The 57,671-nt window shown below is 50.1% G+C and carries 54 protein-coding genes, 1 pseudogene and 2 riboswitches (1 of these 57 running past the window's edge); of the genes and pseudogenes, 42 read left to right on the plus strand and 13 right to left on the minus strand.

The genetic code is table 11. The features are described 5' to 3' along the window. Positions 1–118: 118 nt before the first annotated feature. Positions 119–949: an undecaprenyl-diphosphate phosphatase gene (locus AB9R92_RS02505; protein WP_370667956.1), complete on the minus strand. Its 831-nt coding sequence runs from the start codon at positions 947–949 to the stop codon at positions 119–121. 148 nt (positions 950–1,097) lie between these two features. Between AB9R92_RS02505 and AB9R92_RS02510 the strand changes: the two genes are divergently transcribed. From AB9R92_RS02510 to AB9R92_RS02535, 6 genes are all read left to right on the plus strand, one after another. Next, on the plus strand, positions 1,098–2,177 hold the full coding sequence (locus AB9R92_RS02510; protein ID WP_370667957.1) for an AI-2E family transporter: 1,080 nt from the start codon (positions 1,098–1,100) through the stop codon (positions 2,175–2,177). 104 nt (positions 2,178–2,281) lie between these two features. Further along, complete coding sequence (locus AB9R92_RS02515; protein ID WP_370667958.1) at positions 2,282–2,725, plus strand: MarR family winged helix-turn-helix transcriptional regulator; 444 nt, start codon at positions 2,282–2,284, stop codon at positions 2,723–2,725. A gap of 3 nt (positions 2,726–2,728) precedes the next feature. Next, positions 2,729–5,350: an MMPL family transporter gene (locus tag AB9R92_RS02520; protein WP_370667959.1), complete on the plus strand. Its 2,622-nt coding sequence runs from the start codon at positions 2,729–2,731 to the stop codon at positions 5,348–5,350. Between the two features lie 113 nt (positions 5,351–5,463). Then, positions 5,464–5,916, plus strand: coding sequence for a hypothetical protein (locus tag AB9R92_RS02525; protein WP_370667960.1), 453 nt, complete (start codon positions 5,464–5,466; stop codon positions 5,914–5,916). Continuing rightward, positions 5,916–6,368, plus strand: coding sequence for a GNAT family N-acetyltransferase (locus tag AB9R92_RS02530; RefSeq protein ID WP_370667961.1), 453 nt, complete (start codon positions 5,916–5,918; stop codon positions 6,366–6,368). Before AB9R92_RS02525 ends, AB9R92_RS02530 begins: the two co-directional genes overlap by 1 nt. 122 nt (positions 6,369–6,490) lie before the next feature. Next, the gene (locus AB9R92_RS02535) at positions 6,491–8,140 is read left to right on the plus strand and encodes a serine hydrolase (protein ID WP_370667962.1); all 1,650 of its coding nucleotides are present in this window, start codon (positions 6,491–6,493) and stop codon (positions 8,138–8,140) included. 1,045 nt (positions 8,141–9,185) lie between these two features. Here the strand turns inward: AB9R92_RS02535 and AB9R92_RS02540 are convergent. Beyond that, a complete protein-coding gene (locus AB9R92_RS02540) occupies positions 9,186–9,386 on the minus strand; it encodes a cold-shock protein (protein WP_058381906.1) in 201 nt (66 codons plus the stop codon). Between the two features lie 214 nt (positions 9,387–9,600). On the opposite strand from AB9R92_RS02540, the gene AB9R92_RS02545 reads away from it, so the two are divergent. The 6 genes from AB9R92_RS02545 (at position 9,601) to AB9R92_RS02570 (ending at position 15,920) form a co-directional block, all read left to right on the plus strand. Next, positions 9,601–10,122: a P-loop NTPase family protein gene (locus AB9R92_RS02545; protein ID WP_370667963.1), complete on the plus strand. Its 522-nt coding sequence runs from the start codon at positions 9,601–9,603 to the stop codon at positions 10,120–10,122. Positions 10,123–10,274: 152 nt separating this feature from the next. Then, positions 10,275–10,931 carry a hypothetical protein gene (locus tag AB9R92_RS02550; protein WP_370668025.1) on the plus strand — a complete coding sequence of 219 codons (657 nt, stop codon included), beginning with the start codon at positions 10,275–10,277 and terminating at the stop codon, positions 10,929–10,931. Between the two features lie 105 nt (positions 10,932–11,036). Further along, positions 11,037–12,536 (plus strand): UDP-N-acetylmuramoyl-L-alanyl-D-glutamate--2,6-diaminopimelate ligase, encoded by a 1,500-nt coding sequence (locus tag AB9R92_RS02555; RefSeq protein ID WP_370667964.1) that lies wholly within the window; start codon positions 11,037–11,039, stop codon positions 12,534–12,536. Positions 12,537–12,616: 80 nt separating this feature from the next. Then, positions 12,617–13,999, plus strand: a complete 1,383-nt coding sequence (gene fumC / locus AB9R92_RS02560) for a class II fumarate hydratase (RefSeq protein WP_370667965.1) — start codon at positions 12,617–12,619, stop codon at positions 13,997–13,999. Between the two features lie 256 nt (positions 14,000–14,255). Continuing rightward, positions 14,256–14,918 (plus strand): Dph6-related ATP pyrophosphatase, encoded by a 663-nt coding sequence (locus AB9R92_RS02565; RefSeq protein WP_370667966.1) that lies wholly within the window; start codon positions 14,256–14,258, stop codon positions 14,916–14,918. Positions 14,919–14,924: 6 nt separating this feature from the next. Next, positions 14,925–15,920 (plus strand): GNAT family N-acetyltransferase, encoded by a 996-nt coding sequence (locus AB9R92_RS02570; RefSeq protein ID WP_370667967.1) that lies wholly within the window; start codon positions 14,925–14,927, stop codon positions 15,918–15,920. 41 nt (positions 15,921–15,961) lie between these two features. On the opposite strand, the pseudogene mciZ reads toward AB9R92_RS02570, so the two are convergent. Further along, positions 15,962–16,045: pseudogene (mciZ, locus tag AB9R92_RS17090) on the minus strand (Z-ring formation inhibitor MciZ); the annotation flags it as partial. Positions 16,046–16,110: 65 nt separating this feature from the next. Here mciZ and AB9R92_RS02575 point away from each other — a divergent pair. The 3 genes from AB9R92_RS02575 (at position 16,111) to AB9R92_RS02585 (ending at position 19,641) form a co-directional block, all read left to right on the plus strand. After that, entirely contained in the window at positions 16,111–17,688 is a 1,578-nt protein-coding gene (locus AB9R92_RS02575) for a BCCT family transporter (protein ID WP_370667968.1), read from the plus strand. A gap of 210 nt (positions 17,689–17,898) precedes the next feature. Beyond that, positions 17,899–18,318 (plus strand): universal stress protein, encoded by a 420-nt coding sequence (locus AB9R92_RS02580; RefSeq protein ID WP_370667969.1) that lies wholly within the window; start codon positions 17,899–17,901, stop codon positions 18,316–18,318. A gap of 57 nt (positions 18,319–18,375) precedes the next feature. Continuing rightward, positions 18,376–19,641: an MFS transporter gene (locus AB9R92_RS02585; protein WP_370667970.1), complete on the plus strand. Its 1,266-nt coding sequence runs from the start codon at positions 18,376–18,378 to the stop codon at positions 19,639–19,641. Between the two features lie 141 nt (positions 19,642–19,782). Here AB9R92_RS02585 and AB9R92_RS02590 read toward each other — a convergent pair whose 3' ends face one another. After that, the gene (locus AB9R92_RS02590) at positions 19,783–20,325 is read right to left on the minus strand and encodes a recombinase family protein (RefSeq protein ID WP_370667971.1); all 543 of its coding nucleotides are present in this window, start codon (positions 20,323–20,325) and stop codon (positions 19,783–19,785) included. A gap of 178 nt (positions 20,326–20,503) precedes the next feature. Here AB9R92_RS02590 and AB9R92_RS02595 point away from each other — a divergent pair, with 178 nt between their 5' ends. The 4 genes from AB9R92_RS02595 (at position 20,504) to AB9R92_RS02610 (ending at position 27,297) form a co-directional block, all read left to right on the plus strand. Then, complete coding sequence (locus tag AB9R92_RS02595; protein ID WP_370667972.1) at positions 20,504–21,964, plus strand: SulP family inorganic anion transporter; 1,461 nt, start codon at positions 20,504–20,506, stop codon at positions 21,962–21,964. 184 nt (positions 21,965–22,148) lie between these two features. Then, positions 22,149–25,313 carry a glycoside hydrolase family 2 protein gene (locus AB9R92_RS02600; RefSeq protein WP_370667973.1) on the plus strand — a complete coding sequence of 1,055 codons (3,165 nt, stop codon included), beginning with the start codon at positions 22,149–22,151 and terminating at the stop codon, positions 25,311–25,313. A gap of 331 nt (positions 25,314–25,644) precedes the next feature. Further along, complete coding sequence (locus tag AB9R92_RS02605) at positions 25,645–26,601, plus strand: siderophore ABC transporter substrate-binding protein (RefSeq protein WP_370667974.1); 957 nt, start codon at positions 25,645–25,647, stop codon at positions 26,599–26,601. Positions 26,602–26,658: 57 nt separating this feature from the next. Then, entirely contained in the window at positions 26,659–27,297 is a 639-nt protein-coding gene (locus AB9R92_RS02610; RefSeq protein ID WP_370667975.1) for an O-methyltransferase, read from the plus strand. A gap of 54 nt (positions 27,298–27,351) precedes the next feature. On the opposite strand, the gene AB9R92_RS02615 is transcribed toward AB9R92_RS02610, so the two are convergent. After that, on the minus strand, positions 27,352–28,095 hold the full coding sequence (locus AB9R92_RS02615; RefSeq protein ID WP_370667976.1) for an alpha/beta hydrolase: 744 nt from the start codon (positions 28,093–28,095) through the stop codon (positions 27,352–27,354). Between the two features lie 122 nt (positions 28,096–28,217). On the opposite strand from AB9R92_RS02615, the gene AB9R92_RS02620 reads away from it, so the two are divergent. The 11 genes from AB9R92_RS02620 (at position 28,218) to AB9R92_RS02670 (ending at position 37,253) form a co-directional block, all read left to right on the plus strand. Beyond that, the gene (locus tag AB9R92_RS02620; RefSeq protein WP_370667977.1) at positions 28,218–28,616 is read left to right on the plus strand and encodes a PaaI family thioesterase; all 399 of its coding nucleotides are present in this window, start codon (positions 28,218–28,220) and stop codon (positions 28,614–28,616) included. A 145-nt stretch (positions 28,617–28,761) separates the two neighbouring features. After that, positions 28,762–29,241: a MarR family winged helix-turn-helix transcriptional regulator gene (locus AB9R92_RS02625; protein ID WP_370667978.1), complete on the plus strand. Its 480-nt coding sequence runs from the start codon at positions 28,762–28,764 to the stop codon at positions 29,239–29,241. Further along, on the plus strand, positions 29,238–30,221 hold the full coding sequence (locus tag AB9R92_RS02630; protein ID WP_370667979.1) for a ring-cleaving dioxygenase: 984 nt from the start codon (positions 29,238–29,240) through the stop codon (positions 30,219–30,221). The genes AB9R92_RS02625 and AB9R92_RS02630 overlap by 4 nt, the downstream gene beginning before the upstream one ends. A gap of 150 nt (positions 30,222–30,371) precedes the next feature. Further along, positions 30,372–30,671, plus strand: coding sequence for a TIGR04104 family putative zinc finger protein (locus AB9R92_RS02635; protein WP_370667980.1), 300 nt, complete (start codon positions 30,372–30,374; stop codon positions 30,669–30,671). 113 nt (positions 30,672–30,784) lie between these two features. After that, positions 30,785–30,915, plus strand: a riboswitch (FMN riboswitch). 105 nt (positions 30,916–31,020) lie between these two features. Beyond that, a riboswitch (FMN riboswitch) is annotated at positions 31,021–31,151 on the plus strand. A gap of 99 nt (positions 31,152–31,250) precedes the next feature. Continuing rightward, a complete protein-coding gene (gene ribD, locus AB9R92_RS02640) occupies positions 31,251–32,333 on the plus strand; it encodes a bifunctional diaminohydroxyphosphoribosylaminopyrimidine deaminase/5-amino-6-(5-phosphoribosylamino)uracil reductase RibD (protein ID WP_370667981.1) in 1,083 nt (360 codons plus the stop codon). A 5-nt stretch (positions 32,334–32,338) separates the two neighbouring features. Continuing rightward, positions 32,339–32,974, plus strand: coding sequence for a riboflavin synthase (gene ribE, locus AB9R92_RS02645; RefSeq protein ID WP_370667982.1), 636 nt, complete (start codon positions 32,339–32,341; stop codon positions 32,972–32,974). A 13-nt stretch (positions 32,975–32,987) separates the two neighbouring features. Continuing rightward, complete coding sequence (locus AB9R92_RS02650; protein ID WP_370667983.1) at positions 32,988–34,178, plus strand: bifunctional 3,4-dihydroxy-2-butanone-4-phosphate synthase/GTP cyclohydrolase II; 1,191 nt, start codon at positions 32,988–32,990, stop codon at positions 34,176–34,178. A gap of 12 nt (positions 34,179–34,190) precedes the next feature. Beyond that, the gene (gene ribH / locus AB9R92_RS02655; protein WP_058381884.1) at positions 34,191–34,658 is read left to right on the plus strand and encodes a 6,7-dimethyl-8-ribityllumazine synthase; all 468 of its coding nucleotides are present in this window, start codon (positions 34,191–34,193) and stop codon (positions 34,656–34,658) included. 337 nt (positions 34,659–34,995) lie between these two features. Then, the gene (locus tag AB9R92_RS02660) at positions 34,996–35,181 is read left to right on the plus strand and encodes a hypothetical protein (protein ID WP_370667984.1); all 186 of its coding nucleotides are present in this window, start codon (positions 34,996–34,998) and stop codon (positions 35,179–35,181) included. Positions 35,182–35,231: 50 nt separating this feature from the next. Then, on the plus strand, positions 35,232–35,510 hold the full coding sequence (locus AB9R92_RS02665; protein ID WP_370667985.1) for a DUF4212 domain-containing protein: 279 nt from the start codon (positions 35,232–35,234) through the stop codon (positions 35,508–35,510). Positions 35,511–35,573: 63 nt separating this feature from the next. Continuing rightward, a complete protein-coding gene (locus tag AB9R92_RS02670; RefSeq protein ID WP_370667986.1) occupies positions 35,574–37,253 on the plus strand; it encodes a sodium:solute symporter family protein in 1,680 nt (559 codons plus the stop codon). A gap of 61 nt (positions 37,254–37,314) precedes the next feature. On the opposite strand, the gene AB9R92_RS02675 is transcribed toward AB9R92_RS02670, so the two are convergent. Both AB9R92_RS02675 and AB9R92_RS02680 read right to left on the minus strand, forming a co-directional pair. Beyond that, positions 37,315–38,361, minus strand: a complete 1,047-nt coding sequence (locus AB9R92_RS02675; protein ID WP_370667987.1) for a glycosyltransferase — start codon at positions 38,359–38,361, stop codon at positions 37,315–37,317. Positions 38,362–38,520: 159 nt separating this feature from the next. Next, the gene (locus AB9R92_RS02680; protein ID WP_370667988.1) at positions 38,521–39,078 is read right to left on the minus strand and encodes a M15 family metallopeptidase; all 558 of its coding nucleotides are present in this window, start codon (positions 39,076–39,078) and stop codon (positions 38,521–38,523) included. Positions 39,079–39,181: 103 nt separating this feature from the next. Here AB9R92_RS02680 and nfsA point away from each other — a divergent pair, with 103 nt between their 5' ends. After that, positions 39,182–39,913 (plus strand): oxygen-insensitive NADPH nitroreductase, encoded by a 732-nt coding sequence (gene nfsA, locus AB9R92_RS02685; protein ID WP_370667989.1) that lies wholly within the window; start codon positions 39,182–39,184, stop codon positions 39,911–39,913. 49 nt (positions 39,914–39,962) lie between these two features. After that, positions 39,963–40,577 carry an NAD(P)-dependent oxidoreductase gene (locus tag AB9R92_RS02690; RefSeq protein ID WP_370667990.1) on the plus strand — a complete coding sequence of 205 codons (615 nt, stop codon included), beginning with the start codon at positions 39,963–39,965 and terminating at the stop codon, positions 40,575–40,577. Between the two features lie 49 nt (positions 40,578–40,626). Here AB9R92_RS02690 and AB9R92_RS02695 read toward each other — a convergent pair whose 3' ends face one another. Together AB9R92_RS02695 and AB9R92_RS02700 are read right to left on the minus strand one after the other, a co-directional pair. Further along, positions 40,627–41,568, minus strand: coding sequence for an ABC transporter permease (locus AB9R92_RS02695; protein WP_370667991.1), 942 nt, complete (start codon positions 41,566–41,568; stop codon positions 40,627–40,629). After that, positions 41,546–42,469, minus strand: a complete 924-nt coding sequence (locus tag AB9R92_RS02700) for an ABC transporter ATP-binding protein (protein WP_121300887.1) — start codon at positions 42,467–42,469, stop codon at positions 41,546–41,548. The genes AB9R92_RS02695 and AB9R92_RS02700 overlap by 23 nt, the downstream gene beginning before the upstream one ends. Before the next feature lie 146 nt (positions 42,470–42,615). Here AB9R92_RS02700 and AB9R92_RS02705 point away from each other — a divergent pair, with 146 nt between their 5' ends. After that, complete coding sequence (locus AB9R92_RS02705; protein WP_370667992.1) at positions 42,616–43,035, plus strand: hypothetical protein; 420 nt, start codon at positions 42,616–42,618, stop codon at positions 43,033–43,035. A gap of 728 nt (positions 43,036–43,763) precedes the next feature. Here the strand turns inward: AB9R92_RS02705 and AB9R92_RS02710 are convergent. After that, on the minus strand, positions 43,764–44,018 hold the full coding sequence (locus AB9R92_RS02710) for a hypothetical protein (RefSeq protein WP_370667993.1): 255 nt from the start codon (positions 44,016–44,018) through the stop codon (positions 43,764–43,766). Then, a complete protein-coding gene (locus AB9R92_RS02715; RefSeq protein ID WP_370667994.1) occupies positions 44,015–45,172 on the minus strand; it encodes a class I SAM-dependent methyltransferase in 1,158 nt (385 codons plus the stop codon). Before AB9R92_RS02715 ends, AB9R92_RS02710 begins: the two co-directional genes overlap by 4 nt. Positions 45,173–45,321: 149 nt before the next feature. Here AB9R92_RS02715 and AB9R92_RS02720 point away from each other — a divergent pair, with 149 nt between their 5' ends. From AB9R92_RS02720 to cydC, 5 genes are all read left to right on the plus strand, one after another. Then, positions 45,322–46,962, plus strand: coding sequence for an AMP-binding protein (locus tag AB9R92_RS02720; protein WP_370667995.1), 1,641 nt, complete (start codon positions 45,322–45,324; stop codon positions 46,960–46,962). Between the two features lie 206 nt (positions 46,963–47,168). Continuing rightward, positions 47,169–47,783, plus strand: coding sequence for an NAD(P)H:quinone oxidoreductase (gene wrbA, locus AB9R92_RS02725; protein ID WP_370667996.1), 615 nt, complete (start codon positions 47,169–47,171; stop codon positions 47,781–47,783). Between the two features lie 81 nt (positions 47,784–47,864). After that, a complete protein-coding gene (locus AB9R92_RS02730; RefSeq protein WP_370667997.1) occupies positions 47,865–48,587 on the plus strand; it encodes a ZIP family transporter in 723 nt (240 codons plus the stop codon). 454 nt (positions 48,588–49,041) lie between these two features. Next, complete coding sequence (gene cydD, locus AB9R92_RS02735) at positions 49,042–50,772, plus strand: thiol reductant ABC exporter subunit CydD (protein ID WP_370667998.1); 1,731 nt, start codon at positions 49,042–49,044, stop codon at positions 50,770–50,772. Further along, positions 50,760–52,463, plus strand: coding sequence for a thiol reductant ABC exporter subunit CydC (gene cydC / locus AB9R92_RS02740; protein WP_370667999.1), 1,704 nt, complete (start codon positions 50,760–50,762; stop codon positions 52,461–52,463). Before cydD ends, cydC begins: the two co-directional genes overlap by 13 nt. Positions 52,464–52,494: 31 nt before the next feature. On the opposite strand, the gene AB9R92_RS02745 is transcribed toward cydC, so the two are convergent. Next, on the minus strand, positions 52,495–52,746 hold the full coding sequence (locus AB9R92_RS02745) for a hypothetical protein (protein ID WP_370668000.1): 252 nt from the start codon (positions 52,744–52,746) through the stop codon (positions 52,495–52,497). A gap of 207 nt (positions 52,747–52,953) precedes the next feature. Between AB9R92_RS02745 and desA the strand changes: the two genes are divergently transcribed. From desA to AB9R92_RS02760, 3 genes are all read left to right on the plus strand, one after another. Then, positions 52,954–53,973 carry a Delta(5) desaturase DesA gene (gene desA, locus AB9R92_RS02750; RefSeq protein WP_370668001.1) on the plus strand — a complete coding sequence of 340 codons (1,020 nt, stop codon included), beginning with the start codon at positions 52,954–52,956 and terminating at the stop codon, positions 53,971–53,973. A gap of 128 nt (positions 53,974–54,101) precedes the next feature. Then, the gene (locus tag AB9R92_RS02755; protein ID WP_370668002.1) at positions 54,102–55,241 is read left to right on the plus strand and encodes a sensor histidine kinase; all 1,140 of its coding nucleotides are present in this window, start codon (positions 54,102–54,104) and stop codon (positions 55,239–55,241) included. Further along, a complete protein-coding gene (locus AB9R92_RS02760; protein WP_370668003.1) occupies positions 55,238–55,828 on the plus strand; it encodes a response regulator in 591 nt (196 codons plus the stop codon). The genes AB9R92_RS02755 and AB9R92_RS02760 overlap by 4 nt, the downstream gene beginning before the upstream one ends. A 57-nt stretch (positions 55,829–55,885) precedes the next feature. Here AB9R92_RS02760 and AB9R92_RS02765 read toward each other — a convergent pair whose 3' ends face one another. Next, positions 55,886–56,248, minus strand: a complete 363-nt coding sequence (locus AB9R92_RS02765) for a DUF2188 domain-containing protein (protein ID WP_370668004.1) — start codon at positions 56,246–56,248, stop codon at positions 55,886–55,888. Between the two features lie 110 nt (positions 56,249–56,358). Here AB9R92_RS02765 and putP point away from each other — a divergent pair, with 110 nt between their 5' ends. After that, a protein-coding gene (gene putP / locus AB9R92_RS02770) for a sodium/proline symporter PutP (RefSeq protein ID WP_370668005.1) crosses the window boundary here: on the plus strand, positions 56,359–57,671 show its 5' portion. It continues 211 nt past the right edge of the window; only the first 1,313 of its 1,524 coding nucleotides appear in the window; the start codon lies at positions 56,359–56,361; its stop codon lies beyond the right edge, outside the window.

Consider the following 57,671-nt stretch of genomic DNA (forward strand, 5'->3'; position numbering starts at 1 on the left):
GCAAAAACACCTCCGATTTCAGTACTTGTGATAAGTGTACCATCTCGAAGGTGTTTTATAGTGTCTCATTTTACTGTGTTAGTCTAATTGCAGTTGTGCAATAGAGGGGTTTTTTTAATTAGTTCAACAAGAACCAAGCGAGCACGACGAGCGGGCCGACAATAAAGCAGTAAATTGCAAAATACTTCAGCTGGCCTTTCGCCATGATGTTCATGAACCACTTCAAGGAGAAGTACGAAGCGACGAGCGAGCCGATAAACGCCATGATATACGGCACAGCCATTGTCGCGAGATTGTCATCGTTGATGATGTCGGTGATGCTCAATACCGCCCCGCCCAAGCTGATCGGGATAAACAGCAGGAAGGAAAAGCGCAGTGCCGTTTCTTGGTTGATGCCACGTGCCATAGCGGCAACGATCGTGGCCCCGCTTCGACTGATGCCTGGGATCAAAGCGACCGATTGCGCGCCCCCGATAATCAAGGCATCTTTCATCGTCATATTGCCGTCTTTGCGCTGGCCGCGCATATTGCGGATCAGCCATAAAGCAAGCCCGGTGACAATAAGCGTCAACCCGACGGTGACTACAGTTGAAAGGTAATCATCGATCGTGTCCTGGAACAAGACGCCGATGACAGCTGCAGGGATGGTCGCGACGACCAAATAAACGACAAACATGAAATCGCGCCGTGTTTCCGGCGTTTTTTCTTTGAAGAATTTCAAGCCATTGATCACCAGCCGTTGGATGTCCTCGCGGTAAATGATCAAAACGGCGAGCAAGGAGGCGCTATTGACGAGCAGCGCAAAGGTCGAAGTGCTTCCCTCGATTTCGACGCCAAGGAAATACTGTGCAATCAGCAAGTGCCCGCTCGAAGAAATCGGGATCGGTTCCGTGAGCCCTTGGAATAGCCCAAGAAGCAAAAACTTGATTGTAAGCCATATTTGTTCCATCTGTATGTATCCTCCACATTCTATTCATTCTTAAATCCACAATCATAGGACGCGCAGTGTTTGAAAAAGTTCACACTACATAAAAACATATAATACCATATAATCGTGATAAACTGGGTATACACATGGAAGAAAGGAAGTGTAATAGGTGACAAATAAATTGTGGTTCCAAGCGGGCGTCGGAATTATCCTGACATTGGTCATCATTCGTTTATTCATCGAAGTCCAAGGGATTTTCGATCCGCTTTTCATCATTGCAGGAACGATCTTCGTGCCGCTGCTTCTCGGGGGCGTCTTGTTTTATTTGACGCGCCCGCTGCTGTATTTTTTGGAGAAACGCAAATTTCCGAAATGGTCTGGCATCCTGATCATTGTACTTTTGATCGTGTTGGTCTTTTATCTATTATTTGCAATGGTTGGTCCGGTGGTGACAGATGAAGTCAACTCGCTTGTGGACAACGCGCCGGGAATCATTAATGACGTGGAGGATTATACACAGTATCTGCTCGCCCAGCGCGATCGATTGCCGGATTCTGTGGAAGAGCAGATCAATGACATGAGCGGCCAGGTCGGCGAGCGCATCGGGGATATTGGCGGTTGGGTCGTGTCGTTCATCACAAGTTTCATTTCGGGTGTCATCACGCTCGTACTCGTGCCATTCTTCTTGATTTACCTATTGATCGACCACCGGAAATTCGTGCCGTTCATTTCCGGGTTTTTCAGCGGTCAGCGCAAGCTATGGGTCATCAAGACCTTGAAAGACATTGACCATACCTTGCGCTCGTACATCCAAGGACAGTTGTTCGTCAGCTTTTTGGTCGGGATCATGCTGTTGATCGGCTATTGGATCATCGGCCTTGAGTATGCTTTATTATTGGCAATCATCGGCATGGCAACAAATGTCATCCCGTTTCTTGGGCCATACATTGCAGTCATTCCGGCGATGCTAATTGCATTAGTGCAGGACCCGATCATGGCGGTTTATGTCGCCATCATCATGTTGGTCGCGCAGCAAATCGAAAGCAATTTCATTACCCCGAACGTCATGGGCAATGCGCTCGACGTTCACCCGCTGACAGTCATAACATTGATTCTCGCGGCAGGGAATATTGCGGGCATCTGGGGAATCATCCTCGCGATTCCGTTTTATGCAGTTGTCAAAACGATCGTCAAAAACATTTACGCAAGGCGCCAGGAAATCCGCTCGACCGCAACAAGAGAAGTATAAGCAAAAACCCGCAGCTTAGGCTGCGGGTTTTTGCTTATGGTGAATTGCTTGACGGAAAATGGTTTAGCCCCTAAACTATCAGTAGTTGAGGGGGTGAACCATTTATGGATATGCGCATTAAAGAAGCAGTTGAACTGTTTCAGGAAGTATTATTTTACGGAACGGAGCGGGTCATCCGTTCAGTAGACAATCCGTTATGGGAACAGTATTCGCCTGAGCAAATGCAGTCGCTGAAACTGATCGGCAAAGAAGGCCGAATTACATCGGCAAGACTTGCAGTGCTGCAAGGTGTACATAAAAGTGCCGTCTCGAACCGGACGAAAAAGCTATTGCAAAAAGAGCTGATCCAAGTGGTCCAGACGGCAGATAGGCGGGAAAAGCTGCTTGAATTGACCGATGCCGGAAAATCGGTCCTCGAAGAATCGGACAGGATACTCGCGGAGTATTTGGAAAAACTGATGTCGGAACAAGTCGATGACCAGGAAATCGATCAATTCCTGGTGATTTTCAGGAAGCTCAGCGCAATCATGAAAACGGATGGAGTGTAAGGGATGCAGACGATATTGAAATTGAAATGGCCAATCATGATCGGGCTTATCGTATTGACGGCGGCCTTGTTCTTGTTGGCGCCGAATTTAACCGAACAAGCGGAAGAAGCAGGTTCGTTCCAATTGTCCGAACAAGCGGACTCGCAGCGTGCAGCAACGATCCTGGAATCGGCTGAAGTGTCGGGACAGACGATTTCATTGGTCATTGAATTGGATTCAGAACTCGATGAAACAAGTGAGCAGCAAATCGTAGACATGAGAGAGGAAATCGAAGCGCTCGGCGATCCGGTGACGGCCGTGTTGAATCCATTCGAAAGTGAAGAATTGGAGGAACAATTGATATCGGAAGGCCGCCAGACGGTCTTGCTGCCGGTATCGGTTGAAGGAAGTGATGAGGAAGTGGTGGCGCTCGCCGACGAAATCCGTGAAACCATCGTACCCGAAGATTTGACGGTTTACTTGACGGGCGAGGCGATCATCAACCAAGACGTCAACACGAGCGCGCAGGAAGGTTTGAAGAAAACGGAAATCATCACGGTGATTTTGATTTTCGGCTTGCTGTTGGCGGTGTTCCGTTCGTTTATCACGCCGATCATCCCGCTTGTCGCGGTAGGGCTCAGCTATTTGCTCAGCCAATCGCTCGTGGCGTTTTTCATCGATTGGTTCGGCTTCCCGGTCTCGAATTATACGCAGATCTTCCTGGTGGCGATCCTGTTCGGTCTCGGGACCGATTACTGCATCTTGCTGCTGAGCCGCTATAAAGAAGAGCTGACAGAGGGGAAAGCTGTGCAAGAAGCAATTTTGAACACATACCGGACGGCAGGGAAGACCTTGTTCATCAGTGGATTCTCCGGCTTTATTGCCTTTGCGGCCATCGGTTTTGCGGAATTCCCGATTTTCAAATCAGCCGTTGCCGTCGCAGTCGGCATCGCTGTCCTCCTTGTCGTGCTGTTTACCGTCATGCCGTTTTTCATGGCGGTGCTAAAAGACAAGCTGTTCTGGCCGAGCAAAGGATCGGCTTCCCATAAAGACAGCAAGTTGTGGATCTGGATCGGAAAACTGTCCGTTAACCGCCCGCTTTGGTCGATGCTATTGGTGGCGGCTATCACCGTGCCTTTGCTGTTCTCCTATAATAATGACCTTTCATTTAATACAGTAGACGAAATCAGTTCGGATTATGAATCGGTGAAAGGGCTCGACGCCATTGAATCGGCATTCGGCGCAGGCAATACGATGCCGGTGCAAGTCGTCATCAAAGGCGAGGAGAATTTGACGGCAGAAGAAACGGTTCCTTATTTGGATGCCTTGGCGCAAGATATGGAGAAAGTCGAAGGCGTCGACATGGTCCGTGCCATTACCCGCCCAACCGGTTCGGTTATCGATGAGTTCTTCGTCGATCATCAATTAGGGCTCATTGCAGAGGGCCTCGAAGAAGCAAATGCCGGAATGGAGGAAGTTCAGTCAGGTCTTGCTGAAATTGAAACCAATCTTCAAGCGATCAGCGAACAGGCAGGAGGCGCAGGCCTTCGCGAAGCCGCTGCTGGCCTTTCGCAAGCGAACAGCCAGCTCGAACAGATTTCAGGCGGCCTCCAGCAGACCGGCAATATAGAACAGACGGTCGGTGCGCTTGCGCAAGTAAATGCGGGGCTTTCAGAAATCGAACAAGGCTTGAACGGCGGCGCCGGCCAGTATGATGAATTGGCAGCTGGCATCGGGGAGCTCGCACAAGGCGTGGGCGCGTCATCGGACGGTCTTACGGAAATCAGCGACGGCTTGACTGAAATCGCCGATACGCTGACAGGCATCAGCGATAGCGAAGCGGTGCGCGGTACAGACATTTACCTGCCTGAAGGCACTTTGGAACAAGAACAGTTTGAACCACTGCTTGAGCAGTATGCATTTGCCGACGGCGAAGGCATGCTGATGGAAGTGGTGCTCGAAGAAGATCCGTATTCACCGGAAGCGATTGACATCGTCACGGATTTGAAAGAAGCGGCTGAGAGAAGCATTAACGGTACGCCTCTTGAAGATGTGGACATTGCATACGGCGGGGTGCCAAGTATCAATAGCGACTTGAAGGACATCTCCGAGAGTGACTTTACGCGCACGGTTAGCATCATGCTCATCAGTTTGTTCGTGGTATTGGCGGTGCTGCTGCGTTCTTTCATCATGCCGCTGTACATGATTGCGTCTCTTTTATTGACGTATTACAGCTCGATTGCGATCACCGAGTTGATCTTCGTCGGTTGGCTCGGCTATGACGGCATCACGTGGGCCGTGCCGTTCTTCGGCTTTGTGATGCTCGTCTCGCTCGGCATCGATTATTCGATCTTCCTGCTCGACCGCTACCGTGAAGAAGCCTTGACGGCTGCCGACTTCTCGAAAGCGATGCACCGGTCGATGGCGAAAATGGGGACGGTTATCATCACGGCCGCCATTTTACTCGCCGGAACGTTCGGGGCGATGCTGCCATCCGGAGTGCTCAGCCTGATGCAGATCGCAGCAATCGTCATCACAGGCTTGCTCCTTTACGGCTTGATCGTCTTGCCGCTGCTCGTGCCGGCAATTACTGTTTCATTTGCGGGCGGCGCTTGGTGGCCGTTTGGATTGAAGAAGAAAAAATAGGTTTTATGGGCTGTCTTAAGGCAGCCCTTTTTCTATTATTTTGCAAACGGCGAAGCATGCCGTATGCGTGTTATAATGAAGCCAGAAATCCAAACAAGAAATGGGGATGTCCAGTGCTGACATTTGAGCAAAAACTAGAAGTGATCGAAGCATTTCCGGAACTGACACGAAAAGAAGTGTCGATGAAACGAGTCAACTTCCAATTTGAAGAAAGCCTCTACGATAAGAAAAACGTAGTTTATCATCTTCACCCGAACGGCAACGGCTTTGTCTTCGTCGGTGATTTGCCGCAATACGAAGCGGACAGCCGCGGCTTGGTCAATATCCGCGATTTTTCAGCGGGCCAGCTGCGCAGCATCATTGCCGATTCGATCGATTATTTAGGCCAGGAACCGGAACCGCCTTATGACAAGCAGTGGGCCAATAGAGAAGGTGAAAAACTCGACCTTGTCTACGAAGAGCCTTTCTGGAATATCTACACAGGCAAAAACCTCGAAGAAAGTTTTGGCACGTTTGACGACGCCGAAGATTATCTGCTCGATCAAGGATTCCGCGAGCGGAAATAATGAACATCCGACAATTGAGAGTGCACGAGGAATTGCCGTTCGACCTGTTGCTGGAAGCGGATCCGTCTGAGCAGCTGGTCCGCGACTATTGTGCTGCGGGACATTGTTTTATCGCGGAACAACAAGATGCCATCATCGGCGTGTTCGTTTTGAGTGTGCTCGGTCCGGAAACGGCTGAAATCAAAAATATTTCGCTGGCTGAGTCTGAGCGCGGCAGAGGCCTCGGCAAGCGCTTGGTGTTTTCGGCGCTCGAAGAAGCGAAAACACTCGGTTTCTCCGCTGTTGAGATTGGCACGGGAAATTCAAGTTTGGCGCAATTGGCGCTTTACCAAAAATGCGGGTTCCGCATGAAATCAATCGACCGGGATTTCTTCACCCGCCATTACGAAGAGCCGATCTTTGAGAACGGGATCCAATGCCGGGACATGGTCCGGCTTGATTGCCGGTTGTAACAAGCGAATGCAGCAAATGCATTCGCTTTCTTTGTCTTTAAATGTAAAAACCCAAGTTTGGACACGGCGAAAAAGAGGAAAATTCTGACCATTTTAGGTATGCTGAGAGTAGAGGTGAGGACATGTTCAAGAAAGTGATGCTGTACACAAACCGTTTGGATGAAATGAAAGGCTTCTATGAGTACCAGCTAGGCTTCCGGATTGTCGAAGAAGACGAAACAAGTTTTGCGCTGTCGATCGGCACATCCGTTTTGGAATTCCGTCAATCGGATCGTGCGTCTTTTTACCATTATGCAATCAATATTCCAGGCAACCAGTTCAGTTTGGCCAAGTTCTGGGCGCGTGCACGCGTAGAGTTGAACCGCCAGGAAGGCATGGATGAAATCTATTATTCGAATTTTAATTCTGATGCCTTCTATTTCCAGGATCCTGCTGGAAATATCGTTGAATTTATCGGACGCCGCCATGTCGACATCATGGATGACTTCACGATCGATTCGCTGCTCGATATCAGTGAAGTCGGCATCGTTTCGCCATATGTCAAGGAAGTGGGCGAGTCCTTGGAACGGATGGAGATTCCCGTTCGTGGCAATAAAGGCATCGATCCGACAACGCTGAATTTCCTCGGCAAAGATCCCCATTTTCTGGTACTGGTGCCGCCGAAACGTACGTGGTTCTTCTCCAAACTGAAAAGCGAAACCCATCCGCTGGCAATCGAACTTACGGACGGGCGAATGATCGAGATCGACGCGGAAGGGCATATGGTGCAAAAGCAAGCAGATAATCCGGTTTCCGATTTGATGGAATCTGCTGCATTTACAGGGACTGCCCAGATGGCTGGCAATGAAAACTGGTCGCTTGCCAAAGGATTCGCGAACCGTGCGGACGAACGGCCGATTGCCGTCGACAGCCGCTTCGGCATCGCGTCCGGCAGCAAGATCTTTACTGCCGTGGCCGTGTTGCAATTGGTGGAGCAGGGCAAGCTGGAGCTATCAGCCAAGCTATCAGAGCTGTTGCCGAAGACCTTCCCGAACTTCAACGCCACGGTCCACCAGCTATTGTGCCATATGTCGGGACTGCCCGATTACTTTGATGAAGAAACGATGGATGATTTTGAACAATTATGGCAAGAGATCCCGATGTACCGCATGCAGACGCCGGCTGACTTTGTGCCGCTGTTCCGCGACTTGCCGCCGGTCGAAGAGCCAGGTGCGCGTTTCCGATATAATAATGCGGGCTATATTGCGCTCGGCCTGATCATCGAGCAAGTGACTGGCGAGGAGTTCGCCGATTACGTCGAGCGGGAAGTGTTGGCGAAAGCGGATATGTCGGACTCGGGTTATTTCCGTCTGGACCGTTTGCCGAAAAATACGGCTTATGGATATATCGAGGAGGACGGCTCCTGGCGCACGAATCAATACGCGATTCCCGTCCGCGGTGGAGCGGACGGAGGCGCATTCGTTACGGCAGGCGATATGGCGAAGTTCTGGAACCGGCTAATGGACGGTACTTTATTGTCCGAAGAGATGAAAAACCGCCTGCTCGCTGTCCAGGCGCAACAAGGCGAAGAGGCTTACGGCTATGGCGTGTGGATTGATAGGCAGGAAACGGAAACGGTGAAGTATCACGTAATGGGATACGACCCGGGTGTGAACTTCCATTCGGGCTATTATCCCCAGCAAAAAACGATTGTTACTGTATTGTCAAATGCCGGTGTAGGCGCGTATGATATAGTGAAAGCCATTGAACGTGAGAAAAAACTGAGAGGGTGAGTCGATGGACGGAAAAAAACTGGCCATGAGCGTAGTGGTCGGAACGCTCCTGTTGGTCGCGATCATTTTCCTGGTCTTCCAATTGTATTTCATCATGAATTAAAAAAAGCTGCCATTGGGCAGCTTTTTTCTTTGTAACTGATGAAATTGGGGAGGGAAGTGAGTGGAGAAAGCTTATGCTATTCGACTGCGTTGCAGGGGAGCTGCTTGCCGTGGGGCGGGTGTTGAGCCAACGTGCCAAAGAGCGCGGCACGTTTGTCTCGCCAGCCCGCGCGGTCCCACAGGCGTCAGCCCCCCTTCCACTCCGTCTCTAGTTTTAGAAGGAAAGAGAATTTCTTCTATCCGCTCGACTGAAAACGTGGAAATGCTTCATGCTTTGTAGCTCATGTCATTTGGAACAAGAGAAGGCGATAGTGAGTACTAGTTTCACTACAAGCTTCTTGACTCAAATGCTATAGGACTAGATGCTTCATCGCAGGAAGTGATTTCCCCGCTAGCCGGCAACAGTTACAGAAGCAGAACTGACTAAACGCACCCGAATCAATGGAATTTCACAGCCGCCAAGCGTAAGGGGGTGAGCCGACGCAATAAGACAGGGGCTTTTCCTGGCTTATTGCCAAAGGCCAACCCAAAGCAGGGCGGCGAATATTAAAGCGGCGCTTATATCAATATGCCGGAACATTTCCGCAAACAAACTATAGTTATCTTTACTTCTGTTCTATTCAGGAAGCGATTCCCCCGCTAGCCGGCAACTGAATACAAAAAGAAAGCTATATAAACTAGCATCATCCAATGAAATCTCCAAGCCGCCAAGCGCCAAGGGTGAGCCGATGCCGTAAGACAGGTGTTCTTGCTGGCTTATGGCAAGAGGCCAACCCAGAGCCAGGCGGCGTATATTAGGTGATGTTTAATACAACACATCGAAACATTTCCGCATCCCGACACTCACTATCTTCATCAATGACCTCGCGAGGGAAGCGCTTAATTTTAGGCAACAAAAAATGGACTCTTCCGAAGAAGAGCCCATTGAAAGTTTAAAGGTTAATTAAGCTTTTGATACGTTAGTAGCTTGAAGACCGCGTTGGCCTTGCTCGATGTCAAAAGTAACTTCTTGACCTTCGTCAAGAGTTTTGAATCCTTCGCTTTGGATAGCTGAGAAGTGTACGAATACGTCGTCTCCGCCTTCGCGCTCGATGAAGCCGAATCCTTTTTCTGAGTTAAACCATTTTACTTTACCTTGTTCCATGTGTGTTTCCTCCTCGTATGCTAATGCATACATTGTATTACTATCCTTGCTCAAATCCTTCAGATTAAATCTGATACTTAATGAAAAGCCATCGAACAAAAATAATTCTTCCTTAGAATAGCACGGTCCTCTTTGGAATGCAAGGGTTAAGTTCAACTGGCTCTTTTTATTGCCATTCGTTATTGTTAATTGAAGAGGGATAGGAGGGGGATCGATGCAGCGGATTATGGTGATTGGTGTGTCAGCGGGAGCCGGTAAATCAAGGTTTGCAAGACGTTTGGGGGAAGTGGCGGCTTTGCCTGTGCATCATTTGGATGCGTATTATTGGAAACCGGGATGGGTCGAAACAGATGAAAAAGAGTTTCGCCACAAGCAGCAGGAGTTGGCGAATGAGCCACGCTGGATTATCGAAGGGAACTATAATAGCACAATCGATATCCGCCTGGCAGCATGCGATGCACTTATCCAATTGCAGCTGCCGCTTTGGCGATGTTTATGGCGTGTCTTGAAAAGGCGTATTCAATATCATAAAAAGACAAGGCCGGATATGGCGCCCGGATGCCCTGAGAAGCTGGACCTTGAATTCCTGAAATTCATTGTGACGACTTACCGCGGACGGCAAAAATCCCAGCACCATTTAATAGAAGAATTTATGATGAACCATCCTGAAAAACAGGTGTTTATCCTCCGTACACAAAAGAAAATCGAGGCTTTTTTGACCCAAGTCGGTAAATAGTTTCAATTTTACAGTCAATTGAAAAAACTTGGAGACGATGGATAGGGAACATGGTATTCTGATAGTACGAAAGAGATGAGGGGGAATGGGCTTTGAAAGACCGTCTATATGAAGGTACACTGACCAATGTGCGATTGCACAAGCAGGTGCCAATGTATATGAAGCGCCTGTACCTGGAGGATTTGGCTGAAATCGAACGGGTTCAGCAAACGGTCATTGACTCGCTGCCAGAGAAAAATACGTTGCAGCCGTTATCGACCGAAGAGTTTTTGTTTATTTTGAATCACCATGGGCTGATCGTCGGAGCTTTTGTGGAAGGAGAGCTGGTGGCTTTTCGGGCATTGCTCGTTCCGGAAATTGACGAGGAGCATCTCGGGTGGGATATCGGGCTTTCGGAAGATGAACTCGGCGATATGATTTATCAGGAAATTTCAGCTGTAGCTCCCGATTACCGAGGAAATCGCCTTCAGCAGAAATTGGCCGAAGTGGTCATGAAGGAATTGAAGAAGCTGGAGAAGAAGTTTCGTTACGTAGCTTGTACAGTGGCGCCGATGAACATCCCGAGCTTGAAGGATAAGTTCACTCAGCAAATGCACATCGCCGCTTTGAAAACAAAGTACGACGGGCTGGAACGTTATATCTTGGTGAAGGATCTTGAACAGCCAAACGCAGATTACGGCAATCAGATCACGGCACCGCTTGATGATCTGCAAAAACAGAAAGAATTACTAAATGAAGGATATGTTGGAATCGGCTTCCAGATGGTCAAAGGCTTTCATGCATTGCAATTTGCCAAACCTCTTAGTTGAGCGGTAATTTTTTTGAAAAAGCGGCTCGAATTGTGGAACAGTAAAGCGCTTTCCTGTAAAATTATCAGAAATTCACATAAATTTATCTTTAAGAGGAGTCACGATATGAAGTTGCATTTTGCACAAATTCCCGGGGTACGCGTATTGGAATCGTTCGGGCCAGAGTCAGCGGACATCCAGTCGATTGTTTATAACTCTTCGGCTGCACGGGACGGATCTGTATTTTTTTGCGTCATCGGGGAAAATACAGACGGACATCTCTACATAAAGCCTGCCATCGAAAACGGTGCCCAGGCAATCATCGGCTCCAATGAGGAAATTCTTTCTCAGCAAGCTAAGAACTACCCCTCTGTCAGTTTTGTGCTGGTGGCGGACGTGCGCAATGCACTCGCACACACCGCGGATTTCTTTTTCGGCTCGCCGCAGCAAGAGTTGTTTAAAATCGGCGTGACGGGAACGAACGGCAAGACCACAACGGCTACCTATGCCCGCAATTTATTCAACTTGCTGGGAATGCCTTGTGGGTTTATCGGCACGACAGGTGTCGAAACGGCTAAGGGCAAGGTCCCGTTCGAGAAAAGCACGCCGACCACGCCGATCGCTTCAGACATCCACCAGATTTTCTCTATGTTGATCGATTCGGAAACAAAGGCAGTCGCAATGGAAGTGTCTTCGACCGCGCTGGATCAGCAACGTGTGGAAGGAATCGTTTTCGATGTAGCCATCCATACGAATTTATCCGAGGAGCACCTCGAGTACCATAAAACTTTTGAACATTACCGGGAGTCCAAGCTGAAGTTGTTCGAGCGCGCGAAAGCGGCCGTCGTCAACCTCGATGACCCCGGTTTGAGCGGCGGCATCTTAGCGGTGGCGGATTATCCGCTGCTGAGCTATAGCCAAAATCCGTCGAGCGGCGCCGACCTCATTTGGGGAGATTACAGCGCCTCTGCACAAGGCATGCGTTTTGAATTGAATTATAGAGGCGATGTCAGGGTGATTGAAGCCCCGTTATTCGGTGATTACAATGCCGCGAATTTGACGGCGGCGATTGCGGCGGCGCTGCATGCAGGGCACTCGATTGACCAAATCATTGCGGTCTTGCCTGATATGCCTCAAGTGGAAGGGCGCTTTCAAGTAATCAGGGGTCCTGAAGAGCGGACCATCATTTTGGATTACGCCCATACTCCAGTCGCGATCGACGCGGTCTTGACGGAAGCCCGTAAACTGCCTCATCGCCGTTTGATCGCGCTTATTGCAGGCATCGGCATCCGGGATTTTGCGAAGATGCCGAAAATGGCAAAAGCCTCCGAAGGTAAGGCTGATGTGTTGGTCGTGACAGTCGACCACCCGGGCTATAACGATCCGGAAGATGTCGTCTCTGAAGTGATCAAAGGCTTCAGCGTGCCGTACATGCAAAAGGTGCTGAAGGCGCCGACGCGCAAACTGGCAGTGGAAAAAGCGCTCGAAGAAAGCGGGCCGGAAGACATCATTCTGCTTTCGAGCGGCTGCATCAACGGAGCCCAGATCATCAAAGGGGAGTATATCCCCCATTCGGATGAAGCGATAATCGAAGCGTTTTTCTCAAGCAAAAGCAGGGAATTTTAGCGGCGAGGGTCGCTTTTTCCGGATGGAATGTGTTTAATAGAAGAGAAGCTAGTTAAAGACTAAGAATTGGAGTGAATGGAATGCAGTATCGTACAGAAAAAGACACGATCGGTGAAATTCAAGTTGAAGCTGACAAAATGTGGGGCGCGCAAACACAGCGCAGCGTCCAAAACTTTGCCATCGGCACAGAACGTATGCCCCATGAAGTGGTCATGGCATTCGCTCAATTGAAGAAAGCGACAGCCAAAGCGAACCATAAGCTCGGCAAGATGTCCGATGCGAAAATGCGCGCAATCGAAGCGGCTGCGAACGAAGTGATCGAAGGCAAATGGAACGACCATTTTCCCCTCGTCGTTTGGCAGACAGGAAGCGGTACGCAGTCCAATATGAACATGAACGAAGTATTGGCGCGCCGCGGCAACGAAATCTTGGCGGAACAAGGCTCGGATGAGAAGCTTCACCCGAACGATGACGTCAATATGTCCCAAAGCTCGAACGATACATACCCGACGGCGATGCACGTGGCCGGCGTTTTGGCGGTTACGGAGCAATTGATTCCAGCGGTCCAGAAATTGAAAGCGACGTTGGATGAAAAAGCGAAGAAGTTCGATGATGTCATCAAAATCGGCCGTACGCACTTGCAGGATGCGACACCACTTACGCTCGGCCAGGAAATCAGCGGCTGGCGCCATATGCTTGAGAAAAGCGAGCGCATGATCAAAGAAAGCGTCGAGCATATGCGTGAACTCGCAATCGGCGGGACAGCGGTCGGCACGGGCATCAACGCAGACCCGAAATTCGGCGGCTATGTTGCGGAATTCATCGCAGAAGCAGTCGGTACGGAATTCACTTCGGCTGAAAACAAATTCCATGCACTGACAAGCCACGATGAAATGGTCTACGTGCACGGTGCGGTCAAAGCATTGGCGGCGGATGCAATGAAAATCGCCAACGACGTCCGCTGGCTTGCAAGCGGCCCGCGCAGCGGCATCGGCGAAATCACGATTCCGGCAAATGAGCCAGGCAGCTCGATCATGCCTGGGAAAGTCAACCCGACGCAAAGCGAAGCCTTGACGATGGTGTCGGCTCAAGTCATGGGCAACGACGCGGCGATCGGATTTGCGGCAAGCCAAGGGAACTTTGAGTTGAATGTCTTCAAACCTGTCATTGCCTATAACTTCCTGCAATCGGTTCGCCTGTTGACGGATTCACTGATTTCCTTCAACGATAACTGTGCAATCGGCATCGAAGCGAATTTGGACGTCATCGAAAACCACGTGAAGAATTCCTTGATGCTTGTCACTTCGCTCAATCCGCATATCGGTTACGAAAAAGCGGCAGCGATTGCCAAGCAAGCACATAACGAAGGCACGACGCTGAAAGAATCAGCAGTCAAGAGCGGCCATTTAACGGCGGAGCAATTCGACGAATGGGTGCGCCCGGAGAATATGGTAGGAAAATAATGCGAACAGCCGGGAAACTCCCGGCTGTTTTTTTGTGGAACAAGGAGTTTTGCGGCAGGAAATAGAAGTAGAGGGAACGAGAGTGATGAAATCGCTCCAGGCGGACGCTTTCCGCGGGCATGGCTTGAGCCTCCTCGGTCGCTATGCTCCCTGTGGGGTCTCAAGACTCATGCTATTCCCGCAGGAGTCGCCGCTTTCTACTCTTTCATCAAGACTATTAATAGCAAGACACAAGAAATTACAGAAGAGGTGCAGTATGCAGAAATCGTTTATTACATCATGGAGCGGAGGCAAGGACTCCGCCTTGGCATTTTACCGGGCAGTTCAGCAAGGGCATGTGCCAATCGCGTTGTTCACCATGTTTGAAGAGGACGGGGGGCGCTCGAAATCCCATGGGTTGAAAAAACAGATCTTGGAAGCGCAAGCGGAACGGATGGGCTTGCCTTTAGTGATTGGCCAAGCCGACTGGTCAGGATATGAAGAGGAATTCATCCGCCATCTGCAGAATTTCAAAGAACAAGGCATCGAATTGGGCGTGTACGGCGATATCGATCTGCAGGACCATCTCGACTGGGTTGAAAAAGTCAGTGAAAAGGCAGGGCTCGATGTCTTGCACCCACTATGGCAAGAAGCCCGCCGGTCACTGTTGGAAGAGCTGGTCGAAGAAGAGTTCAAAGCCGTCATTACGGTGGTGGACACTGCGCGTGTCGGGGAGGAGTTTCTGGGGCGCGTCTTCACCCATGAGCTGATTGAAGAGCTGGGGGCACTCGGCATAGATGCCTGTGGAGAGGAAGGGGAATTCCACACTACATTGGTGGACGGCCCGATTTTTGTTGAACCGCTGCCAGTGGAACTTGGAGATGTTGTGCGCAACGGCCAGTATGCGATGCTTGAAGTGAAACTTCAAACAGGGGAGTGATGGAATGTGATCCAGATCATCAGTGTAGAAGAAAAGCACATTCGCCAAATGTCTGCATTGCTTTCAAAACGCCAGGCAAGGGAGCGGAAGATTTTCCCGTATCTGCCGGATAAGTTCGAGGAAATCGACGAGGCGGAGATTGTCATCCGCAAATTGCTCGAACGCCCTTATGTCAGCGGAGTGGTCGCCGTCCGTGGCATTGATGTGATCGGATACCTTATTTATGAATTCAAGGAAGAAGCACACCGCGGCCGTTACGTGTGGATGGATTATGAATCGATTGCCATCAGCGAGCATGAACATCCGCGCCTGTTGCGCTTATTATATGCGGATGCCGGAGCGGAATGGGTCAAGCATGGTTATTTCCACCATGTGCTGATGGCGCCGCTCGGAGAAGAAATGGTGTTCGAACAATGGCTCGATCAAGGGTTTGCCTTCGAACAGAAATATGCGATCCTGTCTCTGGATGATTACGAACCGAAAAACGGCTCGCTGCCGAAACTCGAATTCCGGCGCGGCACGAAATCGGATGCGCCGCTCTTGAAGAAAATGGCGGTGTGGAACAGCATCCATCAAGCAGCCGCACCGTCATGGCATCCGATTACAAGAGAGACGATGGAAAACGTCCAGAAAAGCTATGTGGCACTGACGGAAGACCAAGAAGCATATTTATGGCTCGCCGACCAAGGTGAACAAGCTGCCGGCTTCCATGTGTATTTCCGCAAGGAAGAGCCTTTTAGTTTGGTGACGCCCGAAAATTGTGTGGAACTGCCGGCTGCTTCGACCAACCCGGATATGCGCGGCCGCGGCATCGGCCGCGCGCTCGCAAACCACTGCTTCAGTGAATTGAAGAAAGAGGGCTATGATTACATTTTTGCCGATTGGCATACCCCAAACCAAATGGCTTCCTATTTCTGGCCGCGGATGGGTTTCCAGCCGGTCATGGTCCGGATGTCGCGTCAGATTGACCCGCGCATTTCATGGGCGCACGGCCACGACTGACGAACAGGCAGCGCTTTACTTGCTCGTGGAAACTAGCTTCGTTATACTCGTAGGCGTGTTGGAAATAACGATATTTCCCAGGCCTTTCCTGAAAAAACTACATTTTTTTGTAGTTTTTTCTTTTTTTGTGGTTATAACGAGGAAATGACAGGGAAGGAAAGAAAGGGATTAAATAATTGAGGGGGATTCGATGAAAAAGAAAGGCTTGATCGATTACCGGATTTTTCTTCCGGCTTTGATCATCATCATCGCAATCAGCATTCCACTCGCGCTTTATGAAAGCCGGTCACTGGAATTGCTGAATGGGATTTTTACGACGATTGTTGAAGTATTCAGCTGGGGCTACCTATGGTACGGCATTATTCTGGTAGGGGCGGCACTGTATTTTTCTTATTCCAAATACGGAAACATCGTTCTCGGCGACCCGGCAGAAAAGCCGCGTTTGACTTTATTCGAGTATGCTTCCATTTTAATCGCCATGGGACTTGGGTCGACGATCATGCGCACAGGCATGCTGCAATGGACGTCTGCGGCGAACAATCCGCCTGCAGGAATGGAAGCAGGGTCGCCCGAATCGATTTTAATGGGCAACGCCTACAGTATGTTCTTATGGGGCTTTCAAGTATTCGCCATTTTCGTCATGATCGCCCCGGCGATGGCCTATACGCTGCACGTCAAGAAAAAGCCGATGATGCGCATGTCTGAAGCGGCTCGCCCGGTGTTTGGCGATAAATTGACGGATGGCTGGGCAGGGCGCCTGCTCGATATCCTGTTCTTGCTCAGCATCATGACAGGGGCTGCCGTCACGCTTGGCTTGGGCGCACCGATCATTACTTATAATATTTCCGCCTTGATGAACATTGACGTAACGTTCGGGTTGACGCTCGTCGTCACGATTGTCTGGGTAGCGCTGTTTTCCGTCAGTGCTTATCTCGGTGTGGAAAAAGGCATCAAGCGGCTCAGTACATTCAATATCTATTTAGCCGGTGCTTTTACGCTGTTTATTCTATTGGCGGGTCCTGGTGTCTTTATCCTGAATTATTTCTCCGACAGCGTTGCGTCGCTGTTCACGAATTACTTGAGCTTTTCGCTCAATACGGACTCAGTTTACCAAGGTGCGGCGTCGCATGTGCAAAGCAATACGGTGTTCTGGTTTGCTTATAGCGCGACATGGGCGATGCTGCATTCGGTCTTTGCGGCCCGCATTTCAAGAGGGCGCACCATCCGCGAGATGATCATGACCTATCTATTGGCGCCGACGCTGTTGTCGTGGATTGCGACAGGCGTCCTTGGCGGGCTCGGCGTCCACCGGTATTTGACGGGTGAACTGCCGATTTTGGATATGGTGAAAGAAGACCGGATGGCGGTCATTCCTGAAATTCTTTCAACCTTGCCGCTTGGCGGCTTGGCGATTGTGATTTTCATTATCGTCGCGCTCATCTTCCTGACGACCACACTCGACTCGACGACTTACACGATTGCTGCTTATACGAGTACGCTTGATATGAGCAAAAACGAACCGCCAAAAATTTTGCGCATCCTCGTTGCCGGCATCATCACCATCATCTCACTGGTGCTCATGAGAATCGGCGGCTTGGCACCGCTCGAAGTGGTGTCCGGCTTAATGGGCTTGCCGATCATTTTCATCACCTTCCTGATGATTTATTCGGCGAAGAAAATGATGGACCAGGACCGTGCGTGGCTCACGAATGTGCGGGACAAGGAAACACCGTTGAAACGGTCAAAACAGAAAACGAAAAGTGAATGACTAATTGAATAATTGAACAGACCCAGCTTTCATCATGCCATGGAAGCTGGGTCTTATTAATGCAAGTCCTGGAATAGGCCGAGGAAATTCTGGACAAATGCGATTTTAGCGTGGAAAATAAAGGTATCGCCGGCGACTTCACAGCGGGCCATATCCATGTTAACGCGCAAGCACGTCAAATGACCGACTCATTAAAGGGAGTGTTGAGAAGTGTATAAGAAAATCCTACTCGCGGTGGATGGTTCCGACCATTCACTCCGTGCAGCTAAAGAAGCCGTGAAACTAGCAAAAGGATCCGATGATTCACAGATCACCATCGTTTTTGTGGCTGATCACGACAACGCGAAAAACGAAGTGCTTCACAGCGGCAGTTCTGCGGAGCTGGATTTCCAGCGCCGCAAGAAATTGCAGCCTGTCGAAGAAGCAATCGCGACGGAGAACATCAAATACCGCGTGGAGATCCTTCACGGGACGCCGGGCCCGACAATTGTCGATTTCGCCAATAAAGAAGCGTTCGATATGCTCGTGATCGGCAGCCGCGGCTTGAACTCCTTGCAGGAGATGGTGCTCGGCAGCGTCAGCCACAAAGTGGTCAAGCGCGCGAACTGCCCGGTACTGATCGTAAAATAAGAAAAAGGGCTCCCGGGTGGAGCCCTTTTTGCTGTAGCAGGCAGAAGGGAGAACAAGGTGAAACAGACTGCGCCAATACATACGCCGTTTTATTATGGTTGGGTCATCGTCGCGATTTCGGCGTTGTCGTATTTCTTTTCGGGACCCGGCCAAACCTTTTCTAATGCCATTTTCATCGATTACTATATTGAAGAGTTCGGATGGAGCCGCTCGACGGTGTCAGGGGTTTATTCTGCGGCTACATTGCTCGCAGGTTTCCTGATCTTCATGGTCGGCAGGCTGTTCGATAGCCAGGGAACGCGCAAGATGGCGGTCATCATCTCCAGCTTGCTGGGACTTGCCTGTTTGTTTAACGGATTGATCGCCAACACCTTCATGCTGTTCATCGGCTTCTTTTTGATTCGCCTGCTCGGGCAAGGCTCGATGTCACTCACGCCGAAGTCGCTCGTGCCCCAATGGTTCATCGCTAAAAGGGGGTGCGCGCTCAGCCTCGCAGCACTCGGTGCGATGGTCGGCTCTGCCGTCTTTCCATTGCTCAATGTATGGTTGATCGAAACCTTCGATTGGCGCATTGCGTGGATGCTGCTCGGCGCGTCCGTGTTGGTTATTTTTACGCCGCTTGCGTTTTTGCTGATCCGCAACAAGCCGGAAGATATCGGCTTGCGTCCTGACGGGGAAGTGATTCCTGAAGGGGAAACCGCAGATAAGAGTTTGTCGGCAGATATTAGCTGGACCGTGAAAGAAGCGCAGAAAACCCGCGCCTTTTGGCTGCTGCTGTTTTGTGTCGCAACGCCAGCTTTGGTGAACACAGGCATCACGTTCCATTTGGTATCGATTTTTTCACAGCAATCGCTGACGCCTGAAGCAGCAGCGACCGTACTGAGCTTGATGGCGGTCGTCGGATTCCCGGTAACGTTTTTAGCCGGCTATTTGCTGGATAAAATCGAAGTGCGCTGGATGCTGGTCGCCTTGTTTGCCGGGGAGATCGTTTTCATTTTGCTGCTCCAGCAAGCGACGGTTCTGTCGTTAGCGATTCTTTTCGGCATCGTGTGGGGAGTCGTGTCCGGGATTGAGCGGGTCACGTTAAGCATTGTCTGGCCCAATTATTACGGCCGCCAGTATATCGGCAGCATCAGCGGCATCGCCATGGCGATCATGGTCATCGGTTCTGCCTTAGGACCCTTGCCGTTCGGCTTGTTTTACGATTTCCTTGGCGGCTACGATGAAGCATTAAGCTTCCTGCTCATCATCCCAGCGTTAGCGATTGTCGCATCCATCCTGGCAAAACCGCCCGTAAAAGAAGAATTGAAAACCGGAAAATAGAAAGCATTTATATTCACCTTGGCAGAGCGTTGAATAAATAATTTTTCTACGCTAGTGAAGCGTCCGGCTGGAGCGAAACGCAAAAAAAGCTGCTGAGGTTTCTCGACAGCCTATAAAAAAGAGCGCCTCGGCGCTCTTTTTTTAATTCTCCAAATAACGATACAAAGTGGATTTGCTGATGCCGGTCTGTTCTTTGATCTCGGCCAAGCTGTAGGATTTGCTTTTATACATCTCAATCGCTTTTTTAACATTGGCATCCGGCTTGCGCGGGCGCCCGGCGTGCATGCCTTTTTGCTTGGCTTCCGATAAGCCCGCTTTGGTCTTCGCGCTGATGGAATCGCTCTGGAATTCGGCGATGGATTTCGCGATTTCCAAAAATGAAAATGATTTTCCTTTCGCGGTGTCGATGTTTTCTTTAACGGCATGAAGGAAGGCCATTTTTTCTTCGAGCGCTTCAACCAGGTCCACCAATTGGCGGGTTGAATCTGCCAGGACATGGAGTTTCATTACGATGATGCGGTCTCCAGCACCGACAGCTTCCAGCATGCGCTCCAGCTCGGTCCGTTGTTTTGGGGAACTATGGGATTCTATATGGATCACGTCGCAGCCGAATTCTTCAAATAGGGCGCGTTGCTTTTGGCAGTCCAAATCTTCTTCAATGGCTCTTGCGTAACCGATTCGCACGTAAAAAACTCCTCACTGTACAAAGTGAATACATTATAACATATTAATTTTTTTGTAAAAATGGGCCCAAAAAGGTTCCATTAATGGAGCGTCGGTGCTAAACTATTTTCATTGTGAAAAAATAAGGTTTCTAGGATATGGAGAAACTTTTAAATAAAGAATAGAGGAGCACGAGCACGTGACACAAAGTCTTAAAACCCAATGGTTCGGGAATATCCGCGGTGATATATTGTCGGGGATTCTCGTCGCCATTGCACTCATTCCAGAAGCCATTGCCTTCTCCATCATTGCAGGAGTCGATCCGATGGTCGGCTTGTATGCTTCCTTCAGTATCGCGGTCATCATCGCTTTCGTCGGCGGGCGTCCCGGCATGATTTCTGCCGCTACCGGCGCGATGGCGCTGTTGATGGTGCCACTCGTCCGTGACCACGGGCTGGAGTATTTGCTCGCTGCCACGATTTTGACAGGGGTCATTCAGATCCTGTTCGGTGTCTTCAAGGTGGCAAGAGTCATGAAATTCATTCCGCGCGCTGTCATGATCGGCTTCGTCAACGCGCTGGCCATCTTGATCTTCATGGCGCAAGTGCCGCATTTCATCGGCATCAACAATATGACCTATCTATTCGTAGCGATCACGCTGGCCATCATCTATATCGTGCCGCGCTTTTTCAAAGCCATCCCGGCCCCGCTTATCGCGCTGGTCGTGTTGACGGCAGTGGCCATCTATTCCGGATTCGAACTGCGCACAGTAGGTGATCTCGGCACGATCAGTCAGACGCTCCCGAGCTTCCTTTTGCCGGATGTGCCATTCAACTTGGAAACATTGTCCATCATCTTCCCGTACTCACTTGCGCTGGCGATTGTCGGTTTGCTTGAATCGCTCCTGACGGCGAATATCGTCGATGACATGACCGATACAACGAGCGACAAGAACAAAGAAGCCAGAGGGCAAGGAATCGCCAACTTCGTCACCGGTTTCTTCGGTGGAATGGCGGGCTGTGCGATGATCGGTCAATCGGTCATCAACGTCAAATCGGGCGGCCGCGGCCGCTTGTCGGCGCTCGTTGCCGGTACGTTCCTGATGTTTTTGATCATCGTTCTCGGCAATGTCGTCGTGCAAATCCCGATGCCGGTGCTTGTCGGCATCATGATCATGGTATCGATCGGGACATTCGACTGGGCGTCGTTCACTTACTTGAAAAAAGCACCGAAAACCGATTCGATCGTTATGGTCGCGACTGTCGCCATCGTCGTCTATACGCACGATTTATCGATCGGTGTGCTGGCGGGTGTCTTGCTAAGCGCCATCTTCTTCGTCTCGAAAATTTCCAAGATCAAAGTGGAAAAGCGTTTGCTTGATGCGACGCAATATCGCGTCGAAGGCCAATTGTTCTTCGCTTCGGTTGAAGACTTCCTGGAGAAATTCGATTTCGATATCGAATGTGAAAAAGTGATTATCGATTTCACGGATGCCCATATTTGGGACGATTCCGGCGTCGGAGCCGTCGACAGGGTCGTGCTGAAATTCCGTGAAAATGCCAACGAAGTGGAAGTGACCGGCCTGGATGCCGGAAGCCAGAAACTGGTCGATCAATTGGCGATCTTCAAAAGCTCAAACGCAAAACTGCCCACCCATTGATGAAATTCTATAAAAGCCCGTCCTTTCAAAGAGGACGGGCTTTTTTTCGTTTGGACACACAAGAGGAATCAAATAATAAAAAAAGATGTAAAGTGTTCATCTTTTAGAAATATTTTCTATTTAAACAAAATTTTTATATTATATAATAACCGTAAATAGGTCTTAAAGGAAAAGAGGGATCATTTTGAAAAAGGCATTCATTGGGGCTGCAATCGCATTGCTATTATTGCTATCACCATTCATCATCTGGCTGGCTCAAGGAAGCGAGCCTTTGAACGTGGCGATTGTCGATAAAACCGTCCCATCGGAAAATTACCGCGAACATAAAGGGCTGACTTGGGTATTGAACCATAACCGTTATGTCAAAGACGACGAGTCAGGCTACCGCGCAGATGCGGATTATTTCGGCTTTATGCCGGATGAAGCCGAAAAGGATTATGAAATTCGCGGCGTCGAGGAACTCGGGTCGGACTATGATTTGATTTATTTGGCTGATGCCTACGGGGTATACGAAGACGATCTCCCTTGGCATGAGGCCAAAGGTGAACGCTCCGAGCTCATCTATGGCGGCTTGGAGATGGTTGAATGGCAGGCAATAAAGCAGCAAGTGATGGACGCAGGCAGCGATTTAATCGTTGAATTCAATACATTCGCTTCCCCGACAGATGCTGCTGTCAGTGCAGATATGGAGGAGTTTCTCGGCATCAAGTGGAGCGGCTGGAGCGGCCGCTATTTCCCTGATTTAGCGGCCGGAGCCGAAGTGCCGGAATGGATCATCCAGAACTATGAACAAGACGCCGAAGACTGGCAGTTCACGGGCGGAGGATTCGTGCTCGTCGAAGACGCCAGTGGCGAGATTGTCGTGTTGTCTGAAGAGCGGGGCGATATCGAAAGTGCCGGGCTGCACGTGAAATTCACGGAGCCTGGGCAAACGGCTTTCGGCCTTCAGGAAAGCCCGACATTCGATTATTGGTTTGATATTAACGAAGCGCAAGGACAGACCGAAGTGCTCGCCGAATACGAATGGTCTCTCGGCGAACAAGGGCAAGCAGCGCTTTCGGAGCGCGGGATTCCGGAGAGTTTTCCGGCCATCATGCACACGACTGTAAATGATGCGGGCGTCTATTATTTCGCTGGCGATTTTGTCGACATTGAGGATGTGCCCTCTTTCTATCAATACGGGGGGCTCGCTGAAATGAGAAATTGGATGTCATTTGGCGGCAAGGATAGTTTTTATTGGAAAACGTATGTGCCGATGATGGAAAAGATTCTTGCGGACAGTTCAGATAAAGAGCAGGAAACGCCGTCACAAGTGTCGTCGGCAGCTGAAAAAGACGGGATTTCCTATCCATCGCGTGTAAACGGCGAGCAGTTTGAAGTGTTCGAAGACGGCGGGTGGAAAGAATTCACCGTCAAAGGCGTCAATATGGGCATGGCAAAACCCGGCACATTCCCTGGCGAAGCAGCGATCACCCGCGAGGAATACGACCACTGGTTCGAAGCGATCGGGGAAATGAACGCCAATGCGATTCGCGTCTATACGCTCCATCCGCCTGCTTTTTATGAAGCATTGGCCCAGTACAATAAAAAAGCCGATACACCGCTCTATGTGTACCATGGCGTATGGATCGATGAGGGGCCGCTCGAAGAAACTTTGGATGCGTTCACGCCTGAAATTACGGAACGTTTCCAGCAGGAAATGAAAAAAGTGGCGGATGCGGTGCACGGCGATGCTAAAGTTGCTGAAGAGCCGGGGCATGCCTCCGGAACTTACACAGCGGACATCTCCGATTACGTCATCGGTTGGATGATCGGCATTGAATGGTACCCGTTTACAGTCGACGAGATGAACCGTAAATATCCGGATCTTGGCGAGTTTTCGGGCACATATATCGAAACCGAAGATGCCAATCCAATGGAGCACTGGATTGCGGAACAGCTGGACGTTTTAGCCGTCTATGAATATGAAACCTATGACAGCATGCGCCCGCTCAGCTTTACAAACTGGGTAACGACGGATAATCTCGATCAGCCGGCGGAGCCGAGCGAGCAGGAAGACTTGGCGACGGTCGACCCGAACCATATCCGTACGATAGGCGAATTGGCTGAAGCGGGCATGTTCGCTTCGTATCATGTCTATCCATATTATCCGGATTTCTTGAATTTGGAGGAAAAATACACGGAATTTATCGATCACCGCGGGGAGCGCAATAATTACGCGGGGTATTTACGTGATTTGAATAAATCGCACGATATGCCTTTGCTGATTGCGGAATTCGGTGTGCCGGCTTCAAGAGGCATGACCCATAAAAATCCATTCGGTTGGAACCAGGGCTTTATTTCCGAGAGCGAGCAAGGGGAAATTGCAAGCCGCCTGTATGAAGACATTCTCGAAGAAGGAATGCTTGGCGGTTTGGTGTTCACTTGGCAGGATGAATGGTTCAAACGCACGTGGAATACGATGGATTATGACAATCCGGATGAGCGCCCGTTCTGGTCCAACGCCCAAACGAACGAGCAACAATTCGGCTTGCTCAGTTTTGACCGCCATAAAGTGAAAGTCGATGGAGAAGACGATTGGCAGGATGGATCGCTGCTATATGAAAAAGAGCAAGGGGCCTTGCGTTCGCTGTCGATGAACTCCGATGAGCGCTATGTGTACGTTAAAGCGGAGTTCGATCCACAAGAGGAGTGGTGGAATGAAGACCGCTTGCGCTTGTTCTTCAGTGTGCGGGATGGTCAGGGAATCGAAGTAGCAGAGGACTTCCTTGCTGATTTCGAGCTTTCCATCGATGGAGAAAAAGCCGCGCTTAAAGTAGCCGGCGATTACGATACTTTCTATTATGATTACTACGAGCGGCTGAAGATGATTCCAGAAGAGCCGGATGCCGAAAACAACTTCCACCCGATGCGCCTGGCGTTGAATAAGGAATTCACGCGCCCGGATACAGGGGAAGTCTATCCTTTTGAGTATTACGAAACAGGGAAGCTGCGCTTTGGCATAGCCGATCCTGAAGACGATCAATACGATTCATTGAATGACTATTATTATTCAGAAGAGGACGGGATTTTGGAAATCCGCATTCCATGGATGTTGTTGAATGCGAAAGACCCGGCGAAAAAGGAATTCACGGGTGATTTGCAAAAAGGCGGCATCGCGGCGAGCATGACTGTGGAAGGCATAAAAGCTGCAGCGGTTCTTGAGAATCCGGACGGGAAAGAACTGGAATCGATGGGTCTGGGCAGCAGCAAGCTTTATTCTTGGGAGGCGTGGGAAATGCCTAAGACCGAGGAACGCTTGAAAGAATCCTATTACATCTTGCAAGAAACGTTCGAAAATATTGAGTGAAGAAAAGACCCATTATCGGGCTGCCCCAGAACCGTTAGGAACAACTAACGCTCTAAAGGCAGTTCATACTGGGTCTTTTTTTGTGAACAACTGAAGAAGGAGGATAGTTTCAGCTATCCCATTCGCAAAAAACAAATGAAAATAATTCTCATTTAGTTCTTGAAAGTGTTTTTTATTCTGCTATACTAATAAATGTGGTTAAGTGATAATGATTATCAGTATCATTTGATCAATGGAAGGAGCGGTTTTCAAGAGTCACCGAAGGAAGATTACATAATGCTATGCGGATGACCATCATCCAATAATTACAATAGAAGAGGAGACGGAAAAAATGAAGAAATGGTTAGCGGCAATTTTAGTAGTAATGATGTTTGCGGTTCTTGCAGCTTGCGGGGCAGAAGAAGAGGCGACAGACAGCCAAACGGCGGATGCGCAAACAACGGAAACGGAAACAATGACGGTGACGCATGAACTGGGCGAGACGGAAGTGACGAAAAACCCTGAGAAAGTCGTCGTGTTCGATTTCGGGATTCTGGATACACTCGATCAATTGGGCGTAGAATCTGTTGCAGGCGTTGCACAAGGGAATATTCCTACATACTTGGAGCAATACGAAGATACTGAGAAATACGAAAACATCGGTACATTGAAAGAAGCGGATTTTGAAGCGATCCACGCCATGGATCCGGACTTGATCATCATTTCCGGACGCCAAGCGGAAATGTATAACGAATTTAGCGACATTGCACCGACTATCCACTTAGGCGTGGACACGACGGACTATATGAACTCGTTCACGACGAATATGGAAACAGTCGGGGAGATTTTCGGCAAACAAGCGGAAGTGGAAGAAGAGCTTGCAGCCATCAACGAGCAAATCGAAGGCATTAAAGAGAAAACAGCGACTTCTGATGAAAAAGGCTTGATCGTTCTGGCCAATGAAGGAAAAGTCAGCGCATACGGAGCAGCTTCACGCTTTGGCATCATCCATGACGTATTCGGCGTGAAACAAGCGGACGAGGGCATCGAAGCTTCTACGCACGGCCAAAGCATCACGTATGAATACATCCTTGATACGAACCCGGACATGATGTTCGTTGTCGACCGCAATGCAGCAGTCGGCAATGACGCAAGCGCGAAAGATTCATTGGAAAATGAATTGGTCCAGAAAACGAACGCTTACCAAAACGATAAGATCATTTACTTGGACCCGGATTACTGGTACCTGTCCGGCGGCGGATTGCAGTCTGTCAGCGAAATGGTCAACGCCATCGAATCTGCATTTTAAGTATCAAAGCCCCGGCATCGCCGGGGCTTTTTCTCAATCACAAGGAGGGACAGGAGTATGGAGCAAATCAATTCTTATATCAATAAAGTGTTTGTCGAGCAAGATGAGGTGCTGGAAGGCGTGCTTGCCGCCATCAACGAGAAAGGCATGCGGCCGATTTCCGTATCGCCAGCATCCGGAAAACTGCTGACGATGCTCGTGGCGATGACGGAAGCGGAACATGTATTGGAAATCGGCGCGCTCGGCGGCTATAGCGGCATTTGCCTGGCGCGGGGCTTTGGCGCGCAAGGCCATTTGACTTCGCTGGAATTGGAACAGGATTATGCGGAACTGGCAAACGCCCATTTGGCAAAAGCGGGATTCGGCAGCCAAGTCGATTATCTGACGGGCCCTGCCTTAGACAGTTTGGCGCAGTTGAAAGACCAGGGGCGGACATTCGATTTCTTTTTCATCGATGCCGATAAAGAGAATTACGAAAACTATCTAGCCGCTTGCTTGGAACTGGCGGAAAATGGGGCATTGATTGTCGCCGATAATGCCCTGGCAGGGGGAAGTGTGGCAGATGCGGGCAATCAGCGCCAGCACACCGAAGTGATGAAAAAGTTCAATGAAACGGCTGCAAGGCACCCTCAATTGGAATCGATCCTGCTGCCGATCGGCGATGGATTGCTCGTCTCAAGAGTGAAAAAACAATAAAAGGACGGAAGGCGTGAGAGCCTTCCGTCCTTTATTGCATAAGGGAATATGGATTTATTCGTACGTGCGGAAAAAGGCGAGCGTGCCGTCGATGATCCGTTGCTCGTCGTGATCAAGCGTCGCCACATGGTAGCTGTCGGGCATTTCAATGAGGTCCTTCTCCTCGGATGAAATGTGGTCGAAAATGAATTTGGAATTAGCCGGCGGAACGACATGGTCTTCCGGCGAGACGAACAGCAGTGTCGGGCAATGGATAGCGGAAAGGTTTTTTTTGACCAAATCCATGAAAGACAAAATCTCCTTGACGGAAGCGACCGGCGTTTTTTCGTAAGCGAGTTCGGTGATTCCGGGTTTTTTGATATCGGATCCAATAGCGTCCAAAAAGCGCACATCCTGCAAGTCCCTCACTCCTTCCATGTCCGGGACTTCGACGGCAGCATTGATCAAGGAAATGGCGCGAACCTCGGGATGGTTTTCCGCCATATAAAGCGCGAGCGTGCCGCCCATCGACAAGCCTGCCACAAATATCTTGTCGCAGCGCTCCGATAGCCATGCGTAAGCCTCCTCCACAGAAGCAATCCAATCCTGATACGTGCTTGTTTCCATATCTTCATAATGCGTGCCATGCCCTTTAAGGCGCGGGGCATAGACGCTGTATCCTTCTTTTGCGAAAGCCTCGGCAAGCGGGCGCATGCTTTGGGTCGTGCCGGTAAATCCATGCGAGATAAGAATCCCTGTTTTCCCGCCTTCGGAAATGAATGGTTCTGCGCCGGGAAGTACATCGAAATCGTTCGTCATCCAAAAACCTCCTTTTAGGTAGTCCTTAAGTATTCGTTGCCATTTGGCAAAATCCTGCCCATTCAATTGCTTGAAAAAGGAATGCTATAATGACGGTAGAATAATCAACTGGGGGAGATCGCGTGCAAAAAGTACAGGAATATACGCAATTAATCGAGCAGTTCGAGAACGGCCCTTATTTCCAGCTGCTTGGTTTTGAAATTGACGGGGTAGAGTACGGCAAGGCATCCATGCGCTTGAAGAAAAAACCTGAAAACGACAATATGCAAAATATGCTGCATGGCGGCGCAATCATGTCGGGGATCGATATCGTCATGGGGCTTGCTTCGCGCTCGCTTGGGAGCGATGCGGTTTCGACGATTCAAATGGAAGTTCGCTTCATCAAAAGCCTGGCGAAGGGAACGGCCATTTTCCGCGCCGAACTGCTGCATCAGACGAACAGCACAGCGATCCTGACAGGGCGGGTTGTCAGCGATCAAGATGACTTATTGGCTTATAGCACAGGCACGTTCAAATTATAAATTTCAACAGCTCCTTTTCGCACATCGCGGAGAGGAGTTTTTGATTGGCTTTAAGTGGAAGCCATTCTCTTGACCCATCATCTGCAGCTTGTTATAATTACTTTTAATTAAAGATATTTTAATTCGAAATAAAGAGGTGAGATGAATGGAGTTCTCCAACCAGAACCTGAAAGCTGTGACGGTTTTGATTCGCGCTGCAGATGCTGTGCATGAGGCCATCAAACGCGACGTAGCGGGATACGGGTTGAATGCGACGGAATTCTCGGTGCTCGAATTGCTCTATCACCAAGGCCGGCAGCCGATACAGGCAATCGGCAAGCGAGTACTGATTGCGAGCAGCAGCATCACTTATGTTGTCGATAAGCTGGAGCAAAAAGGCTATGTCGAACGGGAGGCGTGCAAAGAAGACCGGCGCGTGACCTATGCGCTTTTGACGGACAGCGGCCAGGAATTGATGAAGCGAATCTTCCCCGAACATGAACGGCAGATGGATAAAGTGTTTGCCCGGCTTGAACAACAGGAAGTAATGGAATTGATCAAGAAGTTGAAGAAAGTCGGTTACGAAGCGCAAGACAGCAATAAAGCAGAAGATAAAATACTTAAGGACAAGGAGCGGTATGCATGAATGAATTGAAAGGGATCCACCACGTAACGGCGATCACGAGCAGCGCCGAGAAGAATTATGAATTTTTCACGTATGTATTGGGCATGAGGCTGGTTAAGAAGACGGTGAATCAAGATGATATCCAAACCTATCATCTGTTTTTCGCTGACGATAAAGGTTCGGCTGGGACGGATATGACTTTCTTCGATTTTCCGGGAATCCCGAAAGGCTCTCACGGCACGAACGAAATCTACAAAACGGCTTTCCGTGTACCGACGGACGAAGCGCTTAGCTATTGGGAAAAACGTTTTGACAAATACGAAGTTCAGCACAGTGCCATAACTGAGCAATTCGGTGTTAAAACTTTGTCGTTTTCCGACTTCGATGACCAGCAATATATGCTCGTATCGGATGAGAACAACAAAGGCGTCCAAGCCGGCACGCCGTGGCAGCAAGGACCGGTCCCGCTTGAATTTGCCATTACTGGCCTTGGCCCGATCCACATCCGCATCGGCCAATTCGATTACTTGAAGGAAGTATTGGAAAAAGCGATGCATATGCGCGAGATCGCTGGCGAAGGCTCGCTGCATTTATTCGAGATGGGCGAAGGCGGCAACGGTGCGCAAGTGATCGTCGAGCATAATGCAGAGTTGCCGTCGGGCCAGCAAGGCTTCGGCACGGTGCATCACGCCGCGTTCCGTGTGGCGGACCGCGAAGCATTGAATGAATGGATCGCCCACATGCAAAAAATCGGCTTCTCGACTTCCGGCTATGTCGACCGTTTCTTCTTCGAATCATTGTATGCACGTGTCGCACCGGGTTTATTGTTCGAATGGGCAACGGATGGCCCGGGCTTCATGGGCGACGAGCCATATGAAACACTGGGGGAGAAACTTTCTTTACCGCCGTTCTTGGAGCCGAAGCGCGAACAGATCGAAAGCATGGTGCGCCCGATCGACACGATGCGCAGCACGAAGACTATCGACAAAGAATACCTATAAGGAAAATTTGGCACTGCTCACAACGGGCAGTGCTTTTTATATCGAAACTAAGAGGAAATATCCAAAAAGCTGAAATAATGGGACGATTTTGGGAACTTATCCCACTTATGTACGTAAGTATAGGTAGTACAAGGAAAGGGGAGAACGGCGATGCCGAAATGCCAAAATTGTGGAGCGATATGGACATGGGGGCAGACCGTCTGCCGCTTGTTCACACTCGGGGATAGCTTAACTTGCCCGGCCTGCCGGCAAGAACAATACATTTCCACGGAGTCGAGGAAAAAGACCAGCTTGTTTGTCTTTGCCGCCCCGCTCATCATGTTTGTTTCGGTCGCTTTCGGCATCGACCCGTTTGCTTCCCTCGCCTTATTCCTGGCTTCCTTTTTAATGATTATGGGCATCTACCCATTCTTTATCAAATTGACAGACGAGCGTGGGCCGATGTGGTGACTGGCCGAAATCCGAGTCGGTTTCTGGGGATTCGGTTGGCTGCGCGCAACAAATGAAGATTCTTTTCTGGACAGCCCCTGCAGCTTGCGCTAAACTTACAGATAATCATCTATAGCGTTCTTCGGGGTCGGGTGAAATTCCCAATCGACGGTAACGGAGCAATCCGAAGCCCGTGAGCCTTTCGGGGCAGGATTTGGTGCAAGTCCAAAGCCGACAGTTAAAGTCTGGATGGGAGAAGAACCGTCAAGCAGCCTACTAGCAATCGCTTAGGTTTCTTTGATATGCATTTTCAAGGCCCCTTCTTTTATGGAAGGGGCTTTTTTGCATACTGTGGATGATTAACTGAATAGTATTCCTTCGGGGTCGGGTGAAATTCCCAATCGACGGTAACGGAGCAATCCGAAGCCCGTGAGCCTTTCGGGGCAGGATTTGGTGCAAGTCCAAAGCCGACAGTTAAAGTCTGGATGGGAGAAGGAAGAACACGGAAATTATAGAGTTTTCTATAGTTCTATTTCCTATTGTCTTCTAACCCATTGGCGAATCCATGGGTTTTTATTTTGTTCTGAAAGGTGTGATCAAGTGGACGATCAGCAAATCATGAAGCACGCACTGGAGTTGGCGCGATCAGCTGCCGGGCAGACTTCCCCCAATCCGCTTGTGGGGTCGGTGATCGTCAAAGATGGCCGCATCATCGGCATGGGCGCGCATCTGAAAGCGGGACAGGCGCATGCAGAAATCCATGCGCTGAATATGGCAGGCAGTGAAGCGCAAGGCGCAGAGTTGTATGTGACGCTGGAGCCTTGCAGCCATCACGGCCGGACGGGTCCTTGCGCAGACGCCATCATCCAAGCCGGCATTCGGCGTGTCGTCGTTGCTGTACTGGACCCGAATCCGCTCGTTTCAGGCCGAGGCATCCAAAAGCTTGAAAACGCCGGGGTGATAGTAGAGACTGGCGTCTGCGAGCAGGAAGCTGCGGAGCTGAACCGGATGTTCTTTACTTTTATCCGCAAAAATCGGCCGTTCGTCACATTGAAGCACGCCATCACGCTAGACGGCAAAATCGCTGTGTACGGCGGCCGTTCGGAAAAAATCACCGGGCCTGAAGTGCAGCGCGATGTCCACGAACTGCGCTTGCTGCACGATGCCATTTTAGTCGGCGCACAGACGGTCGCACTCGACAACCCCCGCTTGACCAATCGGTTTGCCGGCTCCCCGAAGCAGCCGATCCGTGTCGTTTTGGATCGCCATCTGCGCATCCCGATAGAAAGCCACATAGTTCAAGTACCTGATGCCCCTACTTGGATTATCGTCGGGTCACAAGCCGATATCGACAGCCGCGGAACATTTCCGGGACATGTCCGCATTCTTCAACTGGACACGCCGGATGTGGAAATCACTGCCGCGCTGAAATTGCTTGCCGAGCACAAGGTGTTATCTGTCCTTGTGGAAGGCGGCCAAAAAATCAATACCGCTTTCTTGAAAAGCGGGCAAGTAGATGAAATTGCGACGTATATCGCACCGATCATCCTCGGGGGCGAAGGAACCGTTTCCGTATTCGGCGACCTGCAAACCAGTTCTGCCTCAAACGGCATTCGCTTGGAAACGCAGAAAGTGGAACGCCTCGGAACGGATCTGAAGATCATCTCCACCTTAAAGGAGTGACATAAATGTTTACAGGGATTATTGAAGAAACCGGACAACTCGCCGGCATCAAGCGCGGCGCGTCCAGCATGGAAATGACAATACGCGCAAATGTCGTTTTAGAAGAAACAAAAATCGGCGACAGCATTTCAGTCGAAGGGGTGTGCTTGACAGTGACGTCGTTGTCAAGCGGCCGTTTCACAGTGGATGTCATGCCGGAAACCTTCCACGGTACGACTCTTTCTTCGCTGGGCACATCCAGTGCGGTCAACTTGGAGCGTGCCATGGCGGCGAACGGCCGTTTCGGCGGGCATCTTGTCGCGGGCCATATCGACGGGGTCGGCAAGATCTTGCGCAAGCGTCCTCAGGAAAACGCTCTGTATATCGATATAGCGGCGCCTCCTGAATTGCTTGCGCAGTCAATCGTGAAAGGTTCTGTGGCGATCGACGGCGTCAGCTTAACAATTTTTGAACTCAGCGAAAATCATTTGACCGTTTCGCTCATCCCGCACACGGCGGGGGAAACGACTTTGGGCAGCAAAAAAGTAGGCGATTCGGTCAATCTGGAAACCGATATGTTCGGAAAGTACGTGCAGCGTTTTATGGAGCATGCGCCAAAACAACCGATGAACGCCGATTATTTGCGGCGCCACGGATTTTAAAGGAGCAAAACCGATGCTAAATACAATCGAAGAAGCAGTAAAGGATTTGCAGGCAGGAAAAGTCATTATTCTGGTAGATGACGAATCACGGGAGAACGAAGGCGATTTTGTGTGCCTTGCAGAACATGCGACGCCTGAAAACATTAATTTCATGGCTACGCACGGCAGGGGGCTCATCTGCACGCCGGTTTCGCCGGATATTGCCTTGCGCCTGAAACTCGACCAAATGGTCAGCCATAATACCGACCACCACGAAACGGCATTCACCGTCAGCATCGACCATAAAGACGCCAAGACGGGCATCAGCGCATTTGAACGGTCGGATACCATCTTGCAGATGCTCGATACGAAAGCTGTACCGCAGGACTTCAAGCGGCCGGGGCACGTCTTCCCGCTTGTCGCAAAATCAGGCGGTGTTTTCCAGCGACAGGGCCATACGGAAGCGTCAGTCGATTTGGCGCGTCTTAGCGGCAGCGAACCGGCAGCGGTCATTTGCGAAATCATGAATGTTGACGGCACAATGTCGCGCATGCCGGACTTGGAAAAGCTGGCGGATGAATTCGACTTGAAAATCATCACGATCGAAGATCTCTATGCGTATCGCGCTGAGAAAGATCCGCTCATCAAGCGCGAATCGAGTGTCCACATGCCGACCGATTTTGGCGAGTTCCGCATGGTCGGCTATTCCAACCGCCTGGATACAGAAGAGCATGTTGCCATCGTCAAAGGCAATCCGGAATCGGTGGAAGCGCCGATCGTGCGCATCCATTCAGAATGCCTGACCGGCGATATTTTCCACTCGCGCCGCTGCGATTGCGGGGCGCAGCTTACGAAATCGCTCGAATTGATCGAACAGGCAGGCGCGGGCATCGTCCTTTATATGAGGCAGGAAGGGCGCGGCATCGGCTTGTTGAACAAACTGAAAGCGTATGAATTGCAGGAACAGGGCTTGGATACCGTTGAAGCCAACGAACAATTGGGCTTCCCGGCGGAAATGCGCGATTATACTTTATGCGCCTTGATGTTGAAAGATTTGGGTGTGTCGCATGTCAGGCTTTTGACGAACAACCCGGCCAAGACAGACGCGCTGATTGAATACGGCATTGAAGTGGAAGAACGGCTTGCGCTGGTTATCCCGCCGACTGAAGACAACACGCAATACATGGAAACAAAAAAACAACGAATGCATCATCTAATCGACTAAGGAGTGTTCACAATGGAAACAGTTTACGAAGCAAATTTGATCGGATCGGATTTAAAAATAGCAATCGTTACAGGCAGATTCAATGACTTCATCACGTCCCGCCTGTTGGACGGCGCAGTGGATGGCTTGGTGCGCCATGGCGTAAATAAGGAAAACATCGACACTGCTTGGGTGCCGGGGGCATTCGAATTGCCGCTGGTCGCGAAGAAAATGGCAGAAACGAAAAAATACGACGCGGTCATCGCACTTGGCACCGTCATTCGCGGTTCTACGACGCATTACGATTACGTCTGCAGCGAAGCGGCGAAAGGCATCGCGCAAGCCGGCATGTCGACAGGCGTTCCGGTCATTTTCGGCGTGTTGACGACGGAAACGATTGAACAGGCGATTGAACGCGCTGGCACAAAAGCCGGCAATAAAGGCTACGAAGCGGCGGTCTCCGCGGTTGAAATGGGCAATTTGATGAAAGCATTCGATTGATCGAAAAGAGCTGAAATACGATTTCTTAACTTTCTCGAAAAGCTGAATAAAATGAGCCCGCATTCTTGTATGAATGCAGGCTCATTTTTTTGTGGTATTTCTCTTGATACCACAACCTGTTGCTGGAATTTCAGCCCATATTACATTGACTTCAAAAGATATTTTATTTAAATGTTATTATAATAATGCATTGACAATTAACAGAAGTTTTAGAATAATGAAAAAAGAAACTATCTATTATCCTTAAAATGGAAAGGGAGGGGGAGAGGCGAATCATCATCAGTGATAGGCCGTCCGTAGGCATAGTTGTTAGCGTTTTCAAAAAAGGAGTGAGTCGATGATCTGGGTTCTTACATTGAGCCTTATCACCATCGTGTCCGTAGTCGCGGGCTTGAAAAGACGGAAGGTCGCCTATTTTTTCCTTCCATTTGCATCACTTTTTGCATTCATGCTCGTCAAAGTCATCATGGTGCCACTTCCCTTCCTGGATACGGTCCGTTTCATTTTCCAGTTGAGGGGGTGAACTTCGCAATAGAGGAATTTGGCTTCTAAACCGGCAAAGGGGTGGGTAATTTGAGGAAGATCGATAAAAAGCAAGCAGATGCGTATTTCCGGACTCGTACTACATTAGTCACCATCTATTTATTGATCGGGTTTTCGGCATCTTTCGGGGTCGTCATGTTCGCAGAGGAATTGTCGGGCTTCAGCGTCAATGGGATGCCTTTCCATTACTTCATGGGAGCGCAAGGAGCGGTGTTGACCTTCATCATCCTGCTGTTCGTTAATGCAATCGTCAACGACCGGATCGACAAGAAATTCGGCTTGGACCAGGACCTGCAAGACAAGGAATAGCGCAAGCTTTCCAAGTGTCTGAGAGCGATGATAAAAATGCGTAATTGACAAGGGGGAGAAGCAGTGGATTCACAATTTCTCGTATCACTTGTATTGATCCTGGCGACCTTCGGTTTGTATATCGGCATCGCCGTTTACAATATGGCCAGGCAAACATCAGACTTTTATGTAGCCGGGCGCAATGTTCCCGCCGTGTTCAACGGAATGGCGATCGGCGCCGACTGGATGAGTGCCGCGTCGTTCATCGGGATGGCCGGGACGGTCATGTTGCTCGGTTATGACGGCCTTGCCTATATCATGGGCTGGACAGGCGGTTATTTGCTTTTGACGTTCCTATTGGCGCCGCAGCTACGGAAATCCGGGCGCTACACGGTGCCGGAGTTTATCGGCGACCGCTATAGCAGCAGCACCGCCCGCTTGATTGCGGCAGTTGCGACCATCATCATCAGTTTTACATATTCGATCGGCCAGCTCTCGGGGTCCGGCGTCGTAATCGGGCGGCTTTTGGAAGTTCCGACAGCGGTCGGCACGATCATCGGTGTCGTCTTGATCGCTTTCTACTCGGCACTTGGCGGGATGAAAGGGATTACATGGACACAGGTAGCGCAATACCTCGTGTTGATTATCGCTTACTTGATTCCCGTCATTTTCATGTCCCTTCAATTGACGAGCAACCCGATTCCGTGGCTGTCATACGGGCAGATTGTCGGGGAACTGCAGCAGCTCGATCAACAGCTGGGGGTTTCTGAATACGTCGTGCCGTTTACGGAAGCGACCAAATGGCAATTTCTTGCACTTATGTTTACCTTAATGGCCGGGACAGCCGGCTTGCCTCACGTCATCGTGCGGTTCTATACGGTTTCTACGATGAAAGCCGCCCGTTGGAGCGGGGCGTGGGCGCTTTTGTTCATCGGCTTGCTTTACTTGTCGGCACCGGCTTATGCCGCATTTTCACGTTTCATCTTGATGACCCAAGTGGCCGGCTCTTCAATTGCTGATCTACCGGCTTGGACGGCTTCATGGGTGAATACCGGCTCATTGTCGGTTGCTGATACTAACGGCGACGGCATCCTGCAATGGGAAGAAATCGTCATCAGCAACGATATTGTAGTCATGGCGACACCTGAAATCGCCAATCTCGGCGTCTTTGTCATCGGTTTGATGGCCGCCGGCGCAATGGCTGCGGCACTTTCGACAGCGGGCGGGTTGATGATCGCCATTTCTGCCGCTTTATCGCAGGATATCTATTATCGCTCGATCAACCCGAAAGCCACAGAAAGCCAGCGACTGCTGGTCGGCCGTTCGTCGATCATCATCGCGACCGTCGCAGCCGGCATCGTGGCGCTGAATCCGCCGGGCGCGATCACGCAAATTGTCGCATGGGCATTTGCGCTCGCATCCGGAACATTCTTCCCTGCGCTGATTCTCGGTGTATGGTGGAGACGGGCGAACGGCCCTGGGGTCATTGCCGGCATGCTGGTCGGTTTGACGGTGACACTGACGTATATTTTTGCTGCTAAATTCGGGGGCTTTACGATCCTCGGCATCATCGATACAGGAGCGGGGGTATTCGGGGCCACGGCCGCGATACTGACGATTATTATCGTTTCGTTGGCGACGAAGCCGCCGTCCAAAGAAACACAGGAAGAGGTTCTGGACTTGCGTTATCCAGAAGGCATGACCTATAAAGACGGTGAAGTCTGGCGCACCGATCCGGTCAAAACCAAACGTCCGGAACATTGAAGAAAGAGCGGAAGCATGTGCTTCCGCTCTTTTTCTATGTTTATCATGAATATGCCATCCTTCACTCTTTCCGGAAAACCCAAGCGCGCTGGGCTACGAAGCCGAAGATGAACAGCACCGTATCGACCATCACTTTCAAAATGACTTCCCCGCGCCCGAGCCATTCCGCGTACAAGAAGTGAACCGATGCGGCGGAAGCGCCCATGATGAAGGCGGCCAAAATATAGTAGCGCAGCAAGGATTGCCTGGAGCCTTGCTTAAAGACTTTGTTGCGGTTGATATAATAATTGAACAGGGAAGACAGGATGCGGGCCGCGACCGTTGCGATAATGATGAACGCTTCTGGCGACTCGTCGCGCAGCAGTTGGACAAACAACCAGAATAAGGCGATATCAAGCCCGAAAGAGGCAGCGCCCGATATTCCGTAGAATAAAAAGATTTTGTAGATATGGTAAGAGTCGCGGAGCGGGTGGAAATGGGAGGATTTATTGTCATCCAAGTAAACCGTTTCAATTGTCACTTCTACCACCGGGATATAATTCTTTTTCAGAGCCGCGAGCATATTCATTTCGTATTCAAAGCGTTCGCCCAATACATCGAGAAGCCTCGGCAGGAATTTCACGGGAATGCCGCGCAGGCCGGTTTGCGTATCGGTCAGGTCAGCGCCGGTCGACAGCCGGAACAAGAGCCGTGTGAACCGGTTGCCGAAGCGGCTGCGGAAAGGGATGCCCGGTTTTGTGAAATCCCGGGCGCCGAGTACGACGTGGTTCGGCGAAGCGTCCAACTCATCGGCGATTTTGACCATATCCGACACCAAATGCTGCCCATCCGCATCGGCTGTAATGATGGCTTCAATCGGTAATTGGTGATTGAGGATGTAATGGAACACGGTTTTCAACGCGCGCCCTTTTCCTTGATTGACCGCATGGTGTAGTAAAGTCACTTGAGGCAGCTTTTCGAGCTCGTCAAAAAAGCCTTCATAGGCGGGACCGCTGCCGTCATTCACGACGATGATCCGCGAAAAACCGGCTGAAATCGCTTGTTCGATTGTAAGTTTGCACGGCTCTTCCGGTTTGTAAGCCGGAATGACGATGGCGAATTGTTCCACAGGCAACCTCTTTCCATTTCTGGCACCCAGAAATAAGATACTGGCGTATGATTCTATCTCTATATAATGATACTACCCCAATTCCGGTTCTTTAGTCGTGCTCGTTGGGAATTCTCTGGCGGTTTTTAATAGGAAGTAAATTCCAGTCTTATCTGCAGCTCAATCTGCAACTACGTCTTCGGGGCGGTAGCCCTCTTGCAACTGGCGAATCGATAAGCCAAAATCCATTTGAAGGTGGGGGTAATCCTTGAAGCGCACCCAGTCACCGCCCCATTCGAAGCCGAGCTCTTTGGCGATGTCCGCCACTTCAAACCAATCGGGACGGCCATTTCCGTTGTCGTCCCGCTGGATATCCCAAACGACGGATCCATCCGGCAGGCGCAGCGCGAAATCGATGGCCAGGCCGTAATTATGATAGGACTCTCCGCCTTCAGCATAGGTGACGACGCTCCCACCGCGCGTACGCCCTTGCGCATGGATCTCATTTTGTTCTTCGACGGAGCGGAAGCCGTCGGTGATGAGGATGTCGATGCCAATCTCATCAGCCCGTGCAATCAACTGGTCGCGTTTGGACTCGACGATGGGATGGAGCCCGCTTGGGAGCGGCCGTTCAGCGCGTTCTTTGCGCTCTTCGATTTCCCGTTCGATCCAAATAAATAAAAATGCACCTAGGATAAAAAGGAACAGCAAGGAAAAGACGGTGCGGAATGTTTTCAAATAGTTTCACCTCATAACTTGATTGTAGCAAAAATCCTTAAGCAAGTATCCGGCAGGAGTTTTTGGTACGATAGGGGAAACAGATTTTTTGGAGGGATACATAATGGTCATCGAATTAATGAAATCACACGCATCGGTCCGCGATTACAAAGACCAGCCATTGACGCGTACGCAAGTCCATGAATTGGTCGAAGCGGCACAACACGCAGCGACGTCCCATTTCGTGCAAGCGTATTCAATCGTTTGGGTGACGGATGAAGATAAGCGCAAACGCCTCGGGGAACTGTCCAAAAACCCGAAACAGATGGAAGGGGCAGGAGCCGTTTTCTTAATGTGCGCCGACTATAACCGGTTGAGCCACGCAGCAAAATTGCAAGGAGAAGACATTGTCTTCAATCAGGCCGAGAACTTGCTGGTGGCGGTTACGGATGTCGGATTGCTCGCACAGAACTTGGCGCTTGCCGCTGAATCCAAAGGCTATGGCATCTGCTATATCGGCGGCGTGCGCAATAACATGGAGGAGATCAGTAAACTTGCCGGTTTGCCAGAAGGCGTTTTTCCGGTCTACGGCTTGACTGTCGGCGTGCCGAACGAAGCCAATGAAGTGAAACCGCGCCTTCCTGTAGAAGCCGTGCTTCATGAAAATGAATACGACGAAGCGAAATACACAGAAATTTTGCCGGCGTACGATGAGACGATCATGGCTTATTATGCCGCACGCTCGAACAACCAAAAAACCGCTAAATGGAGCGAACAGATGGCAGCGTTTTTGAACAAGCCGCATCGCCCTGATTTGAAAGATGTATTGGCTAAACGCGGATACCTATTCAAATAAAAAAAGTGCATCCATAAATAACCGGAATGATCGAGGAGGCTGAAAAACAATGAAAATCGCTTTATTTGGAGCAACGGGAAGAGTTGGGAGATACATCCTGAAAATGGCGCTTCGTGATGGGCACGAAGTGAAAGCGCTGGTTCGGAGAGCGGATCTTGAACACCATGCGAATCTGGATATGATAATCGGCAATGTCCGCAATGAAGAGGACATCCGCCAGACGTTGCATGGGGCGGATGCCGTAATTAGCGCAATCGGCACCGACCGCACGACCACCTTATCGGATGCGACACCGCTGATCGTAAAAGCGATGGAAGCAGAAGGCATACGGCGCATCATCACGATCGGGACCGCCGGTATTTTGAACAGCCGTTTGAGCCCGGGGCTGCTCCGCTATCAGGGCGGTGATTCAAAGCGCCAATTGACCTTTGCGGCGGAAGAACATGAAAAAGCCTTCAAATCATTGGAACAAAGCGACCTGGACTGGACAATCGTGTGCCCGACGTATTTGCCGGACGGTGAACCGAAAGGCTATTTCCGCTTTGAAGAAAATTACTTGCCGGAAGACGGCAAAGAAATCACGGCTGGCGATACGGCATTATTTGCTTACGAGCAATTGGATTCGGATGACTTCCTGAAAAGCCGCGTCGGCATTGCCTATTGAATGACAAAAACCCCCTTGAACTGTTTACAGTTCAAGGGGGTTTTGTTTATCAGGCAGTAACGTCACGTTTTGAGAAGGTCCAGTAGCTGATCACCATAAAGACCAGGAAATAGACAGTCAAAACGATGAGCGACATGGCCATCGTGATGTCCGGAATTGGCATGAAGCCCGTATAGAATTGAGTCAAATCGGTATGCGTGAATAAATAATATTTGACGATTTCAAAGCGCTGCAGCAAGAAGACGAGTTGCACGCCGACAAACATCAGGAAAATCGACACGCCGATCGCAAGTGAACTCGAGCGGAAAACCGTCCCGAGCATGAATGCGAACGTCCCGATCATCCATGTGCTCGCCAAGCTGAGCGCGGACAGTTTCAATGCTTCAGCCCAGTAAGAGCCTTCGACGACTTCCGATCCGTTCCACACCAGGAATGCGCCGTCTCCAACTCCGAAGAAAATCCAGCTGAATAACGCGATCGATATGAAAGTAAGAATGGCAAATAACAAAGCGAATAACATCGTTGTGATGTATTTAGATGTAAGTATTTTCCATCTTTTAACCGGACGGGTCAGCAACATCTTAATCGTTCCTTGTGAAAACTCAGAAGCCACGATTCCTGCGCCGACGATGACCGTGAAAAGCGTCACGAGCGACAGCATCATATGGCCATCGAGCATTTGCTGCTGCAAGCTTTCGACTTTGAACGGTTCGGCGTCATTGGCCAATCGGTATTCGGCAATGGCGGCCTGGCCTTCATAATAGTCTTGCTGGGCAGAGCCAATGTCCGGATTTTGCAATTGATCCTGGGCTGACATTAAGTTCATTTCTTCCATCTCCTGCCACGCCATCTCGGGTGCAGGGGAAGTGGATTCGATCCATTTGGTGATGCCGGCATTGGCCAATAAGATGATGATCAGTAGGCTTGCCATAATCCATGTCGCTTTTTTACTCCATAATTTCATCCATTCATTTTGTATGAGCTTGAGCAATTTCGCCGCCTCCAGTCATTTCAAGGAATTGATCTTCTAAAGTCGTGCGATGCGGCTGGACAGCGTACAAATCGACGCCTGCAGCTGTGAGCAGCTTGATGGCGCCCGGGATGTGCTCCGGTTCTGTATCGATTAAATAGCCGTTTTCGTGCGGATGTACGGTAAAGCCGATCTCTTCGAGCACTTGTTTCGCCTGCTCAGCTGGCTTGGCTTCTATGTAATAGCGGGATTGCTGGTGTTCGTTGACATTTTTGATGTCGATCAATTCACCGTTCTGAATAATGGCGATGCGGTCGCACAATAATTCGATCTCCGATAATAGATGGCTGGAGACGAAAATGGCGACATCGTTCTCGCGTGCCACTTTGCGCAAATACATGCGGAACTCGCGGATGCCTGCAGGATCCAGGCCGTTTGTCGGCTCATCCAGAATCAAGAACTCCGGATTGTTGAGTAGTGCTTGTGCAAGGCCAAGGCGCTGGCGCATGCCGAGTGAATACGAGCCGACTTTTTCCTTGATGCGGTTTTGCATCCCGACTTGCTGAATCACTTCATCGATGCGGGCTTTTGTCACGCCTTTGTGCATGCGCGCGAAATGCACCAGGTTTTTATAGCCGGACATAAATTTGTACATTTCCGGGTTTTCGACAATGACGCCGACTTTTTCGATGCTTCCCTCGAAATCGGTGCGGATCGATTTGCCTCCGATCAGGATATCGCCTTGCGTCGGCTTCATCAACCCGACCATCATCCGGATTGTCGTCGTTTTGCCCGCCCCGTTCGGCCCGAGAAACCCGGTGATTTCCCCTTTATGGAGATCCAAGTTCAAGTTTTTGATGATCTGCTTTTTGCCGATCGTCTTTGAGAGCTTGCGAATCTCGACAATTTTCTCATTGCTCATATGAGCCACCTCTTTCCGTTTTGCTTCCTTCAGTACTAACGATTCATTTCCCAGAAAGTTTCAGTTTTCTGGAAATCCGGCAGGCTTAACTATCGCCTCAGCGGGAATAACCCAATTAACAACGAATATATGGAGGGTTTGGCCTTATGAATGAATTGCAGGAAAAAGAACAAGTGCTCATGGCGTATTATGCCCAGTATTACAAAGGCGCGTCTTTGGAAGAAATCCAGGAGCTCGACCGCCGCTTGTCAGAAGGCATCGGGGAAGGGCGGTACAAAGAAGTGATGGGCGAACTGAAAGAGCAAGGCTTGGTCCATGGCTTGGAGACGGTCAAGGAAAGAAACCAAGACGGCGTCGATTCCCCGATGGCGACAAATGAAGGCATGCTTTATATCAATGATGTGCTCAATCTCCAGTCGGATGCAGTAGAAGACCACCAGCTCGATTATTTGGCGAAGCATCTGGAGACCAGCCACCTGGAACTGACGCTGGAGCCGGTAAAGGCTTATATTGAGTCGGTCGTCAAAGAACAGGCGGATGAAAATCCGAACGACAATACGCCTTGAATAAGAGAAAGCCGCTTCTTGAAAAAGAAGCGGCTTTCTTGTGTGAAAAATAGTTGGCAATAATAACTGCGCGATGGAACAAGATTCTGGTCAACTGATTGATGTAGAAAGAATGAAGTACAAAGAGGGGAGCGGAAAAGCTTCCGTTTTTCGACTGTGTTGCAGGGGGCTGCTTGCCGTGGGGCGGGTGTTGAGCCAACGTGCCAAAAAGCGCGGCACGTTGGTCTCGCCAGCCCGCGCGGTCCCACAGGCGTCAGCCCCCTTCCACTTCGTCTCCAGTTTTAAAGCGGAAGGAAATTTCTTCTGTCCACTCGATAGAAAATGTGGAAATGCTTCATGTTTTGCAGTTTAAATCATCTTTGATGCAGAGAGTCTGATTATTTCTGTTCCATTGCTGCATCCCAGGAAGCGATTTCCCCACTAGCCGGCAACTCCATACAGAAGCAGATCTACTTAAACAGTCAGCTTGCAATGAAATCTCTCAGCTGCCGGCGTCAAGGGTGAGCCGACGCAGTAAGACAGGTGCTCTTCCTGGCTTATTGCAAGAGGCCAACCCAAAGCAGCGCAGCGACTACCAAGGTGAAGCCCGAATCGAATGCAGAAACACTTCGACACGCAAACCCTCGCTATCTTCATGTATGTAATCGAGCAGGGAAGCAATTTACTCACTATCAAAACAAAAAAAGAAACCAATGCCGAGCATTGATTCCTTCCACACATATCTGAAGTTAAAGCCCGAGCACGAAGAATGCCAGGAAGATGGTGACGATGACCAAAGTGTTCGTGATCAGCGAGGTTCGTTTACTGACGGGTTCATCAAGTGCCGGGAAGCGTTCGACGAGGCGGATGCCCCCGTAAATCAGCACCATCAACAATGCCAAAGTCAAAATGAGCGGCATATCGTATACGCGGACGTCGATAAAACGGATAAGGATGACTGAAAAAGCAAGAATCATGCCGTTGACTAAATTTTTTCGTTTCATAGGAGCTCCTTTAATTCGTTTTCAAGAAACGGTTTGGCGTTTAACAGTTTGGTGAATTCCCGGTAGCGTTCCAATTGCCCCGATGCCGGTTTTTTATTCGTGCGGTAGGCACGGATCAGAATGTTTTTCGGCGTATGCTCCATGTCGATGAACTCCATCAATTGGGTTTCATAGCCGACCAGAGACAAAAGTTCTGCGCGAATCGAATCGGTCGCGAGTGCGCTGAAGCGTTCTTTGATCAAACCGTGCTGCAGCATGATATCGAGCGGCGACGATTGAATTTGGCTATTGAGCTCGTGTTGGCAGCACGGCACACTCAAGATGACGCCGGCGTTCCATTTAACAGCACGGGAAAGCGCCATATCGGTCGCCACGTCGCATGCGTGAAGCGTGACGACCATATCGACGGCGGTGTCTTGGTCGTAATCGTTGATGTCGCCGACGAGGAATTCCAGCTGCTGATAGTCGAGGTCGCGGGCGATGTTTTGGCATTCCTCGATGACGCTTTTTTTCAAATCCAGGCCGGTGACGCGCAAGTCGAGTCCTTTTTCGACGCGCAAATAATGATACAGCGCGAAGGTTAGGTAAGACTTGCCGGAACCGAAATCGAGTATGCGGATCGGTCGGTCTTTTGGCAAATGCTCGAGTGCATCGTCGATGAATTCGATGAAGCGGTTGATCTGGCGGAATTTATCGTATTTCTGTTTTTTGACTTTGCCATCCGGCGATTGGACGCCGAGGCGCACAAGAAACGGATACGGGGTGCCGTCCTGGAGCAAATAGTCTTTCTTTCGGTTGTGCGACAAATCGGCGGCAGCGCGTGCGTCGGCTTCGGATTTATAGCTGACTTTGAATTTCTTGCTCAATTGGACCTGGACTTTTTCGTCGGTGAACTGGAACAAGCCTTGGCGGAATTCGGTGAATAATTGTTCGAGCTCAGCGGCTGCCTGTCCAATCGATAGGTTTTGGTGTTTCAAAATTTGTTCATATTGATATTCGAACTGGATGCAGTAGCCTTCTTTCAGTTCGACCGGTTTTAGTTTGATGCGTTTCAAGTCATTCGATTTCTGGCGCGGCTGGCTGATGGTGGCAGTGACGAGTGCTTGGCTTTGCAGTTTTTCGGCAAGTTGGGCGTGCATAGTTTGGAGTTCCATGGAAAATCCCTTCTGTCTTTATGATAGCCTCATTTTAGCACGGCTGAGACACTGGGGCGACTTCATGGGCTGGAAAAGGCGCTTTCCTTTTATTTGGAATTTTGCGATAATACTGAAGTGAAAACGTTTTCAACAAGGAGGATAAGGAAATGGCAATTCTCGATCAAACAGTAGGGGAAATCGTACGGGAGCAGGCAAAACAGTTTCCGGAAACAGAAGCGTATGTTTATCCGGAAAGGGGTATCCGCAAAACCTATGCCGAATTCGACCGGGAGACCGATGCACTGGCGAAAGCGTTCATGGGGCTGGGCATTGAAAAAGGGGAGCACATCGCGATCTGGTCAGACAATAAACGCGAGTGGCTGCTTAGCCAATACGCCACAGGCAAGATGGGCGGCGTACTGGTCACCGTCAATACAAGCTATCAGGCGAATGAGCTCGAGTACCTGTTGAAGCAATCGGATTCAACAACTTTGATTCTGGGGGAAGAATTCAAAGGCACGAATTATATCGAAGTATTGAATCAAGTGTGCCCGCAACTGGCCGAATCGGAAAAAGGGCAGCTCGATTCACCGAAGCTGCCCTATCTAAAGCGCGTCATCGTCATGAGCGAAAACAGCTATCCGGGCATCTATACATGGAGCGAGTTCGAAGCATTCGCGGAAAAGGCGACAGATGCGCAGCTCGAACAGCGCTTCCGATCGATGGAGCCGGATGAAGTCATCAACATCCAATACACGTCCGGGACAACCGGTTTCCCGAAAGGCGTCATGCTGACGCACCGCAACGTCGTCAATAACGGGCGCTTGGTCGGCGATATGATGAATCTGGATGAAACTGACCGCCTATGCATCCCGGTGCCGTTTTTCCATTGCTTCGGCTGTGTGCTCGGAACTTTGGCAGCAGTGACACATGCCACGACGATGGTCATTGCAGAGCAGTTCGAGCCGAAGCGCGTATTGCAGATGGTGCAAGATGAGAAATGCACGGCGCTTCACGGCGTACCGACGATGTTCATCGCTGAACTCAATCATCCCGAGTTCGATTCGTTCGATACGTCAACATTGCGCACCGGCATCATGGCGGGGTCGACATGTCCGATCGAAGTGATGAAGAAAGTCATCAGCGACATGGGAGCAAGTGAAATTACGATTGCATACGGGCAAACGGAGTCATCGCCGGTCATCACCCAAACCGGCAAAGACGACGCCATCGAAAAACGCGTGGCGACGGTCGGCAAGCCGCATGACGACGTGGAAGTGAAAATCATCGACCCGGCGACTGGCGAAGAAGTGGTAAAAGGCATGCCGGGCGAATTGTGCACGCGTGGGTATTTGATCATGAAAGGCTATTACAAAAATGAAGAAGCAACGAAAGAAGCGATCGATCCGGAAGGCTGGCTGCATACCGGCGATATTGCAGTGGAAGATGAAGATGGCTACATCTCCATCACGGGCCGCATCAAGGATATGGTCATCCGCGGAGGTGAAAACATCTACCCGCGTGAAATCGAGGAATTCCTGTATCAGCACCCATCTGTCCAAGATGTTCAAGTCGTCGGGGTGCCGGACCCGAAATACGGTGAGGAATTGATGGCCTGGGTCATTCTGAAAGGGGAAGAGACGATTAGTGCGGATGAACTGCGCACGTATTGCAAAGGGAAAATCGCCCATCATAAAATCCCGCGTTATATTGAATTCATTGAAGAATACCCGATGACCGCATCCGGGAAAATACAGAAATTCAAGCTGCGAGAGATGTCAGAGGAAATCGCGGAGAAAATCAACTGAAAAAATAGCGACCAGGTGAATAAATAGTTTCATCTGGTTTTCTATTGCATTGAGTTATCCAGATTGCCTTTTGTACCCAACTTAAAGTATTTGGAAAAGAAAGTTTATTTTTTGCCAGATTAGGGCAAACTAGTAAAGGAAGTTATCTTGAATATAGGATGTTTTACTGAAGTCACGGAACAGATGGACAGAGGAGAGGTTATGACATGGGCAACGTAAACTTAGCGATCATTTATTATAGCTCGACAGGAACCAATTATCAGATGGCGCAATGGGCAGAAGAGGCTGCAAAAGAAACAGGGGCACAAGTGAAAGTGGCAAAAGTGAAAGAGAACGCTTCAATGGAGGCGATTGAGTCGAATCCGGCCTGGAAAGAGCATTACGAAGCAACGCAGGGTGTACCGGAAGCCGACAATGACTTGCTCGAATGGGCGGACGCCATCATCTTCAGCGTGCCGACACGCTTCGGCCATGTATCTTCGCAAGTTCAGCAATTCTTTGATACGACAGGCGGTTTGTGGGCGCAAGGAAAGCTTGCGAACAAGGTCGTCAGTGCCATGTCTTCTGCAGAGAATCCACATGGCGGACAAGAAACTACAGTTCTCGCTATCTATACAACAATGCATCATTGGGGCGCAATCATCGCGGCTCCGGGTTATACGGACCAATCCTTATTTAAAGCAGGGGGCAACCCTTATGGCACGAGCGTCAGTGTCGACCAGGACGGCAATATGGTTGAAGATGTGAAAGATGCAGTGGCGCATCAAGCGAAACGCACCGTCCAAGTGGCCGGGTGGGTTAAAAACGGTTTGAACGGGTAACTAAAAACTACGCGCCAAACAGGCGAATGCTGGCAGATGGGCGAATGCGCCCGTCTGCTTTTTCAGTCGAGGAGGGGTAGTTTGGAATGGCTTAGCTTGCTGTTTGTAATGGGGTTTGTCGTCATCCACCTATTTTCAAAAAACATGAATTTCCTGAAAGCGGTGCCGCGCAGCCGCTTCTTATCGATTGCAGGCGGCATTTCTGTCGCCTATGTATTTTTGCACTTATTGCCTGAACTGGGTAAATTCCAGGAAGAAGTCCATGAAGAGTTCGGCGGCCCAGGGGAAGGTTTCCTGAGCAATCATATTTACTTAGTTGCGATGGCCGGGCTGGTCATTTTTTACGGCTTGGAGCAAATGGTGAAAAGTTCGAAGCGCCGGACAGCAGAAGGCAAGTCTTCTTCAGGTGTCTTTTGGGTCCACATCGGTTCCTTCGCCATGTACAATGGCGTCATTGGCTATTTGATGATGCGCGAGGAATATGAAGGCGTGGTCGGGATGGCCCTGTTTTTCATTGCGCTCGGCGTCCATTTCATCACCAATGACAAGGGCCTCCGGGAAGCGCATAAAGGCGAATACGACCGGTACGGCAGATGGCTTCTCGCTGCGGCAATCGTGGCCGGTTGGGGCATCGGCTGGATGACGGAAGTGCATGAATTGATCATTGCGTTTCTCATGGCCTTGATTGCGGGCGGCGTTATTTTAAACGTCCTAAAAGAAGAGTTGCCCGAAGAGCGGGAAAGCAGCTTAAGTGCTTTTGTAATAGGGCTTTCCGTGTATTCCGTTTTGTTATTGTTCATTTAAATAAAAAAATGATGCGATTTATAAAAAAGAGGAATAATCTTTGGGATATCGGGTAGAATATTAGGTAATGAATCACGTGCGCAATCCTCGCGTTAGTGTCGAAAGGTGATGTTTATGCCATGATCACGAAAGAGGAAGAGGCAGTCTTTGAATATGAACTTCAAAAATTGACTGCAGAGTGCCAGGAATGCCTGGATGCTTCTTTGAAGACAAAGATCCAAGATGATGCCTTGTGGTTACAGGCCATCGTTTTCCCAAGCTCCGGAAGAAAGCCGTGAAATGGGCGAATATCCGATATCCCAGCCGCGCAGCTTTGCTGCGTGGCTTTTTTTGTGTGAAATGTGAACCGTTTTGTAACAATTTCCCGGGAAATGGCTTTCGGTGTGGGCGTCCCCAAAGGAATCTCCCTGATGCTCCTTTATAATAAGGGTAAGTGAAAGAAAGGGCGATGGTAATGGGAAGTTTGAAGCAACTGGCCTACCGCCAGAACAATCGCATACGCTTATTGTGTCTAGCCTCGTTCGCAAAGGGGTTCGCGATGATCGGCCAGGCTTTGTTTTTTATCTGGGTGGCAGATGCGGTATTTTTGAAAGATGCTTCTTTTGAAGAAGTGCTGCCTGTACTGGGTGCGTTGCTGGCGGTCATTTTGATGCGGGCTGGTTCAAGTTATGCGATCGGCCGGCTCGGCGTTACGCTTTCTGTGGAAGCGAGACGCGGTTTGCGGCGGGAATTGATCTCTTCGTATCAGGAAAATCCGCTGCAAGGATCGATTGCGGGGCAGTCGGGCCGCAAAGTCGGCTTGTTGCTCGAAGCGGTTGATGATACCGACGGTTATTTCAGCAAATATATTCCGCAGATGATCCAAAGCTATACAATTCCGCTGATGCTGCTCGGGGTGATTTTTTACCTGAACTGGACAACAGGGCTTATCATCTTGATCACGGCGCCGTTCATCCCTTTGTTTATGGCGATTGTCGGCAAGAGGACGAAACAGAAAGCGGATGAAAAAGTCGAGCAATTGGCTGGTTTTTCAGGCGCTTTCCTCGATGTGCTGCAAGGCTTGACGACTTTGCGCTTATTCGGCCAAGCGAAGCGGCAGAGCGACACGATCCGCGACAATAGCTTGAAGTTTCGCGATTCGACGATGGATGTCTTGAAATCGGCGTTCTTGTCTTCGTTGACGCTTGAGTACATTTCCATGCTGAGCATCGGGATCGTCGCGCTCGAAATCGGTTTGCGCCTTGTTGTCTTCGACAGCATCACGTTTTTCCCGGCGTTTCTTGTCCTGCTTCTTGTCCCGGATTTCTTTAATCTGTTGAAAGAATTCGGCAGCGCTTTTCACACAGCGAGAGGGAGTGCGGCTTCTGCTGAGCTGTTGTCGGAAGAATTGGCGAAAAGCCATCAGCCTGTCGTATGGGGCGAATCCCCGGTCAATGCACCGATTGAGCTGGCATTGGAGCAAGTGAGCTTCCAGTACGGGGAAGGGTTTCACCTTGAACCGGCGAGTTTCGGGCTCGAAGCAGGAACTTCCACTGCGCTGGTCGGGGCGAGCGGCTCCGGAAAAAGCACCTTGATGAATGTCATGGCGGGCTTATTGCCGGCAGCGGGTGGGCATCTGTTGATCAACGGCATCCCGCAAGAACAAGTGAGCGAAGAGGCATGGTTTGGGAAATTGGCTTATATTACACAAGATCCGTATTTATTTGCAGGGACCGTCAAGGAAAATATCGAACTCGGGATGGGCCGTGGCGCGGGGCAACAGGAATTGGCCGTTGCGGCACAGAAAGCGGGCATCCTGGAATTGGTCGAATCGCTTCCTTTAGGATTCGACACGATGATCGGTGAAGCAGGGCGCGGGTTGTCCGGCGGGGAAAAGCAGCGGCTCGTGTTAGCGCGTGCATTTCTCAAAAAGCCATCGCTATTGTTTTTCGATGAGCCGACAGCAGGACTCGACCTTCACACAGAGCAAGTGCTGCAGCGGGCGATTGAAGAACTGTCGAAAGAAGCGACGGTCGTCACCATCGCACACCGTCTGCACACAATCCGCAATGCATCGCGCATTATCGTCTTGGACGCAGGAAGGGTGGAGGCTATCGGCACGCACGAAGAGCTGATGGACAGCTACAGCCCGTACCGCTCCATGATTGAAGCGCAGCAAGGAGGTAAACAGGCATGGGTGAATTAAAAACGGTTTTTTGGCTGACGCTGAAGGAAAAACGCGACGTCGCCCTTGCCGTGGTGTTCGGCTTTCTGGCGGGGCTTGCCGGCGTTGCGCTTCTTGGGGCAAGCGGCTATTTGATTTCCAAGGCGGCATTGACTGCCCAAATGACGACTTTGGTCGTAATGGCAGCATCGCTCAAATTATTCGGCTTCGCAGCAGCCATTACCCGCTACGCGGAACGGCTGTTTTCGCACCGGGCGACGTTTACGATGCTTGGCCATTTACGCGGCAGTTTTTTTGAACGGCTGGCACCGCTCGCGCCGGGAATTTTCCAGCGCCACCAGAGCGGCGATCTGCTGTCGCGCATCGTCGGCGACGTGGAAAGTTTGCAGAATTTCCTGCTGCGCGTGCTGTATCCGCCGATTGTCGTGGGCATGGTCTTGGTGGCCACGGTGTTCTTTACTTCGTTTTATTCGCTGCCCATGGCATTAGTCGTCTTGGCGGGCGCAATTTTTGTGGTCGTTATCCTGCCGGCGTTCTTTGCTCTACGGAGACGGAAGAAAACGCATGCGACCGGAGCAACCCGCGGAGCGTTTGCGGCGGCATCGGCGGAATTTCTTTACGGGTTCAAGGACTTGAAAATCCATTTGGCGCTCGACCGAAAAAGCGTGGAACTGCAGGAAACGGCACACCGTTATGAACAAGCCCAGAAAAACGAAGGGCTTGAGGAAAACCGTGTCCAGTCGGTGAATGCGCTAGTCGCTTTCCTGGCTTCATTTTTCGTGTTGGCGACCGGGGCGTATTTCGTGTCCACCGGGGAATTGTCCGGTTTGTATCTGGCGATGCTTGTCATGGTATCGCTTGGGGCGTTTGAAAATGTCGGACCGCTCGCTGCGCTTCCGGCGTATTATGAAGAAAGCCGGATTGCTGCGCGCAGGCTTGAAGAAGTGGTGGGCGAAGAACCGGATCACAATACAGGGGCAATGCCGATGGGACCGTTGGATGTTCGGGTCGACCGCCTGAGCTACCGCTATCCGAACGATCTTCGTTTATCGCTCGATGAAGTCAGCTTCCAGTTGCCGCAAGGATCCAAAACAGCGATTGTCGGCCCGAGCGGCTCGGGCAAGTCGACCTTATTGCAGCTATTGCTGAAAGTAGCGGAGCCTGAGGGCGGCGAAATCCGTTTCGGAAATGAAGCGCTTAGCGGCATGGATCCGGAAAACGTCTGGGAACGCATGAACATCGTGCTTCAGGAGAACCATTTCTTTTCGGGAACGATTGAAAGCAATTTGCGTATTGCGGATGAGCAGGCGGACGCAGAACGATTGCGTGAAGCACTCGAACTTGTACACTTGGGTCATATGGAGCTGACTGCACCGGTTTATGAAAAGGGCCGGAATTTATCAGGCGGCGAAAAGCAGCGCATCGCGATGGCCCGGGCGTTCTTGAAAGGGGAGCGGCTGTGGCTGCTGGACGAACCGTTTTCATCGGTAGACGGAATCACCGCCCGGTCCATCTACAGCGAACTGCTCACGCGCCATCCACAGGATACTTTTGTCATCATCAGCCATGACTTGACGGGGCTTGAAGGGATGGACCAAATCCTGGTGCTGGAAAACGGCCGCTTGATCGAACAAGGTGATTATCAGGAATTGATGGAACGCCGCGGTTATTTCTACGGCCTGAAGAAAATAGAAGAGCAAGTTTTCGTTTAAGTGTCTCGGAAGCTGCACAAAAAAGACGCGTCTATGCAGACGCGTCTTTTTGCCGGTCGGCTATGAGTGGCTGTTGCTTCAGGGCGTCGTCGAGCTTCATCTGTTCGAGTTCCAGCCGCAGTTTTTGCGTTTCGATGACGTAATTGTCATGCTTGAGCTTTTCAAGTTCCACTTCCGTTTCCAGCGCACGCTGGTGCATTTTCTTCTTTTTGGTCAAATAGTCCGTCCAGATAGCGACGAGGGGAATGGAAAAGATCATGATGACAGCTACTAGTCCTGTCATAAGTGTTCACCTCTATTCAGATTATTCTGCATATAGTTCAGTATACACGTTTTGCTTGATTTTAGAAAGTTATGGAAAAGAAGAATGCATGACAGGTGTCATGCATATAAACAGGCGTTTATGTCTTATGAACAATGGGCAAGCCGCGTAATATAACAGTTAACAAGTATACCGATGGGCATGCCCATTCTAGGAGGAAGACAATATATGAGTAAGGAAAAGACAGCACAATTACGTAAGTTTGTCGCCCCTTTCGAAAAAGCTGATGTTAAAGCAAGTGTTCAACAAATAATCAACACCATACCCCCATTTTTCATTCTTTGGTTCTTGGCTTATCTCGCTCTTGATGTTTCCATTTGGCTGACAGTGGGAATTTCCGTCATCGCGGCTGGGTTTGTCGTCCGCATGTTCATCATTTTCCATGACTGTACACACGGATCGTTCTTCAAAAACAAAAAAGCGAACGCGGTCGTCGGGACGATTACCGGCATCCTGACACTTTTCGCATATGAAAAATGGAAACGCGAGCATGCAATCCACCACGCATCGAGCGGCAACCTCGACAAACGGGGAGTCGGCGATATTTGGGTCATGACGATCGACGAATATGTAGAAGCTTCCAAATGGGAACGCTTCAAGTATCGTATGTACCGCAACCCTCTCGTAATGTTTGGGTTAGGGCCGTTATTCCTGGTCTTGATCTCCAGCCGTTTCAACCGTAAAGATGCCCGCAAGAAAGAACGCAACAATACGTACTTCATTAATGCTGCATTGGTCGTCCTTTATACGATCATGATTTTGGCAATCGGCTGGCAGGCATTCCTGCTGATCCAAGGCACGATCATGTTCACTGCTGGCGCACTTGGCATCTGGTTGTTCTACATTCAGCACACATTCGAAGATTCTTATTTTGAGGACGAGAGCGAATGGGATTACGTGAAAGCAGCGATCGAAGGCAGCTCGTACTACGAATTGCCGAAAGTGCTGCAATGGGTGACTGGCAACATCGGGTTCCACCACGTCCATCACTTGAGCCCGCGCGTTCCAAACTACAACTTGGAGAAAGCCCATGTTTCCACGCCGCCGCTTCAAAAAGCGACGACGGTCAATTTGAAGACAAGCTTTCAATCTTTGAAGTACAAAGTGTACGATGAAGAGAATAAGAGATTTGTGACTTTCGGTGCCATCAAACATTTGCTTGGCAATTCCGAAACTGCACAGCAATAAAACGGAACTGTTCTTGCCTAGACATGAGGCAAGAGCAGTTTTTTCATTGCAACGGATAAGCTGCGCAGGTTTTCTCTTTGTCTGTGAGCTTTGGTATGATGGGAGCAAAGAAACTTTAGGAGGCAGTTATGCAAAACTGGTATCAAATTTTCCCCCGCAACACATGGCTGAGCATTTATGCATGGACGATTTTTTGCATTTTGCCATTTTTCTTCATTTTCCGGTCGTCATCGCCGACAGAAATCGCAGCGGGCATCATTCTCCTGCTGGCTTTTTTCATCGCTTATCGATTGTCGTTCAGTTCGCATTCGTTTCTTGTTTATTTATGGGTAAGTGTCGAGCTGATCATCAATGTCGCGATGATTTTCTTGTTCGGCTATGTTTACCTGGCGATTTTTCTAGCGTTCTTTATAGGCAATATCCGCAGCAAGGTTGGCTTTTTCATCATCTATGGCTTGCACATCGGGACAACGCTCGCGGCGATTATCTATGGCTTGCTGATCGATTTCAACCTGTATATGACGCAATTGCCATTCATCATCCTGAGTGTGCTCGGGGTGGTCCTCCTGCCGTTCAATACGTATAACCGGCACAAACGCGAAAAGCTGGAAGGCGCGCTTGAAGATGCCAATAAGCGGATTTCGCAGCTGGTGCTGATCGAGGAACGTGAACGGATAGCTCGCGATCTCCACGATACACTCGGCCAGAAATTATCACTGATTGGCTTGAAAAGTGACTTGGCGGGGAAACTACTCAGTAAAGACCCGGAACGCGCCGCAGCTGAAATCCAGGACGTCCGCCAGACCGCACGCACCGCTTTGAAGGAAGTTCGGGAACTGGTGACGGATATGCGGGGGACGAAACTGGAAGATGAACTTTTGCGCATCCAGCAAATTTTACGGGTTGCAGATATCGACTTTGTCTTCTACGGAAGTGCCAAGCTTAACAATACGCCGCTGTTAATGGAGCATGTGCTCAGCATGTGCTTGAAGGAAGCGGTCACTAATGTTGTGAAACATAGTGCGGCTTCGCGTTGCACCGTATTGATCAAGCAGACGCCGAATGAAATTCTCGTGCAAGTGCAAGACGATGGCGTCGGCTTTCCAGAAGGCAATCCGCTTGTGCAAGGGAACGGGCTTGCCGGGATGCGTGAGCGCCTGGACTTTGTCAATGGGCAAGTTGATATTGCAGTAATGGACGGGACGACTTTGAATATCCGGGTACCGAATGTCATTCTTTATCAAGATATGGAGGCGAGAAATTCATGATTCGAATTGTACTGGCAGAAGACCAGCGCATGATGCTTGGTGCGCTTGGGTCGCTACTGGATCTGGAAGACGATTTGGAAGTGGTCGGCATGGCGTCGAATGGGGAAGAAGCAATTCGCTTGGTCGAGGAGCTCGACCCTGACGTTTGCATCATGGATATTGAAATGCCGGTCAAGAGCGGTTTGGACGCAGCGGAAGCCTTGAAAGACCATCCGTGCAAAACCATCATCTTGACGACATTTGCCCGCGCGGGTTATTTCGAACGGGCCAGAAAAGCAGGCGTTAGCGGCTATTTGTTGAAAGACAGCCCGAGCGAAGAACTGGGGACGTCGATTCGTACCATCATGGATGGCCGCCGGATTTATGCACCGGAACTTGTCGATCTTGCTTATGCAGGCAGCAATCCGTTGACCGAACGGGAGCGGCAAGTGATGGAATTGATCACTGAAGGCCGCAGCACAAAAGAAATCGCAAAAGAACTGTTCATTACGACAGGCACTGTGCGCAATTACATTTCCACGATTCTCGACAAACTCGAAGCGAGCAATAGAATCGAGGCCATTGCGCGGTACCGTGAAAAAAGCTGAACGAAAAACAGCAGGACAGGAAAGGCGTCGCTTTTCCTGTCCTGCTGTTTTTGTCATTCAATCGTAGAGTTTTTCCTGCAGCGAATCATCTTCCGAGTAAATATGGAGTTCTCCGTTATTGCGGTTGACGTAACGCTTCGCTTCGCCCATCAGGTCATCCTTCGTTTCTTCAATGAGGATGGCTTTTTTGCTGTCTTTCTTCTTCAGTTGCCAGCCTTCTGGATGCTTGCGGATTTCGTAAATCGGGCCTTCGCTGTCTCCTTTTACGGTGTCACGCGCCTGGTCCAAAGCAATCGGAATGGCGCGGCCTTCTTCGTAGCCATCCCGCAAAAGCGCATTGGCGATTTCAATCGCTTTATTGCGGACGTCTTCATCCAAATTTTTGAAGGAATCCGGGTAATCATTCTTACTCCACGGCATAATTATCGCCTCCTTGCCTTTCTATCCCCATTTAAATAGGAAATAAAACGCAAAGCCCCCTTTTCATATTAACTCATTATGTTAAAGTGTTTAATAAAGGAGGAGATGTCATGACAGATACAACTTATCAAATCATAGCCTTGCTTGTGTACCTTGCGGCTATGCTATTCATTGGCTGGTATGCGTATAAGAAGACAGCCGACTTATCCGATTACATGCTCGGGGGAAGGGGACTCGGCCCATCTGTAGCGGCTCTCAGCGCCGGCGCATCCGATATGTCCGGATGGCTATTGCTCGGACTGCCCGGAGCGATTTATGTCGGCGGCCTCGTGGAAGTCTGGATTGCCATCGGCTTAACGATCGGTGCATTCCTGAACTGGTTCTTTGTTGCGCCTCGTCTGCGGATCTACTCATTTGTCACCAGTGATTCCATCACCATTCCTAGCTTCTTAGAAAATCGATTGAAAGACCGTTCGCGTCTATTGCGGATCGTTGCTGGTATTATTATTTTGATTTTCTTCACATTCTACGTTTCATCCGGAATGGTAGCTTCTGGCTTATTCTTCCAGAGCTCATTCGGAATGGATTACCATCTGGGCCTCATAATCGGTTCGGTGGTAGTTGTCGCATATACTTTATTCGGCGGGTTCCTCGCCGTCAGCTATACGGACTTTGTGCAAGGGGTCATGATGTTCCTGTCGCTTATCGCGGTACCCGTGGTCGGGATTTTCTTTACCGGCGGATTCGGTGAAACGGCAGCGAGCATCCGTGAAGTCGACCCGAATATGCTCAGCCTGGTTTCAGGAGCTTCCACGATCGGCGTCATTTCTGCTGCCGCGTGGGGCCTTGGTTACTTTGGCCAGCCGCATATCATCGTCCGTTTTATGGCCATCAAAACTTTAGGAGAAGTTCGCACCGCCCGCCGCATCGGCATGGGCTGGATGATCCTGAGCCTCATCGGTGCCACTGGTACGGCGTTGGTCGGGATTGCGTATTTCCAGCAAAATCCGGAAGCGACCTTGGTTGACCCGGAAGCGGTATTCCTGGACATGAGCCAAGTATTGTTCCACCCGCTAGTTGCAGGTTTCGTATTGGCGGCAGTCCTGGCAGCAATCATGAGTACGATTTCTTCTCAATTGCTCGTCAGCTCGTCGGCATTGATCGAAGACTTGTATAAAATCGCCTTCAAGAAAGAATCGAGCGATAAAGGCTATGTAACGCTTGGTCGTATCGCCGTAGCAGCCATCGCCGTCATCGCGGCAGCACTCGCATGGGAGCAGAACAATACCATCCTTGGACTGGTCGCTTATGCATGGGCAGGTTTCGGTGCCGCTTTCGGCCCGATCATCTTGCTTTCGCTCTTCTGGCGCAAGCTCACTGCTAAGGGCGCGCTCGCCGGGATGATTGTCGGTGCCATCACTGT

It is taken from the genome of Planococcus sp. SSTMD024 (genome assembly GCF_041320495.1).
In the GTDB taxonomy this organism is placed as follows: domain Bacteria; phylum Bacillota; class Bacilli; order Bacillales_A; family Planococcaceae; genus Planococcus.

Coding starts and splice junctions, on each gene's coding strand:
- AB9R92_RS02745 (WP_370668000.1), bottom strand. CDS start 52,746: ATGACAGGACTAGTAGCTGTCATCATGATCTTTTCCATTCCCCTCGTC.
- nfsA (WP_370667989.1), top strand. CDS start 39,182: ATGGTCATCGAATTAATGAAATCACACGCATCGGTCCGCGATTACAAA.
- AB9R92_RS02535 (WP_370667962.1), top strand. CDS start 6,491: ATGTTCAAGAAAGTGATGCTGTACACAAACCGTTTGGATGAAATGAAA.
- AB9R92_RS02565 (WP_370667966.1), top strand. CDS start 14,256: ATGCAGAAATCGTTTATTACATCATGGAGCGGAGGCAAGGACTCCGCC.
- cydC (WP_370667999.1), top strand. CDS start 50,760: ATGGGTGAATTAAAAACGGTTTTTTGGCTGACGCTGAAGGAAAAACGC.
- AB9R92_RS02660 (WP_370667984.1), top strand. CDS start 34,996: ATGATCTGGGTTCTTACATTGAGCCTTATCACCATCGTGTCCGTAGTC.
- AB9R92_RS02555 (WP_370667964.1), top strand. CDS start 11,037: ATGAAGTTGCATTTTGCACAAATTCCCGGGGTACGCGTATTGGAATCG.
- AB9R92_RS02530 (WP_370667961.1), top strand. CDS start 5,916: ATGAACATCCGACAATTGAGAGTGCACGAGGAATTGCCGTTCGACCTG.
- AB9R92_RS02520 (WP_370667959.1), top strand. CDS start 2,729: ATGCAGACGATATTGAAATTGAAATGGCCAATCATGATCGGGCTTATC.
- AB9R92_RS02650 (WP_370667983.1), top strand. CDS start 32,988: ATGCTAAATACAATCGAAGAAGCAGTAAAGGATTTGCAGGCAGGAAAA.
- ribH (WP_058381884.1), top strand. CDS start 34,191: ATGGAAACAGTTTACGAAGCAAATTTGATCGGATCGGATTTAAAAATA.
- AB9R92_RS02575 (WP_370667968.1), top strand. CDS start 16,111: ATGAAAAAGAAAGGCTTGATCGATTACCGGATTTTTCTTCCGGCTTTG.
- AB9R92_RS02715 (WP_370667994.1), bottom strand. CDS start 45,172: ATGGAACTCCAAACTATGCACGCCCAACTTGCCGAAAAACTGCAAAGC.
- AB9R92_RS02625 (WP_370667978.1), top strand. CDS start 28,762: ATGGAGTTCTCCAACCAGAACCTGAAAGCTGTGACGGTTTTGATTCGC.
- AB9R92_RS02705 (WP_370667992.1), top strand. CDS start 42,616: ATGAATGAATTGCAGGAAAAAGAACAAGTGCTCATGGCGTATTATGCC.
- AB9R92_RS02545 (WP_370667963.1), top strand. CDS start 9,601: ATGCAGCGGATTATGGTGATTGGTGTGTCAGCGGGAGCCGGTAAATCA.
- AB9R92_RS02615 (WP_370667976.1), bottom strand. CDS start 28,095: ATGACGAACGATTTCGATGTACTTCCCGGCGCAGAACCATTCATTTCC.
- desA (WP_370668001.1), top strand. CDS start 52,954: ATGAGTAAGGAAAAGACAGCACAATTACGTAAGTTTGTCGCCCCTTTC.
- AB9R92_RS02635 (WP_370667980.1), top strand. CDS start 30,372: ATGCCGAAATGCCAAAATTGTGGAGCGATATGGACATGGGGGCAGACC.
- AB9R92_RS02710 (WP_370667993.1), bottom strand. CDS start 44,018: ATGAAACGAAAAAATTTAGTCAACGGCATGATTCTTGCTTTTTCAGTC.
- AB9R92_RS02515 (WP_370667958.1), top strand. CDS start 2,282: ATGGATATGCGCATTAAAGAAGCAGTTGAACTGTTTCAGGAAGTATTA.
- AB9R92_RS02765 (WP_370668004.1), bottom strand. CDS start 56,248: ATGCCGTGGAGTAAGAATGATTACCCGGATTCCTTCAAAAATTTGGAT.
- wrbA (WP_370667996.1), top strand. CDS start 47,169: ATGGGCAACGTAAACTTAGCGATCATTTATTATAGCTCGACAGGAACC.
- AB9R92_RS02720 (WP_370667995.1), top strand. CDS start 45,322: ATGGCAATTCTCGATCAAACAGTAGGGGAAATCGTACGGGAGCAGGCA.
- AB9R92_RS02610 (WP_370667975.1), top strand. CDS start 26,659: ATGGAGCAAATCAATTCTTATATCAATAAAGTGTTTGTCGAGCAAGAT.
- AB9R92_RS02700 (WP_121300887.1), bottom strand. CDS start 42,469: ATGAGCAATGAGAAAATTGTCGAGATTCGCAAGCTCTCAAAGACGATC.
- AB9R92_RS02505 (WP_370667956.1), bottom strand. CDS start 949: ATGGAACAAATATGGCTTACAATCAAGTTTTTGCTTCTTGGGCTATTC.
- AB9R92_RS02760 (WP_370668003.1), top strand. CDS start 55,238: ATGATTCGAATTGTACTGGCAGAAGACCAGCGCATGATGCTTGGTGCG.
- AB9R92_RS02630 (WP_370667979.1), top strand. CDS start 29,238: ATGAATGAATTGAAAGGGATCCACCACGTAACGGCGATCACGAGCAGC.
- cydD (WP_370667998.1), top strand. CDS start 49,042: ATGGGAAGTTTGAAGCAACTGGCCTACCGCCAGAACAATCGCATACGC.
- AB9R92_RS02550 (WP_370668025.1), top strand. CDS start 10,275: ATGTATATGAAGCGCCTGTACCTGGAGGATTTGGCTGAAATCGAACGG.
- AB9R92_RS02540 (WP_058381906.1), bottom strand. CDS start 9,386: ATGGAACAAGGTAAAGTAAAATGGTTTAACTCAGAAAAAGGATTCGGC.
- AB9R92_RS02690 (WP_370667990.1), top strand. CDS start 39,963: ATGAAAATCGCTTTATTTGGAGCAACGGGAAGAGTTGGGAGATACATC.
- fumC (WP_370667965.1), top strand. CDS start 12,617: ATGCAGTATCGTACAGAAAAAGACACGATCGGTGAAATTCAAGTTGAA.
- ribE (WP_370667982.1), top strand. CDS start 32,339: ATGTTTACAGGGATTATTGAAGAAACCGGACAACTCGCCGGCATCAAG.
- AB9R92_RS02605 (WP_370667974.1), top strand. CDS start 25,645: ATGAAGAAATGGTTAGCGGCAATTTTAGTAGTAATGATGTTTGCGGTT.
- AB9R92_RS02755 (WP_370668002.1), top strand. CDS start 54,102: ATGCAAAACTGGTATCAAATTTTCCCCCGCAACACATGGCTGAGCATT.